Origin of the sequence: Pseudomonas sp. NFIX49 (genome assembly GCF_900115915.1) — a bacterium.
In the GTDB taxonomy this organism is placed as follows: domain Bacteria; phylum Pseudomonadota; class Gammaproteobacteria; order Pseudomonadales; family Pseudomonadaceae; genus Aquipseudomonas; species Aquipseudomonas pharyngis.
The window spans coordinates 247,045-304,069 of sequence record NZ_FOYE01000006.1 but is presented as its reverse complement, the minus strand read 5'-3'; the positions used below and the strand labels follow the sequence as shown (position 1 = coordinate 304,069).

General features: G+C 59.7%; 50 protein-coding genes and 1 pseudogene (2 of these 51 running past the window's edge). 23 read left to right on the top strand and 28 right to left on the bottom strand.

What is annotated here, in order from left to right; all coding sequences use genetic code 11:
* Positions 1–1,485 carry the 3' portion of an alkyl hydroperoxide reductase subunit F gene (gene ahpF, locus BMZ46_RS19115; RefSeq protein WP_074690475.1) on the top strand. The gene continues 78 nt to the left of window position 1, outside the view, so 1,485 of the gene's 1,563 nt are visible here — the last part of the coding sequence; its start codon lies off the left edge, out of view; its stop codon occupies positions 1,483–1,485.
* Positions 1,486–1,567: 82 nt separating this feature from the next.
* Here the strand turns inward: ahpF and gloA are convergent, their stop codons facing one another.
* Positions 1,568–2,089: a lactoylglutathione lyase gene (gloA, locus tag BMZ46_RS19110; protein WP_074690477.1), complete on the bottom strand. Its 522-nt coding sequence runs from the start codon at positions 2,087–2,089 to the stop codon at positions 1,568–1,570.
* 142 nt (positions 2,090–2,231) lie between these two features.
* Between gloA and BMZ46_RS19105 the strand changes: the two genes are divergently transcribed.
* Positions 2,232–2,750 carry a DUF4946 domain-containing protein gene (locus BMZ46_RS19105; RefSeq protein ID WP_039768724.1) on the top strand — a complete coding sequence of 173 codons (519 nt, stop codon included), beginning with the start codon at positions 2,232–2,234 and terminating at the stop codon, positions 2,748–2,750.
* A 207-nt stretch (positions 2,751–2,957) separates the two neighbouring features.
* Here BMZ46_RS19105 and BMZ46_RS19100 read toward each other — a convergent pair whose 3' ends face one another.
* From BMZ46_RS19100 to BMZ46_RS29585, 3 genes and pseudogenes are all read right to left on the bottom strand, one after another.
* Positions 2,958–3,323, bottom strand: coding sequence for a histone-like nucleoid-structuring protein, MvaT/MvaU family (locus BMZ46_RS19100; protein ID WP_039768722.1), 366 nt, complete (start codon positions 3,321–3,323; stop codon positions 2,958–2,960).
* A gap of 234 nt (positions 3,324–3,557) precedes the next feature.
* Complete coding sequence (locus tag BMZ46_RS19095) at positions 3,558–5,093, bottom strand: EAL domain-containing protein (protein WP_074690479.1); 1,536 nt, start codon at positions 5,091–5,093, stop codon at positions 3,558–3,560.
* Positions 5,094–5,199: 106 nt separating this feature from the next.
* A pseudogene (locus BMZ46_RS29585) lies at positions 5,200–5,458 on the bottom strand (LysR family transcriptional regulator); the annotation flags it as partial.
* 312 nt (positions 5,459–5,770) lie between these two features.
* Here BMZ46_RS29585 and hppD point away from each other — a divergent pair.
* On the top strand, positions 5,771–6,847 hold the full coding sequence (gene hppD / locus BMZ46_RS19085) for a 4-hydroxyphenylpyruvate dioxygenase (RefSeq protein ID WP_007958955.1): 1,077 nt from the start codon (positions 5,771–5,773) through the stop codon (positions 6,845–6,847).
* Positions 6,848–6,910: 63 nt separating this feature from the next.
* Here hppD and rarD read toward each other — a convergent pair whose 3' ends face one another.
* The 3 genes from rarD to BMZ46_RS19070 all read right to left on the bottom strand — a co-directional run bounded on the left by rarD (position 6,911) and on the right by BMZ46_RS19070 (position 9,914).
* Positions 6,911–7,792, bottom strand: coding sequence for an EamA family transporter RarD (gene rarD / locus BMZ46_RS19080; protein WP_039768717.1), 882 nt, complete (start codon positions 7,790–7,792; stop codon positions 6,911–6,913).
* Positions 7,793–7,931: 139 nt separating this feature from the next.
* Positions 7,932–8,945 (bottom strand): aldo/keto reductase, encoded by a 1,014-nt coding sequence (locus BMZ46_RS19075; protein WP_039768715.1) that lies wholly within the window; start codon positions 8,943–8,945, stop codon positions 7,932–7,934.
* A 69-nt stretch (positions 8,946–9,014) separates the two neighbouring features.
* Positions 9,015–9,914, bottom strand: coding sequence for a LysR family transcriptional regulator (locus tag BMZ46_RS19070; RefSeq protein WP_074690480.1), 900 nt, complete (start codon positions 9,912–9,914; stop codon positions 9,015–9,017).
* A gap of 97 nt (positions 9,915–10,011) precedes the next feature.
* Here BMZ46_RS19070 and BMZ46_RS19065 point away from each other — a divergent pair, with 97 nt between their 5' ends.
* Positions 10,012–10,374, top strand: coding sequence for a VOC family protein (locus BMZ46_RS19065; RefSeq protein ID WP_039768712.1), 363 nt, complete (start codon positions 10,012–10,014; stop codon positions 10,372–10,374).
* Positions 10,375–10,852: 478 nt separating this feature from the next.
* Positions 10,853–11,224 carry a DUF6124 family protein gene (locus tag BMZ46_RS19060; RefSeq protein ID WP_039768710.1) on the top strand — a complete coding sequence of 124 codons (372 nt, stop codon included), beginning with the start codon at positions 10,853–10,855 and terminating at the stop codon, positions 11,222–11,224.
* Between the two features lie 191 nt (positions 11,225–11,415).
* Here the strand turns inward: BMZ46_RS19060 and BMZ46_RS19055 are convergent, their stop codons facing one another.
* Positions 11,416–12,726, bottom strand: coding sequence for an MFS transporter (locus BMZ46_RS19055; protein WP_074690481.1), 1,311 nt, complete (start codon positions 12,724–12,726; stop codon positions 11,416–11,418).
* A gap of 171 nt (positions 12,727–12,897) precedes the next feature.
* Here BMZ46_RS19055 and BMZ46_RS19050 point away from each other — a divergent pair, with 171 nt between their 5' ends.
* From BMZ46_RS19050 to BMZ46_RS19035, 4 genes are all read left to right on the top strand, one after another.
* Positions 12,898–14,022: a sugar diacid recognition domain-containing protein gene (locus BMZ46_RS19050; protein WP_039768706.1), complete on the top strand. Its 1,125-nt coding sequence runs from the start codon at positions 12,898–12,900 to the stop codon at positions 14,020–14,022.
* A gap of 90 nt (positions 14,023–14,112) precedes the next feature.
* Complete coding sequence (locus BMZ46_RS19045) at positions 14,113–15,252, top strand: glycerate kinase (RefSeq protein ID WP_074690482.1); 1,140 nt, start codon at positions 14,113–14,115, stop codon at positions 15,250–15,252.
* A gap of 222 nt (positions 15,253–15,474) precedes the next feature.
* A complete protein-coding gene (locus BMZ46_RS19040; RefSeq protein ID WP_074690483.1) occupies positions 15,475–17,100 on the top strand; it encodes a methyl-accepting chemotaxis protein in 1,626 nt (541 codons plus the stop codon).
* A gap of 41 nt (positions 17,101–17,141) precedes the next feature.
* Positions 17,142–18,329, top strand: coding sequence for a pyridoxal phosphate-dependent aminotransferase (locus BMZ46_RS19035; RefSeq protein WP_074690484.1), 1,188 nt, complete (start codon positions 17,142–17,144; stop codon positions 18,327–18,329).
* A 125-nt stretch (positions 18,330–18,454) separates the two neighbouring features.
* On the opposite strand, the gene BMZ46_RS19030 is transcribed toward BMZ46_RS19035, so the two are convergent.
* The 5 genes from BMZ46_RS19030 to BMZ46_RS19010 form a co-directional block, all read right to left on the bottom strand.
* Entirely contained in the window at positions 18,455–19,423 is a 969-nt protein-coding gene (locus BMZ46_RS19030) for a 2-hydroxyacid dehydrogenase (RefSeq protein ID WP_074690681.1), read from the bottom strand.
* A 21-nt stretch (positions 19,424–19,444) separates the two neighbouring features.
* Complete coding sequence (locus BMZ46_RS19025; RefSeq protein ID WP_074690485.1) at positions 19,445–20,743, bottom strand: MFS transporter; 1,299 nt, start codon at positions 20,741–20,743, stop codon at positions 19,445–19,447.
* 123 nt (positions 20,744–20,866) lie between these two features.
* Positions 20,867–21,832 carry a sugar kinase gene (locus BMZ46_RS19020; protein WP_074690486.1) on the bottom strand — a complete coding sequence of 322 codons (966 nt, stop codon included), beginning with the start codon at positions 21,830–21,832 and terminating at the stop codon, positions 20,867–20,869.
* Entirely contained in the window at positions 21,825–22,607 is a 783-nt protein-coding gene (locus tag BMZ46_RS19015; protein ID WP_074690487.1) for a sugar phosphate isomerase/epimerase family protein, read from the bottom strand. Before BMZ46_RS19015 ends, BMZ46_RS19020 begins: the two co-directional genes overlap by 8 nt.
* Positions 22,608–22,671: 64 nt before the next feature.
* The gene (locus BMZ46_RS19010; RefSeq protein WP_039768692.1) at positions 22,672–23,697 is read right to left on the bottom strand and encodes a LacI family DNA-binding transcriptional regulator; all 1,026 of its coding nucleotides are present in this window, start codon (positions 23,695–23,697) and stop codon (positions 22,672–22,674) included.
* Between the two features lie 240 nt (positions 23,698–23,937).
* Between BMZ46_RS19010 and BMZ46_RS19005 the strand changes: the two genes are divergently transcribed.
* The 3 genes from BMZ46_RS19005 (at position 23,938) to BMZ46_RS18995 (ending at position 29,838) form a co-directional block, all read left to right on the top strand.
* Positions 23,938–24,759, top strand: a complete 822-nt coding sequence (locus BMZ46_RS19005; RefSeq protein WP_074690488.1) for a hypothetical protein — start codon at positions 23,938–23,940, stop codon at positions 24,757–24,759.
* Positions 24,760–24,979: 220 nt separating this feature from the next.
* The gene (locus tag BMZ46_RS19000; protein WP_074690489.1) at positions 24,980–27,037 is read left to right on the top strand and encodes a hypothetical protein; all 2,058 of its coding nucleotides are present in this window, start codon (positions 24,980–24,982) and stop codon (positions 27,035–27,037) included.
* A gap of 254 nt (positions 27,038–27,291) precedes the next feature.
* Complete coding sequence (locus BMZ46_RS18995; protein ID WP_074690490.1) at positions 27,292–29,838, top strand: autotransporter outer membrane beta-barrel domain-containing protein; 2,547 nt, start codon at positions 27,292–27,294, stop codon at positions 29,836–29,838.
* Positions 29,839–29,904: 66 nt separating this feature from the next.
* On the opposite strand, the gene BMZ46_RS18990 is transcribed toward BMZ46_RS18995, so the two are convergent.
* The 4 genes from BMZ46_RS18990 to BMZ46_RS18975 all read right to left on the bottom strand — a co-directional run bounded on the left by BMZ46_RS18990 (position 29,905) and on the right by BMZ46_RS18975 (position 35,619).
* Positions 29,905–30,333, bottom strand: a complete 429-nt coding sequence (locus BMZ46_RS18990; RefSeq protein ID WP_074690491.1) for a hypothetical protein — start codon at positions 30,331–30,333, stop codon at positions 29,905–29,907.
* Positions 30,334–30,626: 293 nt separating this feature from the next.
* Positions 30,627–31,268 carry a DUF1345 domain-containing protein gene (locus tag BMZ46_RS18985; RefSeq protein ID WP_039768687.1) on the bottom strand — a complete coding sequence of 214 codons (642 nt, stop codon included), beginning with the start codon at positions 31,266–31,268 and terminating at the stop codon, positions 30,627–30,629.
* 79 nt (positions 31,269–31,347) lie between these two features.
* Positions 31,348–34,446, bottom strand: coding sequence for an efflux RND transporter permease subunit (locus tag BMZ46_RS18980; RefSeq protein ID WP_074690492.1), 3,099 nt, complete (start codon positions 34,444–34,446; stop codon positions 31,348–31,350).
* A gap of 15 nt (positions 34,447–34,461) precedes the next feature.
* A complete protein-coding gene (locus BMZ46_RS18975; protein ID WP_074690493.1) occupies positions 34,462–35,619 on the bottom strand; it encodes an efflux RND transporter periplasmic adaptor subunit in 1,158 nt (385 codons plus the stop codon).
* 183 nt (positions 35,620–35,802) lie between these two features.
* Between BMZ46_RS18975 and BMZ46_RS18970 the strand changes: the two genes are divergently transcribed.
* A complete protein-coding gene (locus BMZ46_RS18970) occupies positions 35,803–36,504 on the top strand; it encodes a response regulator (protein WP_039768681.1) in 702 nt (233 codons plus the stop codon).
* Between the two features lie 4 nt (positions 36,505–36,508).
* A complete protein-coding gene (locus BMZ46_RS18965) occupies positions 36,509–37,810 on the top strand; it encodes an ATP-binding protein (RefSeq protein WP_074690494.1) in 1,302 nt (433 codons plus the stop codon).
* Between the two features lie 142 nt (positions 37,811–37,952).
* On the opposite strand, the gene pncA is transcribed toward BMZ46_RS18965, so the two are convergent.
* The 4 genes from pncA to BMZ46_RS18945 form a co-directional block, all read right to left on the bottom strand.
* Entirely contained in the window at positions 37,953–38,579 is a 627-nt protein-coding gene (pncA, locus tag BMZ46_RS18960; protein ID WP_039768677.1) for a bifunctional nicotinamidase/pyrazinamidase, read from the bottom strand.
* Between the two features lie 50 nt (positions 38,580–38,629).
* Positions 38,630–39,388, bottom strand: a complete 759-nt coding sequence (locus tag BMZ46_RS18955; protein ID WP_074690495.1) for an anti-sigma factor family protein — start codon at positions 39,386–39,388, stop codon at positions 38,630–38,632.
* Positions 39,385–39,870 (bottom strand): RNA polymerase sigma factor, encoded by a 486-nt coding sequence (locus tag BMZ46_RS18950; RefSeq protein WP_134333545.1) that lies wholly within the window; start codon positions 39,868–39,870, stop codon positions 39,385–39,387. Before BMZ46_RS18950 ends, BMZ46_RS18955 begins: the two co-directional genes overlap by 4 nt.
* A 62-nt stretch (positions 39,871–39,932) precedes the next feature.
* Entirely contained in the window at positions 39,933–40,466 is a 534-nt protein-coding gene (locus tag BMZ46_RS18945) for a tetratricopeptide repeat protein (protein ID WP_074690497.1), read from the bottom strand.
* Positions 40,467–40,624: 158 nt separating this feature from the next.
* On the opposite strand from BMZ46_RS18945, the gene BMZ46_RS18940 reads away from it, so the two are divergent.
* The 3 genes from BMZ46_RS18940 to nudC all read left to right on the top strand — a co-directional run bounded on the left by BMZ46_RS18940 (position 40,625) and on the right by nudC (position 43,130).
* A complete protein-coding gene (locus tag BMZ46_RS18940) occupies positions 40,625–41,398 on the top strand; it encodes a class I SAM-dependent methyltransferase (protein ID WP_039768672.1) in 774 nt (257 codons plus the stop codon).
* A gap of 82 nt (positions 41,399–41,480) precedes the next feature.
* Positions 41,481–42,293, top strand: a complete 813-nt coding sequence (locus tag BMZ46_RS18935) for a crotonase/enoyl-CoA hydratase family protein (protein ID WP_074690498.1) — start codon at positions 41,481–41,483, stop codon at positions 42,291–42,293.
* Between the two features lie 6 nt (positions 42,294–42,299).
* Positions 42,300–43,130, top strand: a complete 831-nt coding sequence (gene nudC, locus BMZ46_RS18930) for an NAD(+) diphosphatase (protein WP_074690499.1) — start codon at positions 42,300–42,302, stop codon at positions 43,128–43,130.
* On the opposite strand, the gene BMZ46_RS18925 is transcribed toward nudC, so the two are convergent.
* The 3 genes from BMZ46_RS18925 to BMZ46_RS18910 all read right to left on the bottom strand — a co-directional run bounded on the left by BMZ46_RS18925 (position 43,098) and on the right by BMZ46_RS18910 (position 45,505).
* Positions 43,098–43,877, bottom strand: a complete 780-nt coding sequence (locus BMZ46_RS18925) for a TSUP family transporter (RefSeq protein WP_027611974.1) — start codon at positions 43,875–43,877, stop codon at positions 43,098–43,100. The genes nudC and BMZ46_RS18925 overlap by 33 nt on opposite strands.
* Positions 43,878–44,405: 528 nt before the next feature.
* Positions 44,406–44,885 carry a nuclear transport factor 2 family protein gene (locus BMZ46_RS18915; RefSeq protein WP_039768666.1) on the bottom strand — a complete coding sequence of 160 codons (480 nt, stop codon included), beginning with the start codon at positions 44,883–44,885 and terminating at the stop codon, positions 44,406–44,408.
* 53 nt (positions 44,886–44,938) lie between these two features.
* Positions 44,939–45,505, bottom strand: a complete 567-nt coding sequence (locus BMZ46_RS18910; RefSeq protein ID WP_074690500.1) for a TetR/AcrR family transcriptional regulator — start codon at positions 45,503–45,505, stop codon at positions 44,939–44,941.
* A 287-nt stretch (positions 45,506–45,792) separates the two neighbouring features.
* On the opposite strand from BMZ46_RS18910, the gene pssA reads away from it, so the two are divergent.
* A complete protein-coding gene (gene pssA, locus BMZ46_RS18905; protein WP_074690501.1) occupies positions 45,793–47,136 on the top strand; it encodes a CDP-diacylglycerol--serine O-phosphatidyltransferase in 1,344 nt (447 codons plus the stop codon).
* Between the two features lie 63 nt (positions 47,137–47,199).
* Here pssA and efeO (BMZ46_RS18900) read toward each other — a convergent pair whose 3' ends face one another.
* Genes efeO (BMZ46_RS18900) through efeU form a run of 4 tightly spaced genes read right to left on the bottom strand, consistent with a single transcriptional unit; the run spans position 47,200 to position 51,409 of the window.
* Positions 47,200–48,024 (bottom strand): iron uptake system protein EfeO, encoded by an 825-nt coding sequence (gene efeO / locus BMZ46_RS18900; RefSeq protein WP_074690502.1) that lies wholly within the window; start codon positions 48,022–48,024, stop codon positions 47,200–47,202.
* A gap of 21 nt (positions 48,025–48,045) precedes the next feature.
* Positions 48,046–49,344 (bottom strand): iron uptake transporter deferrochelatase/peroxidase subunit, encoded by a 1,299-nt coding sequence (gene efeB / locus BMZ46_RS18895; protein WP_074690503.1) that lies wholly within the window; start codon positions 49,342–49,344, stop codon positions 48,046–48,048.
* A gap of 17 nt (positions 49,345–49,361) precedes the next feature.
* A complete protein-coding gene (efeO, locus tag BMZ46_RS18890) occupies positions 49,362–50,561 on the bottom strand; it encodes an iron uptake system protein EfeO (RefSeq protein WP_074690504.1) in 1,200 nt (399 codons plus the stop codon).
* Between the two features lie 8 nt (positions 50,562–50,569).
* Positions 50,570–51,409, bottom strand: coding sequence for an iron uptake transporter permease EfeU (gene efeU, locus BMZ46_RS18885; RefSeq protein ID WP_064381482.1), 840 nt, complete (start codon positions 51,407–51,409; stop codon positions 50,570–50,572).
* 179 nt (positions 51,410–51,588) lie between these two features.
* Here efeU and BMZ46_RS18880 point away from each other — a divergent pair, with 179 nt between their 5' ends.
* The 5 genes from BMZ46_RS18880 to BMZ46_RS18860 all read left to right on the top strand — a co-directional run.
* Complete coding sequence (locus BMZ46_RS18880; protein ID WP_074690505.1) at positions 51,589–52,605, top strand: AraC family transcriptional regulator; 1,017 nt, start codon at positions 51,589–51,591, stop codon at positions 52,603–52,605.
* A gap of 279 nt (positions 52,606–52,884) precedes the next feature.
* A complete protein-coding gene (locus BMZ46_RS18875; protein WP_039768651.1) occupies positions 52,885–54,549 on the top strand; it encodes an AMP-binding protein in 1,665 nt (554 codons plus the stop codon).
* Between the two features lie 15 nt (positions 54,550–54,564).
* A complete protein-coding gene (locus BMZ46_RS18870; RefSeq protein ID WP_074690506.1) occupies positions 54,565–55,326 on the top strand; it encodes an SDR family NAD(P)-dependent oxidoreductase in 762 nt (253 codons plus the stop codon).
* A 12-nt stretch (positions 55,327–55,338) separates the two neighbouring features.
* Positions 55,339–56,529 (top strand): acetyl-CoA C-acyltransferase, encoded by a 1,191-nt coding sequence (locus BMZ46_RS18865; RefSeq protein ID WP_074690507.1) that lies wholly within the window; start codon positions 55,339–55,341, stop codon positions 56,527–56,529.
* A gap of 20 nt (positions 56,530–56,549) precedes the next feature.
* Positions 56,550–57,025: the beginning of an acyl-CoA dehydrogenase gene (locus BMZ46_RS18860; RefSeq protein WP_074690508.1), read on the top strand. It continues 652 nt past the right edge of the window; the window shows 476 of its 1,128 coding nt (coding positions 1–476); it begins with the start codon at positions 56,550–56,552; the stop codon falls past the right edge of the window.

Genomic DNA, 57,025 nt, shown 5'->3' with positions numbered 1-57,025 from the left:
CTCGACGACGGTGCGAAATCCCGTGAAATGCTCGACCTGCTGAAAGATGTTGCCAGTCTTTCGCACCAAATTACCTTGATCGACAGCGGCGACGATGCACGCAAGCCGTCGTTCTCGATCAACCGCCCCGGTGCCGACATCAGCCTGCGTTTCGCCGGCATTCCGATGGGCCATGAATTCACTTCGCTGGTGCTGGCCCTGCTGCAAGTCGGCGGCCACCCTTCGAAGGCCAGTGTCGAAGTGATCGAACAGATCCGCTCGCTCAAGGGCGAGTTCAACTTCGAGACTTATTTTTCGCTGTCCTGCCAGAACTGCCCGGACGTCGTTCAGGCACTGAACCTGATGGCCGTGCTGAACCCGAACATCCGCCACGTCGCCATCGACGGTGCGCTGTTCCAGGACGAAGTCAACGATCGCAAGATCATGGCTGTGCCGAGCATTTACCTGAACGGCGAAAACTTTGGTCAGGGCCGCATGGGCCAGGAAGAAATCCTCGCCAAACTCGACACCGGCGCCATCGTGCGTCAGGCCGAGAAAATCAGCGCCAAAGAGTCTTTTGATGTGCTGGTAGTCGGCGGTGGCCCGGCGGGTGCTTCGGCGGCGATCTACGCCGCACGTAAAGGCATTCGCACCGGTGTTGCAGCCGAGCGCTTCGGCGGTCAGGTGCTGGACACCATGGCCATCGAGAACTTCATTTCCGTGCAGGAAACCGAAGGCCCGAAACTGGCGACCGCGCTGGAAGAACACGTCAAGCAGTACGACGTCGACATCATGAACCTGCAACGCGCCGACAAGCTGATCCCCGGCAAGAATGGCGAGCTGCATGAAGTCCGCTTTGCCAGCGGCGCGACCCTCAAGGCCAAGAGCGTGATTCTGGCGACCGGTGCACGGTGGCGTGAAATGAACGTGCCGGGCGAGCAGGAATACCGCAACAAAGGCGTGGCGTACTGCCCGCACTGTGACGGTCCGCTGTTCAAAGGCAAGCGTGTGGCGGTGATTGGCGGCGGTAACTCCGGCGTCGAAGCGGCCATCGACCTGGCCGGTATCGTCTCCCACGTGACCCTGCTGGAGTTCGACGTTCAGCTGCGCGCCGACGCCGTATTGCAACGCAAGCTGCACAGCCTGCCGAACGTCACCGTGATCACCAGTGCGCTGACCACTGAAGTCACCGGCGATGGCCAGAAGGTCAACGGTCTGCGCTACAAGGATCGCAATACTGACGAGTCGCGCACGGTCGAGCTGGAAGGGATCTTCGTGCAGATCGGTCTGCTGCCCAACACCGATTGGCTCAAAGGCACCATCGAGCTGTCGCCGCGCGGCGAGATCATCGTCGACAATCGCGGTGAAACCTCGATCCCCGGTATCTTCGCCGCCGGTGACGTGACCACCGTGCCGTACAAGCAAATCGTGATTGCGGTGGGCGAGGGTGCCAAGGCTTCTCTCAGCGCTTTTGATCACTTGATCCGCACTTCGGCTCCGGCGTAAATCCCGGGCCTGAAACAGAAAAAACCCCATCAGCGATGATGGGGTTTTTTCTTTGTGGGGTGCTTTCTACCCCGTTTCAGCTTTACAGCGGTGCCGGCTGAATGATCTCGACCCAGTAGCCATCCGGATCCTTGATGAACGCCAGGCTCTTCATGCGGCCATCGGTCAGGCGCTTCTGGAAGTCGCAGCCCAGTTCTTCAAAGCGCGCGCAGGCAGCGACGATGTCCGGTACCGAAATGCAGATGTGGCCGAAACCACGTGGGTCGGTGTTGCCGTTGTGGTAGGCGAACTCTGCTTCGTTCTCGGTGCCATGGTTGTGGGTCAGTTCCAGAATGCCGGGAATCGACTTCATCCACTCGGTGCGGGCAGCGGCGTCAGCCGGGATCTGCGATTTGTCGACCAGGGCGAGGAAGTACAGGCTGAATTCCGCTTCCGGGAAATCACGCTTCTCTACCAGCGAGAAACCCAGTACGCGGGTGTAGAAATCCAGCGACTTGGTGATGTCTTTGACGCGCAGCATGGTGTGGTTGAACACGAAGTTGCGGGTTGCGCTGTCCGGGGTGGCGGTGACGCCGGGGAAGGTGTTCAGTTCTTGCAGGCTCATGAGCCCTCCGTAACAAATTGGGGCGAGTGAATGGGCGCAATGATACGCATGCCTGGCAGCATCGCCAAACCGAAAGCGCGGGCTTGCCCTGTGAGCGGGCGAGCCTCAGACTTTACGGCTCAATCCGCGAGTGCCTCTGGTAATGATCCGACCGTTCAAATCGCTGTTCGTTTTCCTGGGTTTTTCCCTGCTTGCTCTGCCGGCCTTTGCCGAAGCGCCGAGCATCACTTGGCCCGCCGGCTGGGAGGTCGAGGCGCTGCCCGAAACCTCGCCTGAGGTCTCGCGTCAGCGCGCAGTGAAGACTGACGCCGATGGCAATCAGGTGATGGTGATGGAGTTGACGATGACCCGTGTGGAAAGTGGCCACCAGGTCAACTTGCAGGGCGTGTTACTGGAGATGCGCAAGTCGGTGCAGAAAGACTTTTTCCAGAGCGGTTATCAGAGTGTCTGCAACAGGGTTCATCCGAGTACGCTCGGTTCGCTGACAGCGCTTGAGACCACTTGTACGGTGACTGAAAACGGTCGCCATGTGTTGTCGCAAACATTGGTTGCAGCGGTCGAGGCAGATAAAGCGTACGTACTTTCGTATGCCGGGCAGGCGGAGGTTTATAAAGCCAGCGGCGACGACATAGTGGCTGCGCGAAACAGCTTGAAATTTTAGTCGTCTGTTCGTGGTCGGCGTGGTGTTAGATACCTGAATTGATTAAACATAAAGTTAATCTTGGGTGCTGGGGGCAACATTCCGAAGCATAGTTTCAGTGCGGGAGCGGTTTGAGAAACAACTTTCCCGCCAGAAAAATCGTTTCATTTGTTAAATATTGTCCAAAAAAAAGCCCTGCATATGCAGGGCTTTCATGTTTGCGAGAGATTAACCGCGCAACCAGGAATCAACGGTAGCTGCACCGTATTTTTCCTTCCAGGCTTTCAAGCCGCGATGGTTGCCACCCTTGGTCTCGATCAGTTCGCCAGTGTGCGGGTTCTGATAGACCTTGACCACTCGAGCGCGGCGGGTTTTAGGTGCGGCGGTCAGTTGCAGACCGGATTTCGCCGGGTTCGGATCGAGAATGGCGATGATGTCTTTCAGGCCTTTGCCGTAGGTTTTCATCAGCCCCTGGAGCTTTTCTTCGAATTCGATTTCTTTCTTGAGCCCGGCATCATTCTTCAGCGACTCCAGCTGCTTGAGCTGTTCCTGAAGGGCCTTTTCAGCTGCACGAAATTCAGCGAGTCTGGACAATATCTTTACTCCAATAGTGTGTTTGGCTGATACCAACCGCAAACAAAGCTATAAGCCAAGAGCCTTGAAGCGACTCGGTGATAATGGCTCACCTGCCCATCTTGCAACAGGTAAGAAAAATTGTAGTAGTTAATGCGACAAGAGTAAATCCTGACTTTTTCTTCATGTAACAACAACGCTGTTTTGTATCAATTTGGTGCGGGCTGTCGGCGTGACAGGATTTATCCAGACAAGTTAATGATGAGTTAATGCTTCGATGAAGTCGGCCGCCGGCATGGGCTTGCCGAAAAGGTAGCCCTGCAGAAAGTTGACATGGTGGGCGGCCAGATAATCACATTGGGCTTGCGTTTCCACACCTTCGGCCACGATGCCCAGATCCAGCTTGGTGGAAAGCTCGATGATGGTGTCCAGAATGTGCCGGGAAAGGGCATCCTTATCGATCATGGCCACGAATGTCTGGTCGATCTTGAGGAAGTCGACATTGAAGGTTCTCAAGTAGCCGAGGCTTGAATGGCCGGTGCCAAAGTCGTCAATCGCGATCTTCACCCCCATCGCACGCAACTCTGCGAACAGTTGTTGGGTGATGTCGGATGGTTCGATCAGCTCGCGTTCGGTCAGCTCCAGGACCAGGCTGATGCTGCCGGGATGGAAAGCTGACAAAAATTCACGGCAATCCTCCACCAGTTCCAGATCGTGGCAGTGGCTGGCGGTGATGTTGATGCCAATGTGGAAAGGCGCTTTGAAGGTCGGTGACTGCGGCCCCAGGATGACAGCCGTTTGCTGCATCAAAGCGCGGGTCATTGGCACGATCAGCCCGGAATGTTCGGCAAAGGGTATGAACAGGTCCGGACGCACCAGCCCTTCCTTGGGATGGTTCCAGCGCATCAGCACTTCCGCACCTGACCAGCGTTTGCTGTCGCCGTGCACCACCGGTTGGAAGTAGGGAATGAATTCTCCCGCCTCCAGTGCCCGAAGCATTTCGTGGCTTGGCGACGTGGAGCGCTTCTGCACGATGTAGCCGATGGCCCCGGACACCGCACCAAAGAAAATCAGCAGGCTGAACAGCGGCGGATATTCATCTTTCATGTAGCGCCAGGTCTCGCCTTCCGCAAACGCGGCGGTGACCGTGAACGCATAGTGCGATGAGTGCAAGGTACTTTGTGCAACCGGCAATGCAGGCAGGACGCCTTGATGCACTTTGCCGTCGGCGGAGAGCCAGTTGTTGCCGACTTGCAGCAACAACAATGTATGCCGGCCGATCAGGCGCAGAATGTTGCTCAGGTGGTAGCCGTCCAGCGTGGTCAGCGCGCCACCGCGGCCCTCGCTCAGGCGATACACCAGCAGCGCGGTGTCGGGCGTCACCGGGTTGCCGTTCATGAGCCACAACTTGCCCTGTGCGTAGTCGCCCGGATTCACGGCTTCCTTGAAATCGCCGAACAGCGAACTGCAATAGAGATTGTCGTCCCATACCAGATTGGTCGAGCGCACGAACGGGCGACGGGTGACTTGTTCGCGCAAGGCCAGTTTGACGGTTTCGCAGGTCTGGCCGGCCAAAGGCAACAGTTCGCGGGCGGCCTGGGCAGTGTTGTCGAGCATCAGTTCGAACTGTCGCAAGGCTTCATCGGCGGTGTGTTGCGAACTCTGCTGGAGGGCGCGTTCAGCCTGCATATAGAGAATGACGCTGCCGAGTACGATCGGCAGCAGGCCACACAGCAATGTCACGATAATCCGGGTGCTGCGCTTGCGGCGGGGCCTGACGGTCAGTGGCATGGGCGCATCCTGTCGCGATGGAGTGGGGCTCTTGATTGCAGGAGAAGCGTGCGCGCAAAGCCCAAGGTCTGAGCCCATGATAGATGGCCAATGGCACCCGCGCCGCTCAACGGTAATCCAGCCGAGTTGCCAGTTGAATGAACGCCAGCGTGGCGGGCGAGGCCTGACGTTGATCCAGCACCGCCAGACCCACCTGTCGAGTGACTGCAGGGGATAGCAGTCGCTTGCTGGGTCGGAAGGCAACGAACCTTAGGCTACCACGGTCATCGCATCGCCCCGGCCAACGGCATCGAGGGTGTGAGCAACTGCGCGTAGCGATAGCGAATGTTCGGGCTCTGCCGGGCGGCGTTGAATAGGCGCGGAACTTTCTGGCGGGCATCTGGCTGTGCAACAAACCCCTTGCACCGGGCCGAAAAAAGCGGATTTTATAGAGAGGGCAGACAACCCTATTTACGCTGTGTAGAATCGGGTTACGCATACAATAATAATCGTCTTCTGGCAGCAGAAGCCTCGCCCGCAAGAGCCTTGGGTCGACAATGAAGATATTCGGGTTTCAACTGATCTACGGTGACTTCCTCGCCCGCAGTGTGCGTGGCATCTCCTGTGCGCCACCCACTGGTCTCAGCATTACTGACAAATAACTCTGGTTAATTGATAAGAATGATGAGGCGCCAACCATGGCAGATTTATACGAAAACCCAATGGGCCTGATGGGCTTCGAGTTCATCGAGTTCGCATCGCCGACACCTGGCACCCTGGAGCCGATCTTCGAGATCATGGGCTTCACCAAGGTCGCGACCCACCGCTCCAAGAACGTGCACCTGTATCGCCAGGGCGCGATCAACCTGATCCTCAACAACGAACCCCACAGCGTTGCTTCGTACTTCGCGGCCGAACACGGCCCGTCCGTTTGCGGCATGGCGTTCCGGGTCAAGGATTCGCAGAAGGCCTACAACCGCGCTCTGGAACTCGGTGCTCAGCCAATCCACATCGAAACCGGTCCGATGGAACTGAACCTGCCGGCGATCAAAGGCATTGGCGGCGCGCCGCTGTACCTGATCGACCGTTTCGGCGAAGGCAGCTCGATCTATGACATCGACTTCGTGTTTCTGGAAGGCGTTGACCGCAACCCGGTCGGTGCCGGCCTGAAGATCATCGACCACCTGACCCACAACGTGTACCGGGGCCGCATGGCCTACTGGGCGAACTTCTACGAGAAGCTGTTCAACTTCCGCGAAATCCGCTACTTCGATATCAAGGGCGAATACACCGGCCTGACCTCGAAAGCGATGACCGCGCCGGACGGCATGATCCGCATCCCGCTCAACGAAGAGTCGTCGAAGGGGGCCGGGCAGATTGAAGAGTTCCTGATGCAGTTCAACGGCGAAGGCATCCAGCACGTGGCGTTCCTCACCGACGACCTGGTCAAGACCTGGGATCAGTTGAAGAAGATCGGCATGCGCTTCATGACCGCGCCGCCGGACACCTACTACGAAATGCTCGAAGGCCGCCTGCCGAACCACGGTGAGCCTGTTGATCAGTTGCAATCGCGCGGCATTCTGCTCGACGGCGCCTCGGATAAAGAAGACAAGCGTCTGCTGCTGCAGATCTTCTCGGAAACCCTGATGGGCCCGGTGTTCTTCGAATTCATCCAGCGCAAGGGCGACGATGGTTTCGGTGAAGGCAACTTCAAGGCACTGTTCGAATCGATCGAACGTGACCAGGTGCGTCGTGGCGTACTCGCTACCGAGTAATCCGTATCAGATGTAAAAAAGCCCGGCCTGCAATTGTGCAGGCCGGGCTTTTTATTGCGCGTCTTATGGGCGCCGTTGGCGCATCAGGTGCTTGAACCCTTCAAACACCAGCACCACCACCGCGAGCCAGATCGGGATGTAGGTCAGCCATTCGCCGGGCTTGATGCTTTCGCCCAGCAGCAGCGCAACACCGAGCAGCAACACCGGCTCAACGTAACTCAACAAACCAAACAGACTGAACGGCAACAAACGGCTGGCGATGATGTAGACCACCAGCGCCGAGGCACTGATCAGACCGAGCAGCGGTATCAGCCACGTCAGCGCCGGGTACTGATCGAACACGCCGAAACCCTGTTCACCGCCGCGCACGAACCAGTACGCCACCGGCAGCATCAGGGTCATGTCGACCCACAAGCCGCCAAGGTTGTCGGTCTTGAGGTATTTGCGCAGCACGAAGTACAGGGGGTAGCCAACGACCACCACCAGCGTCGCCCAGGAAAACCCGCCGACCTGATACAACTCGTTCAACACGCCGAGGCTGGCAAAAAACACCGCGACTTTTTGCAGATACGACAGGTTTTCGCCATAAGCGATGCGTCCGGTCAGGACCATGGACAACGGCAGCAGGAAGTAACCCAGCGACACATCAAGGCTGTAGCCATTGAGCGGCGCCCACATGAACAGCCACAACTGCACGCCCAGCAGCGCTGACGAAAGAATCAGGCTGCCGATCAACTTCGGCAGCGCAGGGATCCGGCGCAGCAGCTCGAGCACCCGCCGCCATTCGCCGGACACCAGCATGAACACGGTCATGCAGGGCACGGTCAGCAGCATCCGCCAACCGAAAATTTCCACGCCGCTCAACGGGGTGAGTAACGAGGTGTAGTAATACATGACGGCAAACAGCGTTGAGGCTGTTACCGATAGAGCGATGCCTTTAGACAAACTGTCCTCGCGGGGATGATGGTGAAACGGGGCGCGCAGGATACGTGGTTTTTGTGGTGAATATTGGCCGAGTGATCAATATTTCCAACATTCGACACAGGTCCCGTGAGAGCGGGAACCTGTGTCGAAGCATAGGTGCTTAAGCCTGATGCGGTTTACGCCCCGACACAAAATGGCTCACATCATTAAACCCCGGCGTAGACGCATGGCCCGGCGTCACCAGCGAGTCGATAAACGCCTCATCCTCGGCCGTAATCTTCACCGCCTGCGCCTTGGTATACGCATCCCACTGATCTTCAGTACGCGGCCCGACAATCGCCGAGGTCACCGCGCCGTTGTTCAGCACCCAGGCAATCGCAAACTCGACAATCCCGACCCCACGCTCCTGGGTGTATTGCTGAATCTGCTGGGCAATGCGCAACGACTCCACCCGCCATTCAGTCTCCAGAATCCGTTTGTCCTGGCGCCCGGCGCGGCTGTTGGCGTCCGGGGTTACGTCCGGTGCGTACTTGCCGCTGAGCACGCCACGGGCCAGCGGGCTATAAGGCACCACGCCGAGGCCGTAGGTCTGGGCGGCGGTGATCTGCTCGGTTTCGGCCTGACGGTTGACGATGTTGTACAGCGGCTGGCTGATGATCGGGCGATCAACGCCGAGTTTGTCCGCCACTCGAATCACCTCGGCAATCCGCCAGCCACGGTAGTTCGACAGGCCCCAATAACGGATCTTGCCCTGACGAATCAGATCGCCAATCGCCGAGATCGTCACCTCCAGCGGCGTGTTGTGGTCTTCGCGGTGCAGGTAATAGATGTCGAGGTAGTCGGTGCCGAGCCGGGTCAGGCTGGCCTCCAGACCATTGAAAATGTGCTTGCGACTCAGACCGCTGCGGTTCGGCACGCCGTCCACCGGGCCGAAACCGACCTTGGTCGCCAGCACCCATTCATGCCGATGACGGGCAATGGCCTCGCCGACGATCTCTTCCGAGCGGCCATTGGTGTAGACGTCAGCCGTGTCGATGAAATTGATGCCCTGATCCCAGGCCTTGTCGATGATGCGCAGCGAGTCTTCCGCGCTGGTCTGCTCGCCGAACATCATCGTGCCAAGGGTGAGAGTGGAAACCTGCAACCCCGAGTGACCCAGTGTGCGATAGCTCATGCCGAAATCCTTTTGTCGGTGGGAAAGCTTCCATCAAATACCAGAAGCGCCCGGCGCGGCAAAGTGAATTTATCGGCGCAACGCCTCGCAGCGCTGGCGCAAAAACGCCTGCAACACCTTGACCCGTTCCGACACCTGCACCCGGTGCGGGCACAGCAGATTGAACGGCACGCTCTCGCCATGCCAGTCATCGAACAGCGTCAGCAGCCGCCCGGCGCGCACGTCTTCGGCGACGTCGAGCCAGGCCTTGTAGGCGATTCCGTGCCCGGCAAGCGCCCAGCGGCGGGCGACTTCGCCGTCGTCGCTGAGGTAGTCGCCGCGTACTTCGACCTCGACGGTTTCGTCTTCGCGATGGAAGCGCCAGGTGTTGTAAGGCCGGCCGTTGCGCAGATAGAGCAGGGCGCTGTGCTTGCTCAATTCGGCAGGGTTTTGCGGCGTGCCGTGCCGTTCCAGATACGCAGGGCTGGCGCAAGCCACACGGCGATGATCAGGCAGAATCGGCAACGCCACCAGCGTCGAATCACTTGGCACGCCAAAGCGCAGCGCCACGTCCACCGTTTCGCGAAAGAGATCCGCATGCCGGTCGTTGAGCAGCAATTGCAGCTGAATGTGCGGATGCTCGCGCTTGAAATCGTCCAGCCACGGCAACAGCACATTGCGCCCGAAATCCGACGGCGCTGCCAGTTGCAGCACGCCGCTCAGGCCTTCGGTTTGCTGCTTCAGCGCTTGCTCGCCTTCGGCCAGGGTGGCCAGCGCCAGACGCACACTTTCCAGATAGCGTCGGCCCTCTTCGGTCAGGCGCATGCTGCGGGTCGAGCGGGCGAACAGGCGGATGCCGAGGCGGGTTTCCAGGCGTTTCAGCGCGATGCTGGCGGCGGCCGGGGTCAGTTCCAGAGCCCGGGCGGCGGCGGAAATGCTGCCGGAGTCGGCGGTGCGGACGAAGATTTCCAGATCGAGGATTGAGCTCATTAGTAAAAATCCGTTGAAGATCCTTGGCGTTTTGCGGGATTTTTCCGGGATTGGCAAGCGCAGATACTGGAATCCTGAATAACCGCAGGAGACAGACATGACGTGGACATTTGATCATCTGGCCTTCAATACCGCTAACGGTCAGGCGCTGCAGGACGCTTTTGGTGGGTTACTGGGGCTGACGCCGGGGCGCCGGCCGCCGTTTCCGTTTCCGGGGCGGTGGTTGTATCAGGATGCGCAGGCGTTGGTGCATGTGATTGAGCAGCCCGCGCTGGATGAGGCGGCGTTGAGTCATATTGCGTTTCGCACCGATGAAGACGCGGCGGCGGTTTTGAAGCGGGTGCAGGGGAGTGGGTTGCCGTATCAGGTGGCGCAGGTGCCGGAAGATGGGATCTGGCAGATTTTTGTGCAGATGCCGGGTGGGTTGGTGCTTGAGCTGGATGCAAAAAACAGTGTGTGACGCTCGTTCCCACGCTCTGCGTGGGAATGCCTCCACGGACGCTCCGCGTTCGGCTTTGGAAGGGACGCGGAGCGTCCCGGGCTGCATTCCCACGCGGAGCGTGGGAACGATCGGAGTAGGGGTGTTTAAGAGGGGTGTTTAAAGGACACGTTCAGACACGCACCCCAGGCTACACAACCTTGCGCCGTTGCCTACGACTGCGCCAGAATCCGCCGGCTTGTGCGCTTATGGGCCGGGTTTTATCGTTGTCCCGTCGCTGAAATGCAGCGATCGGGTTTGGTAGCCCGGATCTGACTTGTTGCGCAATTCACCGTATTCGGACGCTCATCCGTCCGTGCTTTTATGGTGGCCATGCGTGGGGCGTTTTCGAGCGCGCCGGTTCTCCAAGTCACCGGTCTACCAACCCGTGTATGGCCACCACCTCTTCGTTTGGTAGCGAAGTTTGATGGCTCCATTTTTCTGATTTGGAGATTCAAACGTGATCAAACCAACACCCAACCCACCCGAAACCGATACAACCTCACCCTACGAAACCCTCGACTCCAAGAAATTCCACGAAGCCGCCGAACGCGCCCTCGACCACTACCTCAATCCGCTGCTCCCCAGAAAACCGCTGCTCAAACCCAACACCCGCTACCTCATCGCCCCCGGCATCGACAGCGAAGAACTGCTGGCCGATGCCTCTGAAACCCTGACTTGCGCCAAAACCATGGCCACTGACTTCGCCGGGCTGGTGGACGGCTCGCAGCGGCATGTGCTGCTGGGCATCTCGCAACTGATCATGCTGAGTGAACTGGCGGTGAACCGGGCGCTGGATAATCTGGAGTTGAAGCCAGAAACACCGCTCTAGCCAGATCCTTAGCCTGATCGTTCCCACGTCGAGGCGTCGAACCGTCCGCGTGGGAATGCAGCCCGGGACGCTCCGCGTCCCTTCCAGAGCTGGAACGCGGAGCGTCCCTTGAGGCATTCCCACGCAGAGCGTGGAAACGATCTAAACGAGAAACGGCCCGAGATGGGCCGTTTTTGTGTGCCTGCCAATAATCAGGCCCGCAACGTTCGCGTCATCCGCAACGCCAGCAGACTCCCGCCAACAATCACACCCGCCAGCAGGTAAAGCGCCGCATCGGTCGACCCGGTGCTGTCCTTGACCCAACCCACAAGGTAAGGGCTCAGGAACCCGGCCATCTGCCCCATCGAGTTGATCAACGCCAGACCACCCGCCGCAGCACCCGCGCTCAACATGGCAGTCGGCACCGGCCAGAACATCGGCAGACCGGTCAGCGCGCCCATGGTCGCGATGGTCAGGCCGAGGATCGCAATCGCCGGATTCGCCGCGAAGTTCACCGCGATCAGCAGGCCGACAGCGCCCATCAACATCGGCACCACCAAATGCCAGCGACGTTCTTTACGCAAGTCCGCCGAACGACCCACTACCAGCATGAACACGGCGGCCAACAGATACGGAATCGCACTCAACCAGCCAATCACCAGGTTGTCGCTGAAGCCGAGGTTCTTGATGATCGACGGCAGCCAGAAGTTGATCGCGTACACGCCGCTCTGGATGCAGAAGTAGATCAAGCCAAACGCCCAGATGGCCGGATTCTTGAACACGGCGATCAGCGAATCGGAAGTGGTTTTCGGTTTGTTCGCCAGGTCTTCGGCCTGGTCCGCTTCCAGCACCGAACGCTCGTAAGGAGTCAGCCACTTGGCGTTGGCGAAGTTGTCGCTGAGCAGAAAGTAGGCGAGTGCGCCCAACACAACAGTCGGAATGCCTTGCAGCAGGAACATCCACTGCCAACCGGCCAAACCGCCCTGGCCGGCGGCGAAGTGATTGAGGATCCAGCCGGAAAACGGGCTGCCGAGCAGGCCGGACACCGGGATGGCCGACATGAACAGCGCCATGATCCGGCCACGGCGGAAGGTCGGGAACCACTGCGAGAGATACAGCACAACACCCGGGAAGAACCCGGCTTCGGCGGCGCCAGTGAACAGGCGCAGGGTGTAGAACTGGGTTGGCGTGGTGACAAACAGCAGGCAGGTCGACAGCGTGCCCCAGGTGATCATCATCAGCGCGATCCAGCGCCGTGGCCCGAATTTGGTCAGCGCCAGGTTGCTCGGCACGCCGCACAGCACGTATCCGATGAAGAAGATACCGGCACCGAGGCCGTACACGGTTTCGCTGAATTTCAGCGCGTCGAGCATCTGCAGTTTGGCAAATCCAACGTTGACCCGGTCGAGGTAGTTGAACAGGTAGCAGATGAAGATGAAGGGGATCAAACGCAGGGTGATGCGTTTGTAGACGGCATTTTTATCGTCAACGATGGTCTGGGCGGCAGCGGCGCTCTGCGACATGGCGGCTCTCTCTTTATTATGATTTTTTGCGATGCAAAGGGTAACGTTGATCGCCCTGAGAGTCTCGGCCACCTTTGGCCGGATTGTCTTTGTGCCTGAGCACAGGGTTTGCCGCCAGACCCTGTGCGGGTGAACAACCGTCCGCGCCTGTTTTCAAGGATTCCAGCCCCTATGTTCGAACTCGATCACGACCTCGCCCAGGACATCGTCGACCGGGCCATGGCCATTTTGCCGTACAACGTCAACGTCATGGACAGCCAGGGGCTGATCCTCGGCAGTGGCGAGCCGGAGCGCATCAACACCCGCCACGAGGGCGCGCAACTGGTGCTGGCCAACGGGCGGGTGGTGGAGATTGACGCGCAGACGGCGGTGCATCTCAAAGGCGTGCAGCCGGGGATCAATCTGCCGCTGCTGCTCGATCAGCGTTTGATCGGCGTACTCGGCATCACCGGCGAGCCGGAGCAACTGCGTACTTACGCCGAGCTGGTGCGCATGACCGCTGAAATGCTGGTGGGCCAGCGCAACCAGCAATCCGAACAGCAATGGCGGCGGCAACGTTGCGATGACTTGCTGGCGTTGCTGTTGAGTGAGGCGGGAGATTCGCCAAGGCTGGTCGACGAGGCCCAGCAACTCGGGCTCAAACCGCAACTGACGCGAGTGCCGTATCTGTTCGAGCTGGGTCTGGAACACGGGCCGGGGCAAACCGTCGAGGCGCTGAGTGCCTGGTTGATGTCGCGCTATCCGGACAGTTGGTGCGTGAGTTCGGCCAAGTCGTCGCTGCTCTGGTGCCGGCCGGCGAGTCAGAATGTCGAGCATGATCGCCTGCTGGAAAAACTCGATGGTCTGGGCTGGAACATTCTGCGTATCGCGGTTGGCGGGCAGGCCGATGGGCTGGCAGGGTTGCGCCGTTGCTATCGGCGGGTCGGCGATCTGCTCGCTTATGGTCGCGAAGTGCTACCGCGTTCACGGCTGCTGACGCTCAATCGCTATCGCTTGCCGGTGATGCTCTGGCGCCATCGCAACGATGATGCGCTGGATGAACTGCTCAAACCGTTGCGCAAGGTGATCGCCAAGGACAGCAACGGCCAGTTGCTCGCGACCCTGCGCAGCTGGTGCGATCACGACGGGCAGAGCCAGGCTTGCGCGGATGCCTTGGGCATTCACCGCAACAGCCTGCGTTACCGGATGGAGCGGATTGCCGAGTTGAGCGGGGTCGATCCGTTGAAGCTCGACGGGATGCTGGCGCTGTATCTGGGTGTGCAATTGCTGCCGCAGACCGACGATTTGTCGAAATGAACAATAAACGCCTGCACGACTTGTGCAGCGGACAGGCGTCAACGGGCAAAGCGACTGGCAGCATGAGGGCATTGGAACTGGAGAATTCGCATGAAAATCGTCATCGCCCCCGATTCGTTCAAGGACAGCCTGAGTGCCCAAGGCGTTGCAGAAGCCATTGCGTTGGGCCTGGCGCAGGTCTGGCCGCAGGCGACGCTGGTCAAGTGCCCGATGGCCGACGGTGGCGAAGGCACGGTGGAATCGATTCTCGCCGCGTGCGAAGGCGAATTGCGCCGCACTCGCGTGCGTGGCCCGTTGGGTTCGGCAGTTGAAGCTGCGTGGGGCTGGTTGCCGCATAACCACACCGCAATCATCGAAATGGCCGAGGCCAGCGGCTTGCAACTGGTGCCGCCGGGGCAGCGTGATGCCTGCATCAGCAGCACCTTCGGCACGGGTGAGCTGATCCGCGCCGCGCTGGATGCCGGCGCGCAGCGAGTCATTCTGGCCATCGGCGGCAGTGCCACCAACGACGGTGGCGCCGGCGCCATGCAAGCGTTGGGCGTGAAACTGCTGGATGCTCAAGGGCAATCGCTGGTGCCGGGAGGTCTGGCGTTGGCGCAACTCGCACGTCTGGACCTGAGCGAACTTGACCCACGTCTGGCTCACGTCCGTTTCGACATCGCCGCTGACGTCAACAATCCACTGTGCGGCCCCCACGGCGCTTCGGCGATTTTTGGCCCACAAAAGGGCGCATCACCGGCGCAAGTTCAACAACTGGATCAGGCCCTCGGCCACTTCGCCGGACTCTGCGCGCAGGCGTTGGGCAAGGACGTACGCGATGAACCGGGCAGTGGTGCCGCAGGTGGATTGGGCTTTGCCGCCAAGGCGTTTCTCGGTGCGCGATTCCAGGCCGGTGTCGAAGTGGTCGCCGAGCTGGTCGGACTGGCCGACGCAGTAAAGGACGCAGATCTGGTGATTACTGGAGAAGGGCGCTTCGATGCCCAGACCCTGCGCGGCAAAACCCCGTTTGGCGTGGCGCGGATCGCCAAGCAACACGGCGTCCCCGTGATCGTCATCGCCGGCACCCTCGGTGAGGGCTATCAAGCGCTCTACCATCACGGCATTGACGCTGCATTCGCGGTCACCAGCGGCCCGATGCCCCTGGAACAGGCCTGCGCCGAAGCCCCGCGCCTGTTGCGTGAACGTGCAACAGATATTGCTCGCGTATGGCGTATTGCAACTCCGGCCTGACCTGTCAGTCATCATTTGAAACAACGGGTGTTTCAGCGCTGAAACACCCGCAGCGCCGTGAAAAATATTTCATCTTTCCCCGCAAACTTCCTCAAGCCTGGCCGATACAGAAATCAGGCGCACACAAGATTTTCCAGAACAGTGACGCCGGAACGAAGCCCGCCCACGGGCCCGTGATAACGGCATGGACGCTCGTAGTTTCAACTATCCGAGAGTCCTCCTATGTCCCTGCGTAATCTGAATATCGCGCCCCGTGCCTTCCTCGGTTTTGCTTTTATTGCCTTGCTGGTGATCGTGCTTGGCGTGTTCGCCGTCAACCGCATGTCGATCATCCGTCAGGCTTCCCTGGAGATGGACTCGACGCAGTTGCCAAGCGTCACCCAACTCGCGGTGGTGACGGAGAACGTGCTGCGCCTGCGGATTCTCTCGTTCCGCATTCTGGTCAACCGCGAACCGGCCGGTTTGCAGGAAGCCCAGACCCGCATCGGTGTGCTGGTGGACAAGGTGCGCGCTGCCCAGGCCAGTTACGCAGTACTGCCGGCCGGCCCGGAGGAACGCGCGTTATATCAGGAGTTTTCGACGACTCTCGACAACTATGTGCAAGCGCAGAACCAGATGATGGAGCTGTCGCGCCAGGACAAGCTCGACGAGATGCGCGCCCTGATCAACACGAAGATCAAGGACGGCACCGACAAGATGGGCGAACAACTCAACAAGCTGATCGCGATCAACGCCGCCGACGCGAAGACCGCTTCCACTCAGGCGGGTGAGTATTACAACAGTGCCATTACCGGCATCATCGCCGTGTCTGTGATTGCCGCGTTGTTGACCGTATTGCTGGCCTGGCTGCTGACCCGCAGCATCGTCACCCCGCTGAACCGCGCCGTCGCTGCCGCGCAAACTATCGCTGGCGGCAACCTGACCAAAGCCATCGAAATCGACGGCAAGGACGAGCCGGCGCGCCTGCTTGAAGCCCTGTCTGCCATGCAGGCCAACCTGCGCAAGACCATCGAGCAGATCGCCGGCTCCGCCACGCAACTGGGCGCTGCTGCCGAAGAACTCAGCGCCGTGACCGAAGAAGCGTCCCGTGGCTTGCAACAGCAGAACGACGAAATCGAACAGGCCGCCACTGCGGTCAACGAAATGACCGCCGCAGTGGAAGAAGTTGCGCGCAACGCAGTGTCGACCTCCGAAGCCTCGAACCAGTCGACCCACGCCGCCCGTGAAGGTCGCGATCAGGTGGTGAAAACCGTCGACGCGATCCAGACCATGACCCACGACGTGCAGAACACCGCACAGATGATCGAAGGCCTGGCCGAACAGGGCCGCGACATCGGCAAGGTGCTGGACGTGATCCGCGCCATCGCCGAACAGACCAACCTGCTGGCGCTCAACGCCGCCATCGAAGCAGCCCGTGCCGGTGAAGCCGGGCGTGGCTTCGCGGTGGTAGCGGATGAGGTTCGCGCACTGGCCCATCGCACTGCGCAATCGACCCAGGAAATCGAAAAAATGGTCGCCGGCATCCAGAACGGCACCGGCGAAGCGGTTTCGTCGATGCAGCAAAGCAATCAGCGCACCCAGACCACCCTTGAAATGGCCCGCGCCGCCGGCGTTGCCCTGGAGCAGATCACCCAATCGATTCACCAGATCAACGAGCGCAACCTGGTGATCGCCAGCGCCTCGGAAGAGCAGGCGCAGGTGTCCCGCGAGGTCGACCGCAACCTGGTCAACATTCGTGACCTGGCCACCCAATCGGCCGCCGGCGCGAATCAAACCAGCGCCGCGACCCACGAACTGTCGCGCCTGGCGGTGGATTTGAATGCGATGGTGGCGCGCTTTGTGATTTGACCTAGGGTGAAGGCTGGAGACCGCGCAATCAGGAGACGTACATGCGCTATTCAGCCTTGACCCAACGAATCGCCGGGGAGGGAGCAGCGGCCTGGCGGATTCACGACCGAGCGCTGGAGCTGCGCGCCGAGGGCATTGATGTCTTGCTGCTGTCCGTGGGTGATCCGGATTTCGATACGCCGCTGCCGATCATCCACGGCGCCATCGACAGCCTGCTGGCGGGTGATACCCATTATTCCGACGTGCGCGGCCGGCTGGAGCTGCGCAAGCAGATCGCCGAGCGCCATCGACGCAACAGCGGCCAGGATGTGGATGCCGAACATGTGATCGTGCTGCCCGGCGCGCAATGCGCGGTGTATTCGGTGGCGCAATGTCTGCTGGATCCGGGCGATGAAGTGATCGTCGCCGAACCGATGTACGTGACCTACGAAGGCGTGTTCGGTGCCTGCGGCGCAACCGTGGTGCCGGTGCCGGTTCGTCCGGAGAATGGTTTTCGCGTCGACCCGGCGGATGTCGCGGCGCGGATCACTCCCAGGACACGAGCCATTTTGCTCAACAGTCCCAACAATCCTTCCGGTGCGAGCCTCTCGCTGCTGATCTGGCAAGAGCTGGCAGCGCTGTGCATCCGCCATGACTTGTGGTTGATCAGCGACGAGGTCTACAGCGAATTGTTATACGAAGGCGAGCACATCAGCCCGGCGAGCCTGCCGGGCATGGCCGAGCGCACCGCGACCATCAACAGTTTGTCCAAATCCCATGCGATGACCGGGTGGCGGATCGGCTGGATGATCGGGCCCAAACCGTTGGCCGAGCATCTGGTGAATCTGTCGCTGAGCATGTTGTTCGGGTTGCCGGATTTTGTGCAGAAAGCGGCGCAGATAGCGCTGGAGAAAGATCTGCCGGAAGTGACGCAGATGCGCGAGGAATACCGCTTGCGTCGGGATCTGGTGTGCGAGCGCTTGCGCGGCTGTCCGGGGTTGTACCCGATCAAGCCGGATGGCGGGATGTTCGTGATGGTCGACGTGCGCCAGACCGGGCTCGGCGCGCAGGACTTTGCCGAGCGGCTGCTGGAGGGGTATGGGGTTTCGGTGCTGGCAGGGGAAGCGTTCGGGCCCAGTGCGGCGGGGCATATTCGCATCGGGCTGGTGGTGGATAGAGTAAAACTGGCGGATGCGTGTTCGCGGATTGCCCTTTGTGCTGCGCAGCTTCTGCAAGTGCGCAGTGCCTGAGGGTTTCCTCCTGATCGTTCCCACGCTCCGCGTGGGAATGCAGCCCGGGACGCTCCGCGTCCCTTCCAGAGCTGGAACGCGGAGCGTCCCTTGAGGCATTCCCACGCAGAGCGTGGGAACGATCATCAGTGGAGAGGATTCACCAGGTTGGCGGGTTTTTCCCCAGCCAACGCCGCCAACAGATTCTCCACTGCACACCGCGCCATCGCCTCGCGCGTTTCGTGGGTTGCCGAGCCCATGTGCGGTGTCGCCACCAAATTGTTCAGCTGCAACAACGGCGAGTCATGATTCAGCGGCTCACGCTCGAACACATCCAGCCCCGCCGCGCGAATCCGGTTATGGCGCAAGGTGTCGATCATCGCGGCTTCGTCTACGACCTTGCCTCGGGAAATGTTGATGAAAATGCTCTCCGGCCGCATCAACGCAAACTGTTCAACGCCAATCAAACCTTCAGTCTGCGCCGTCAGCGGCAACGTCAGACAGATGAAATCCGCCTGCTGCAACAAATCCTCAAGGCTGCGGTACTGCGCATCGAAACGCGCCTCGACCGCCGGTTTGCGCGACTGGCTGTGATAGATCACCGGCATCCCGAACCCGAAATGCCCACGCTGCGCCAACGCCTCGCCGATCCGCCCCATGCCGATAATGCCCAACGTCTTGCCGTGCACATCAGTACCGAAATGCGCCGGGCCAATGCTGCGATGCCAGTGACCGCCGCGCACCAGGTTCGCCAGTTCCACCACGCGCCGGGCGGTGGCCAGGATCAGGGCGAAACCGGTGTCGGCGGTGGTTTCGGTGAGCACGTCCGGGGTGTTGGTCAGCAGGATTTTGCGCCGGGTCAGGTAGTCGATGTCGTAGTTGTCGACGCCCACCGAGACGCTAGAAATCGCTTCCAGCTGCGGTGCCAGATCGAGCAGGGCCGCGTCCAGCTTCAGGCTCGCGCCGAGCAAGCCGTGGGCACCGGGCAGGGCGTCGCGCAGTTTCATCAGGCCATCGGCGTCGAGGCTGTCGATCAGCGTCACATCGACCTGTTCCTCGAGGCGTGCCATCAGCGCCGGCGACAGTTTCTTGTACAACACAACCTGCTTTTTCATCGCAGTCATCTCTCTTTCAATTCAGGAATGGGTCGGCAGCGGACGCGGTGCGACACGCTTGGCCGTCACCCGGTCGCTCGCGCCGGGCTTGAGAAAAATGGTCAGCACCACCGAGAGCATCAGTGCGCCGCTCATCAACAGGTACGAAGCACCGGGCGAGCCGGTGGAACTGTTCAGGTAACCGACCAGATACGATCCGCCGAACGAACCGAGGGCGCCCATGCTGTTGATCAGCGCCATGGCGCCGCCGGCGACGTTGGCCGGCAGAATCTCGGGGACGATGGCGAAGAACGGCCCGTAAGGCGCGTACATGCAGGCGCCGGCGATCACCAGCAACGTGTACGACCACCAGAAATGCTCAGCGCCCAAGGCGTAGGAGCCGTAGAACGCCACCGAAGCAATCAGCAGCGGCGGCCAGACGAAGCGTTTGCGCTTTTGCAGTTTGTCCGAGCCCCACGACACCAGCAGCATGCCGATTACCGCCGCCAGATACGGCAACGCCGACAGCCAGCCGGCCTCGATCATGTCCATCTGCGCGCCGGCCTTGAGGATCGACGGCAGCCACAGCACGAAGCCGTAGACGCCGATGCTCCAGCAGAAAAACTGCAGCGCCAGAATGATCACCTTCGGCGAACGGAAGGCTTCGGCGTAGTTCTTCACCGCTTTGATCCCTACCTGTTCGGCCGCCAGCGCGCTTTCCAGATCGTGCTTTTCCTGGTCGTTGAGCCACTTGGCCTGGGCCGGACGATCATCGGCCAGCTTCCACCAGATAAAGGCCCAAAGGACTGCCGGCAGACCTTCGATGATGAACATCCAGCGCCAGCTGAAATGCTGCACCAGATAGCCCGACACCACCGACATCCACAGCATCGTCACCGGGTTGCCGAGGATCAGGAAGGTGTTGGCCCGCGAGCGTTCGGCGCGGGTGAACCAGTGGCAGAGATAGACCAGCATCGCCGGCATCACCGCCGCTTCGACCACGCCAAGCATGAAACGAATGACGATCAGCCAATAGGCGTTGGAGACCACGCCGGTCAGCGTGGCGAGCCCGCCCCAGAGGATCAGGCTGACGAAGATCAGCTTCTTCACGCTGTGCTTTTGCGCGTAGATCGCGCCGGGCACCTGGAAGAAAAAGTACCCGAGGAAGAACAGCGCGCCGAGCAGCGAGGACAGGCCCGGGGTGATCATCAGGTCGGCGGCCATCCCGGAGGCGGCGGCGAACCCGTAGTTGGCCCGGTCCAGGTACGCCAGGCTGTAGGTGATGAACACGATCGGCATGATGTACCACCAGCGGCGGGTGGCGAGGGTTGCGGTTTTCATGGTCTTGCTCCTGAGCTTGTTGTTTTTGTCGCAGCAGGTTCAATTGATTGGTTGTTGCTCGTTCCCACGCTCCTGCGTGGGAACGCCTCCGGGGACGCTCCGCGTCCCATGTGACGCAGAGCGTCACGGGCTGCATTCCCACGCAGGAGCGTGGGAACGATGAGCTAGAAGTTCGGATCGGGTCGGCAAACCCTCCATATCGCCACGGCTCTGCACCGCGCGACTGCCAATCCAGTTGGCGCGTCTGACGGCCTCGGGAAAACTCTGGTGCTCCAGCAGGGCACTGATCATCCCGACCGCAAAACCATCCCCGGCGCCGACCGTATCGACCACGGTTTCGACCGGCACCCCGGCGACAAATCCCTGATCCAGATGCGTGCGGTAATACGCACCCTGCGGCCCGAGCTTGATCGCCACGGCTTCGGCACCCTGATCGAGATAAAACGCCGCGATATCCGCCGGATCTTCAAAACCGGTCAGCAAGCGACCTTCACTCAACCCCGGCAACACCCAGTGGGCGAGGGCAGCGAGGCGGTTGATCTCGGTGATCATCTCCCGTTCGCTGGCCCACAGGCTCGGGCGCAGGTTCGGGTCGAACGACACGCTGCGCCCGGCGTTGCGCATGCGGGTCATCAGTTCACGGGACATTTCCCGGGCCGATGCGGACAGCGCCGGCGGAATGCCAGTGGCGTGCAGGTGTCGGGCGCTTAATAACGTCGGGTTGATCGACTGCGATGACAGATGACTGGCCGCTGAGCCACGACGGAAATACTCGACCGTCGGATCGCTGCCGTCATCGTTGCGTGACTTGAGCTGGAAACCGGTCGGGTGCGCGTTGTCCACTTCGACATGGCTGCAATCCAGCCCTTCGCGAGCCAGGGTTTCGACGACAAATCGTCCCAGCGAATCGGCACCGACCCGGCTCAGCCAAGCCACATTGAAACCCAGCCGTGACAAACCGATGGCGACATTGCTGTCGGCCCCGGCAATCCGTTTGTGAAACTGCTCGACCGAGGCCAGATCGCCGCTCTGTTCGGCGACAAACATCGCCATGGTTTCGCCGAACGACAGAATATCGATCTCAGACATGAGCAGGCTCCAGACGGGATTGGCCGAGGTGGGCGAGGGCGGCGACGTGTTCGGTGGTGAGTTGCACCAGGTCATCGCCCTGCAACGGGTATTCGGCGGCGCGCATAACGCCTTGGGCCATGTGCCGCAGCAGTTGTTCCCACAGATGCAGGTCGCTGGCGGCAGGTGGAACCGCTACCAGTTTGCCGTCGGCGCGGCGGGCCACGGCTTTGCAATGCACGTAACCGACGTGGCGGCCCAGCAGTCGAGCGGCACTGGTGGCGGACTGGTCCTGCCACTGCCAGTTGCCGATGTCGAAGGTCATCTTGATTGGCAAGTTGTGTTGCTCGACGGCGGCGAAGAAGCGCTGGAACGGTTCGATGCGGCCACCGTGCAGGGTCTGGTCATTCTCTACCAGCAGTTGAACAGGGCTTTGCGCAAGGATTTGCGCGAGCGTCTGCAAATCGTTGTTGTCGGTGAAAAAACCCAGCGACACCTTCAGCCACTTCGAGCCAAACGCTTCGGCGTTCTGCAGCGCGGTGATGAGTTCGGGATTAGGCCGCGACTGACCGGCCAGCCACAGTTCGGTCGGCGAGGAATAGATGCTTTGCAGGCCTTGAGCTTGCGTGGCGGTGGAGAGTTGTTCCGGGACTTCGTTGGTCAGCAGCTCTTCACGCCATTCGATGCGATTGGCGCCGGCAGCGGCCAGCACTTCGAGGAACGAAGCCTGGCCACGACGGCGAACGAGGTCGGCGCCGTAGCTGGACAGGCTGATGGAAACGGCAGGTTTATTCATTGTTATCTACCTCTGAAACCGGTTTCATTTTTGTTCAAAAATTTTTTGGTGGCCCCACAGGGCCTTATTCCGCCTTGCTGAGCGTTGAGCCGCGCTCGATCAGCATCGGTGCAAAATCCAGCGTACGCGCCGCTTCATCATCCCCACGCAAACGCTTGAGCAAACACTCAAACGCCCGCGCACCAATCTCCTCCGTCGGTTGAGCAAGAGCAGTAATCCCACTGCCCACCAACGGATACCAGTCCAGATCATCCAGGGCGATCAGCCCGACATCCTCGAACAACCGGCAGCCAATCTCGCGCAGCGCCAGGGTGCAAGCCAGCGCCGCCACGCCATTGGCGCAGAACAGGGCTTTCGGGCCGTTATCAGGTGTGTTCAAAAAGGTTTGAAGATCGTTCACAAGGCTCGAATCAGTTTCCAGTACCGCGCCTCGCATGTCTTTGCGCTGGCCAATCTGCTGCTGAAAACTGCTGACCCGCTCGATCCGCGAACTGGTACCGTCATAGGCTTCGGTCACCAGCAGCACATCGCGATAGCCGCGCTGCTGCAGATGTTCGAGCGCCATTTCGACGGCTTGCGGGTTGTTCAACCCAACCATGTCGCTGTCGAGCCCGTCGACCTTGCGATCCACCAGCACCAGCGGCATTTCCCGCTTCAACTCATCCAGCTCATCCCGATGATGGCCCAGGGTGTTCACGATCAGCCCTTCGATGTTGTAGGAGCGCAGTAGCGCCAGGTGCTGACGTTCCTGCTCGTCATCGCGGTCGGTGTTGCACACCACCAGGCTGTAACCGTGCCGGCGGCACGCGGTTTCCACGCCGTGCATCACGGCAATCGAATAGGGGTTGCGGATATCGGCCACCAGCATGCCGATCAGGCGCGTGCGGCCGCGTTTCAGGCCGCGGGCCATTTGATTGGGGCGATAGCCGAGTTCGGCAATTGCCTGCTCGATGCGCTGGGCGATGGCATCCGAGAGCAGGGCGCGGTCGTCACCAATGAAGCGCGAGACGCTGGCCTTGGACACGCCTGCGTATTCGGCGACATCGAGCATGGTGACGCGGCTGCGCTGGGCGGCGGAGAAATCGTTCACGTCATGGCGACCTTGTTATTGGAATTAAAGCGTTAGCAATGTAGTGCTGAAACCGGTTTCATGAAGCTTCAAATGTAAGCGCTACGTCAAGTCGGCGGAAACCGATAATTGCCTGAACAGCCACCATAATCCGACGAACGGTATCTAAACCTGTTAGATCTGACAGTAGCCAATGAGAGACCGCCGTTGCCTAATCGTTAACGAGGGACGAAGAACTTCAAACGTGTGGAGGAATTCCAGATGTCTTTGAGTACTCAATCGAGTGAAGAAAAACTTGCGTCCCAAACGGAAGCACCATTGGCGGCTGAGATCACCGTGGATGGTGTTACAGAACCTGATGGATTTATTCCCTTGCCGCTTCTGATTAGCGGCACCACAGCCCGAATTCAACGCTGGGAAGAAACGTCATTTGATGATCATCTTGAAGTGTTTTGGCTTCAGGACGGAAATGAGGAACTCCTGTTTGAGCGGCGATTCCCGACGGGGATCGTTCCGCCGGAGATCGAAGTAACAATCCCTCCATCACGGATGGCAGTTAACGGTACTGCACTGCTTTATTACATCATAACTGCCTTCGGTATGCCGGATCCATCACCCCGCAAACCACTGATCATCGATCATACTCAAGAGCCTGAAAAGATACTTGCGGAAGCCATTTTTACCAATCTGACGAAGTACGGGTACTACAATTGTGAAACCGATCCTGCATTGACATCAGGCATCGTTATAGATATTCCGAAGCAGCCATGGGCTCGTCCCGGTGATCAATTTTCCCTCAAATTACAGGGTTATCGAACACTTAACGGATCCCCCGGGGAAAATGGAGAACACATCGTTCCGGAGTCGGCAGAAACGCTGACTAGGTTTTTGAATGATCAAGAGATTGAAAACGGATTTTCTCAATCTGTTTCTTTTGCTCCCTGCATAAAGCCATTAATTGATGAAGACTCGCTTGTTGCGATCTATACCATTACCAGGGCCGGCAGGGTGATTGGAAAATCTCGTCTTGCCGTGGCAAAGATAGATAGAATTCTTTCTGGTAGTACGTACTGTTATTCATGACGGCTCTCGCCAAGTGATTCTCAGGGTGGCCGCGCAGGCGCAAGGTTTTGGCGCAGGTGTGTGTTTCGAATAACAAAGGGTAATAACTTAAGGGGCGAGTTTATGATTGTTGATTCAATCTGCTTTTAACGTTGCTTTTCATCAGGAAGTTGTTGTGTAGCTGTCAGACTGATGGAGCAGATCAGGCCATTTGGCTTAATGCACAGAGGAGAATATTAAAATGACTGCTAAAGAAAATGCGGAGAATGGCGGGCCTCGTAAATCAACGCGAACTGGGCCATTTGCTGACCCGCCGACAATCGTCGGTCAGATTGAAGGCGATGGCAGAATCCTGTTGGAAGAGTTGAATAAACCCGCTATCCGAATGAGGTTAATGGAACTCAAAGATGGACTGTTTGGTGGCGGTATAGCAATGGTAAAAGGGAATAGGGTTGGGCAACCTGAAAAAGAACTTGGAAAGATAGATATACCAGAGGACTTTGCAGGCTTCTTTCCGGTGGATATCCCGGTACCCAATAGCCTGATTCCGGATGACCCGGACATTCCTGGGCCAACGGAGTATTACGCCCGCTTCCATATCATCGATGGGCTTGACATTGAAGATAGCTCGACCCCGGTTGCGTTCTTTGTCGACAAGAATGCTCCCTATTATGTAAAAAAACCCTTCAGCAGAAGCGCACCGCCTTTCGCGACATTTGCCAATCTGGATGTGGCTGGAGGGGAGAGGATTGACGAAGAGTGGGCCGACAAAAATCCTAGGGGACTGGTGGTTAACGTTGCAATAGACTACGCCAACCGTGTGGACAATGACGAAGTTACCTTTTGTGTCGATAACAGATCGGGCACGACCACAACCATGCCCGCCATTTACCGAGGTGTGGTCAAACCCTCGTCGGATCCTCTGCTGGGAGAGTTCACGATCAGTCTCGATGAGCTGAGGAAACTTCCAAACGGAAGCTTATTCCATCGCTATATGTGGCATGACGCACCGAGGAACAAATCGCAGGACTCTGTTATCTCAGGCATCCCCTTGCTGCCGATCGCATTTTTGCCGCCCCCACTGCTCAAGCAACTCAGGGTACCAGCGGCGGGCCCTAGCCATACGGAAGCGATCAGTCTCGGTACTTTTTTGCCTGTCGGCACAAAAATCTTTGCCGAGATCGATTATCCGGAAAACGGCGATCCGAAAGACCTTATCACCGTAAAAGTCAAGGGCGACAAAGAGGTAGTGCTGGGGAGCGAAGAGTTAGGCGCGAGCCCCGGTCCGTTCAAAATGGAACTTACCTACGATATTCTGGACGAAGTGACGAAAGGCGCTACAGATGAGAAGACTGTAGAAATTTCTTACTCGTTGAAACGTGGAGCGAACACTCCAATAGATGAGCCGCCAACGTCGATATTCGTCTACTTTGTGTTCCCGGGAATACCTCCTGATACGTTACCCGAACTGGACAACGATAATCTGCTTCCGGTCGTAGTTAATGGGCGCGAGGGTGCTGGCAACAAGAACCATCTGACCACGGAGGATATTAATCATCCTGTACGCTTCACCGCTACCAGGTGGACAGGTCTGCCGGATCTACTGAGGGATGCGTTAATCGCGTTCTACTGGGACGACAAGCCAGTAGGATCGATACTAATGAAAAATACTGATGCCGCTGTCTTTATAGATGTTGATTACTCGGAGATTTCACCTGTCGAGCCAGGAAACATCAAGGCTCACTACACCATTGAATACCCTGGCAATCCCAATATTATGCGGCAGTTGCCCAGAACTGACGTGCTGGTCGAAACATTTGAAATCGACTTGGATCCGCATAAAGGTCCATTCATTGAGCTGGGTGGTGAGCGGTATATTACCTGCAAAACGATGGTGCCTCGAACTGTAGACGAAGGAAATACTATCGTACCTCCACTTAAAGTGTCGGCGCCGGGCGGTCATCGCGATCTACCACCAAACAGGCCTGTCACTATGAGGATGGAGGGTTGGAAAGAGAAAGTTCCGGTAACGCCGATCACCGGCGCAACGTTCAAGGAAACAAAAAATATGCCGGCAGGAGGGGGCGATCTCGTCTTCGATATGGACTACGAGCTGTTCAAGACGATTCAACTGGAGACGCCAGCAACGAATCCGGTCACCTTTTATTACGCGCAAATTTGGTACGAGATAAAACTGGGTGAAACAACGTTTGAGTCACCCAAGGAAATGCATCCGGTCAGAGTACGTAATAGTAGTCTCGAATACTGTGAAGACTTGGGGGCGGGCAGTGACGGTTAATTAGTGGCTGGACACCCAATCAACATGGCGAACGAGGTTCATGTTGATTGGGTGTGATTTTACATACGAGCTCTTGCGACGAAAACCACCAGAGATGAGTGTTCTGAAGACTTATCTGTCGACACTTTAGGATTAGTCCTACAGAGACGTAGCGGTTACATCTGTAGTCTTCGGCGCGCTTTCCATATTTGTTATCCGGCGCCGGATTCGAACTACTTCTGCTTTGGCACAGGATATTACTAAGGGCTACTCGCATGCGTACCACGCCACCTTTCAAATTCGATATTTTTGGCAATAGCCGGGCAATTCCTTCCTTTGCGCTGCTGATGCTATCTGTCTCGGTTTCTCACGCCGGTGTATTAAATCCTGGACAAAGTGAGACGATTGATAGCACCGACCCGATTGAATCCTGGACACTGAACCCAGGCTCCGAGCTGATTTCCAACGGTGCGGATACAGATAATATTGGGGCGGTTGGAGCGAAGCTGGAAGTCAATGGGGGAAGTAACAAACAGATTGCTCTTGAGCGATTGTCGGTCATGAACATGATTGGGGGGACGGTTGCAAACACATCGGGTACTGGCGCAGCGATCAACCTTGCCAGCAGCAGCGCGGAGATCACGAACAGCACTATAACGAGTAACGCTGTGGGGTTGATGTTGACACGCAATATTCAGGATCAATCCGGCTCCAGCGTAAAGTTGGTTGACAGCACCGTGACGGCTTCGAGTGTGGGGGCGCAGGTCAACGGTCTTGGCGTACTCGAGTTGATTGAAAGCACCATCAGCGCAACTGGCACGACGTCGGACGGGGTCAGACTCCTGAATGGCTCACTCTCGGCGAAAAATAGCTTCATCAGCGGTGGCGACGTCGGTCTGCACATTGGGAGCGAACCCAGTCGCGGGGAAACGTCAACGGTAGTGCTTGATGATTCGCGGATTGAAGGTCGAACGGGCCCCGCGATCTCTACCGACTTGTTGAATTTGCAAGGTGCAAAGGCCGATATTCATGTGCTCAATGATTCCACATTGGTGGCGGGCAACGGCAATGTGCTTGAAGTAAAAAACGGGGCAACCGTCGGGCTCACCGTTGATAACAGTGCGCTCGTGGGGGATGTAGTGGTCGACTCCGGCAGCGCCGCTCGGACCCGTTTTCAAAATGGCGCATCACTGGCCGGTAATCTGCAAAATGTCGCTCAGGTCACGCTCGATACTCGAAGCACCATGACCGGAGATGTACTTGCCCAAGCCGGTAGTGGCGCTGCGGTCACGATCGATAATGGTGCTGCACTCAATGGGAACGTGAACAACGTCATCAGTCTGTCACTGAATCATGGTGGCAGCATGACAGGCGATGTTGTCACCGATACCGCTGGCACGGTCGCGCTGGATAATGGCGCAACGCTGACTGGCCAAATTGAAAATTCAGCGAATATCCAAATCAGAAATGCCGGCCAATGGGTTACCACGGGCAACAGCTCGGTGCAAAGTCTGGAGCTGGAAGACGGTATTGTTCGCCTGGGGGATACAGGCTCTTTCCACCAACTGGATGTGGAGAATGTGTCGGGCAAGGGCACCTTCGTCATGCACGCCGACCTGAATACCGAGCGTACCGATTTCCTGAATGTTACAAAAGGTGCCAGCGGTGAGCATAAACTTCAGGTGACAGCGAGTGGCACCAATCCGACGACTCCCGATTTGGTGAAAATCGGCAACGTTGCAGGTGGCGATGCGAGCTTCGCGTTGAATGGTAATGGGCTGGTCGATGCAGGCTCACGCACTTATGGATTGTTGAGGGAGGGTGAAGGGCTGTTCCTTAAACCCAATCAGACTGTCAGTACCTCGACGAATACGGTATTGGCGATTGCCGGCAGTACACGAAGCATCCTGTATGGAGAGATGACCTCGCTCAATAGCCGTCTGGGCGATCGTCGTCTGAGCAGTAGTAGTGGAGATACATCGCCTTTGGCAAGAAGCGATACCTCGATGAAAAAGTTGAGCAATAGTGTGTGGATGCGCACTTATGGCAGCCAGTACAACGTTTCCAACGCTTATGGTGGAGGTTTCACCCAGAACCAGCGTGGCTTCTCGCTGGGTGCCGATACTCAAGCGCAACTGGGCGGTCAGCAATGGCTTGTCGGGGCGTTTGTAGGGTCGGGGCGCACTGATATAGACCTCAAAAATGGTTCCACGGCGACAGTCGACAGCCTCAATGCGGGTGTCTATGGCACGTTGCTTGATGTAGCGAGCGGCATGTATGTGGACGTGGTGGGCAAGGTCAACCAGTTTGATAACCAGGCCAACGTCACAATGAGTGACGGCACTCGCAGCAAAGGCAACTATAAAAATCTGGGTTTAAGTGCAACAGTGGAAGTGGGCAAGCTCATTCGGTTTGATAACGGTGACTTTATTGAACCCTTTGCTCAGGTAGGCCTTGGCGCGGTCCAGGCAAAGCAATACCGGTTGGACAATGGTCTGGAAGTTGATGCCGGTGCGGCGCACTCGCTGTTGGGTAAAGTGGGGATGACCATCGGCCGTGAGATCACTCTGGACAACGCCAGCAAGCTGCAACCAAGGGTACGCTTGGCGATGGGGCACGAATTTGTAAAAAGTAACGATGTAAAGGTCAATAATGATGACTTTAACAGTGACCCTTCCAGTACCAGCCTTGAATATACAGTGGGGGTGAACTGGGTGCCCGCCCAGAAAAACTGGCAGGTCTATGGCGAGGCGGGAGGAAGTAAAGGTAATACCATTGAACAGAACTGGAACTACAGTGTAGGCGTAAGCTACAACTTTTAATCACCGCTTTTGGTTGACGAAAAAAATCCCGACTAATGTCGGGATGTTTTTTTGTCATGTAAAAAGTCATGGAAGCAACATGTCAAATTCACCATCAGTCTCTAATTGTGTATCGTGGTTGTCATCCTCGACTTTGACCTCGAATTGAGCAGCCACGGCATTGGTCTCACTGGATTCGAAAAGCGTGATAGTGCCTTCAATCCCTATGTAAACATTGATGTCGGCGTTAGTATCATTGATATATTCAAAGCGAATCGGGGTTTCAGAGTCAGTCAACGAATAAGTCTTGTATTCAAGCGTTTTCGGTAAAATTATCCGGATTTCTCTATAGCTTAAATCGGCTTCGCGCTGAGTGGCCGAAAAAATAAGGTGATTATCAAATGGAGGTGGAAGGTTAGCGTCCTTTACCTCCCTTTGGTTTGCTTCAAAGGGTGTCTTGTCAATGTTGCCGATAAAATACGGTGCGACGGGTTTTAGTTGAGTACTTGTTCTCATAATAAAATCCTCTATGCCTGGGTGAGGTATCCAAAGACCTGATCGGGGTCCTGTTTATGGATAAGTTATCAGAACTCATTATATCGCCGCTGTAAACTGTCATAGTTGACAGTTTACAGATAAGTTAAAGTGTGCTTGTTTTCCGTTCTTTGAATGGTTTAGAGAAAAGGTAAGTGCCCCGATTTTATACAAGAGCGTTCGCTGGTCAGTGCCCCGGCCCATGTCGAGTCCGCCTTGCCGTGGCCAGGCGCAGTTGCACCAGATACACATGTGGATTGAGCGTGGAAAATTTGTCAACCAAACAACCCCGCCGCAATATTGATCGAAAACCCCAGAATCGCCGTATTGAATACAAACCCGATCAACGACTGCGCCAACACGATCTTGCGTATCTCTCGCGTGGCCACGCCAACATCCGCCGTCTGCACGGCAACGCTGATGGTGAACGAGAAGTACAGAAAGTCCCAATAGTTGGGCGTGGTCAGGCCTTCGGCAAAGCGCAGCGCCGGCTCCTTGCCGTCCCAGGTGTAAAACAGCCGGGCGTAGTGGACGCTGAAGATAACCCCGATCAGCAACCATGAACCGATCACCGTCAGCGCGGTGAATCCGTAGTGCAGGAGTTTGCGAGTGGTTTCCAGGTCCTTGCTGCCGGCCAGTTCGAAGGTGATGGTGGCGAGGCTGGCCAGAGCCGCGATGCACACAACGAACAACACCAGCCCGGCATTTTCATCCTCGACTTCGGCGATGCGTCTGACGTCCGGTGCTTTCGCGCGAGCTGTCAGCCAGAACATCAGGAGCAGATAGGTCCAGACGCCGGCGTTCCAGCCGATAAGGATTTTGCTGATGACCGAGTCGGCAGGGATCAGCAGGCCGACGGCAAGACCGAATAGCGCAGCGGCGGAAAGGCGAGGGTGGGTGCGGGCGAGGAAGCGCATGGGGACTCGATGGGCCAGGGCGGTTCAGACACCTTAGCCCAGCGCGGCGACCTCTGGCCACCGCGCCGGGAGCGCTCTATCAATCAGGCTTGGTGAACCGGCGCACAAGCTTGATCACGACCACGAAAAACACCGGCACGAAAATCACCGCCAATGTTGCGGTAATCATCCCGCCAATCACCCCGGTGCCAATCGCCTGCTGACTTGCCGAACTTGCGCCCGTGGCAATCGCCAGCGGTACCACGCCCAGAATGAACGCCAGCGAGGTCATGACAATCGGCCGCAAGCGCAGACGCGCGGCTTGCAGCGTGGCGTCAATCAGGTCATGACCTTCGTCATACAGGCTCTTGGCAAACTCGATGATCAGGATCGCGTTCTTCGCCGACAGGCCGATGATGGTGATCAGGCCGACCTTGAAGAAGACGTCGTTGGGCATTCCGCGCAAGGTCACCGCCAGGACCGCGCCGAGAACACCGAGCGGTACGACGAGTAGCACGGAAGTCGGAATCGACCAGCTCTCGTACAACGCCGCCAGACACAGGAACACGATCAGCAGCGACAGCCCGAGCAGAATCGGTGCCTGACTGCCGGACAAACGCTCCTGCAACGACAGACCAGTCCATTCCTGACCCAGACCTTTCGGCCCCAGGGCCACCAGACGTTCGATTTCCGCCATGGCTTCGCCGGTGCTGTGACCAGGTTTCGGCTCACCGGAAATCGAGATTGCCGGGTAGCCGTTGTAGCGGGTCAGTTGTGCCGGGCCCTGGGTCCATGTGGCTCGGACGAACGCCGACAGCGGCACCATTTTCCCGGCGTCGTTGCGCACGTGCATCTTCAGCAGGTCATCGACCTGACTACGGCGATCGCCTTCAGCCTGCACGACAACCCGTTGCATCCGCCCCTGATTGGGGAAGTCATTGACGTACGAGGAGCCGATGGCGGTGGACAGCACGTTGCCGACATCGGCGAAGGAAATGCCCAGCGCGTTGGCCTGTTTACGGTCCACTTCCAGTTGCACTTGTGGCGCTTCGGCCAGTGCGCTTTCACGCACGTTCATCAGGATCGGGCTTTTCTCGGCGGCTTCCAGCAACTGGGTGCGCGCCTCCATCAAAGTCGCATAACCCAGGCCGCCGCGATCCTGCAGGCGGAACTCGAAACCGCTGGAAGTGCCGAGACCATCCACCGGCGGCGGCAGCACGGCGAAGGCCACGGCGTCCTTGATCTGGCTGAGGGCGATGTTGGCACGGTCGGCAATCGAACTGGCCGAGTCGTCGCTGCCGCGTTGCGACCAGTCCTTGAGCGTGGTGAACGCCAGCGCGGCGTTCTGCCCGCTGCCGGAGAAGCTGAAACCGAGAATCACAGTGCTGTCGCCCACGCCCGGTTCGCCGGCGTTGTGCGCTTCGATCTGCTCAACCACCTGCACCGTGCGGTTCTTGCTCGCACCGGGTGGCAGTTGAATGTCGGTGATGGTGTAACCCTGATCCTCGACCGGCAGGAACGAGGAGGGCAGGCGCGCGAAGCACAGGCCCAGACCCACCAGCAGCACACCATAGATCAGCAGATAACGACCGGTGCGTTTCAGCGCATAGCCAACCCAGGCCTGATAGCGATCGGTCAGTTGCTCGAAATGGCGGTTGAACCAGCCGAAGAACCCGGTTTTTTCGTGGTGTTCGCCCTTGGCAATCGGTTTGAGCAAGGTGGCGCACAGTGCCGGGGTCAAGGTCAGGGCGAGGAATGCCGAGAACAGGATCGAGGTGGCCATCGACAACGAGAACTGGCGATAGATGACGCCCACCGAACCTTGCATGAACGCCATCGGAATGAACACCGCCACCAGCACCAGCGTGATGCCGATGATCGCGCCGGTGATCTGGCTCATCGCCTTGCGCGTTGCTTCTTTCGGCGACAGGCCTTCGGTGGCCATGATCCGTTCGACGTTCTCCACCACCACGATGGCGTCGTCCACCAGAATACCGATGGCCAGCACCATGCCGAACATGGTCAGCACGTTGATCGAGAAACCCAGCGCAAGCATGGTCGCGAAGGTGCCCATCAGTGCCACGGGCACCACCAGCGTCGGGATCAGGGTGTAGCGGATGTTCTGCAGGAACAGGAACATCACCGCAAATACCAGCAGCATGGCCTCGCCGAGGGTGTAGACCACTTTGGTGATCGAGACCTTCACGAATGGCGACGTGTCGTAAGGAATCTTGTATTCCACGCCCGCCGGGAAGTAGCGCGACAGTTCATCCATCTTCGCCCGGATCAAGGTCGCGGTGCTGAGGGCGTTGGCGCCCGGCGACAGTTGCACGCCGACGGCGGTGGACGGCTTGCCGTTCAGACGCGTGCCGAACTGGTATTCCTGGCTGCCGATCTCGACCCGCGCCACATCCTTGATGCGTACCGTGGAGCCGTCCGGATTGGCCTTGAGCACGATGTCGGCAAACTCTTCCGGCGTCGACAGTTGACCCTTGACCAGAATCGTTGCGGTGATTTCCTGAGTGCTCGGGTTTGGCAGATCGCCGATGCTGCCGGCCGAAACCTGAGCGTTCTGCGCGACGATGGCGGCGTTGACGTCAGCGGGTGTCAGGTTGAAACCGATCAGCTTCTGCGGATCGACCCAGATCCGCATCGCCCGCTCGGCGCCGTACAACTGGGCCTTGCCGACACCGTCGATGCGCTTGATCTCGTTCATCACGTTGCGCGCCAGGTAATCGCTGAGCGCCACGTCGTCGAGCTTGCCGTCGCTGGAGGTCAAAGTGATCAGCAACAGGAAGCCGGCGGAGACTTTCTCCACCTGCAAACCTTGCTGATTGACCGCTTGCGGCAGGCGTGACTCGACTACCTTCAGGCGATTCTGCACATCAACCTGCGCCAGCTCCGGGTTGGTGCCCGGCTGGAACGTGGCCTTGATCGTGGCGCTGCCCAGGCTGCTTTGCGATTCGAAATACAGCAGGTGATCGGCGCCGTTGAGCTCTTCCTCGATCAGGCTGACCACGCTTTCGTCGACGGTCTGCGCCGAGGCGCCCGGGTACACGGCGTAGATTTCGATCTGCGGCGGCGCGACGTCGGGGTATTGCGCCACCGGCAATTGCGGGATGGCCAGCGCACCGGCCAACAGGATGAACAACGCGACGACCCAGGCGAACACCGGGCGGTCGATAAAGAACTGCGGCATAGAAGAGCGTCCTGCTTACTGACCAGAGGTCTGGGCAAGTGGAAGAGGGGTGTCGTCGATCTGCACCACTTCGCCCGGACGGGCGTGCTGCAGGCCTTCGATGACAATGCGGTCGCCGGCTTTCAGGCCACCGGTAACGATCCAGCGGTCGTTCTGCACCGCGCCCAGTTGCACCGGCTGTTGGGCGACGCGCACCTGATCGTCGACGGTCAGGACTTGCGCCACACCGGCGCTGTCTCGCTGCACGGCGCGTTGCGGCACGGTCAGGCCATGCTGGATCACGCCTTGTTCCAGGCGCACGCGAACGTAGCTGCCGGGCAGCAGATCGAGATCCGGGTTGGGAAACTCGCTGCGCAGGATGATCTGACCGGTGCCCGGATCGACGGTGATGTCGCTGAACAGCAACTTGCCGGGTAACGGATAGAGGCTGCCGTCGTCCTGGATCAGCGTGGCCTTGACCTGATCCTGGCCAACCTGCTGCAACTGGCCGGAACGGAAGGCCCGGCGCAGTTCATTCAATTCGCGGGTCGACTGGGTCAGGTCGGCGTGGATCGGGTTCAGTTGCTGGATCAGCGCCATGGGCGTGGTTTCGTTCTGGCCGACCAGCGCGCCTTCGGTCACCAGGGCTCGGCCGACACGCCCGGAAATCGGCGCGGTGACGGTGGCGTAGCCCAGATTCAGCTTCGCCCGCTCGACAGCAGCCTTGTTGGCGGCAACGTCGGCGGCCGTCTGCCGGGCATTGGCGCGGGCGTTGTCGTAGTCCTGAGCGCTGATGGCCTTGTCGTCGATCAACTGGGCGTAGCGCTGCTCCTGCAGTTTTGCCTGGAACGCGTTGGCCTCGGCCTTGCGCAGCGCGGCTTCGGCGCTGTCCAGGTCAGCCTTGAACGGCGCCGGATCGATGCGGAACAGCACGTCGCCCTTTTTCACGTCGCTGCCTTCGCGATAGGTGCGTTGCAGCACCACGCCGGCGACCCGGGCGCGGACTTCGGCAATGCGCGGCGCGGCAATCCGCCCGCTGAGTTCGCTGCTGATCGACAGGGGGCGCGCCTCAAGGGTTTCGATCCGCACGGTGGCCGGCGGCGCCTGTTCCTCGGCGTTCGAGGATTTATCACAGGCGCTCAGCATCAGCGCCAATGCGATCAGGCCGAGCCCGGCCAGCAGATTTTTCGACATGTACAACCCCCAATATTGATCTGCGCATCCTACGGACAGTCGCCGACGGTAGCGGTGAAGCTTTGTAGGTGCTGTGTGAAATTGTGTAAGGGTTTTGCTCAGGGACGGGTGAGGGCGTATATCCTTCAGGCCTTGAAATTTTTTGCGACATAGCAGTCGCCACCGCCTGTTCTGGACACCTCAATGCCCAACATTCTTCTGGTCGAAGACGACACCGCCCTCGCCGAACTGATTTCCAGCTATCTGGAGCGCAACGGTTACTCCGTCAGCGTGATCGGCCGTGGCGACCATGTGCGCGAACGGGCGCGGCTGAGTCCGCCGGACCTGGTAATCCTCGATCTGATGCTGCCGGGCCTCGACGGCTTGCAGGTCTGTCGCCTGCTGCGCGCCGACTCGGCAACGCTGCCGATCCTGATGCTCACCGCCCGCGACGACAGCCACGATCAGGTGCTGGGCCTGGAAATGGGTGCCGACGATTACGTCACCAAACCCTGTGAGCCGCGCGTCCTGCTGGCGCGGGTGCGCACCTTGCTGCGCCGCAGCAGCCTCGGCGAACCGATGACCGCCAACGACCGGATCCTGATGGGCAACCTGTGCATCGACCTGTCGGAACGCACGGTGACCTGGCGCGAGCAACCGGTGGAACTGTCCAGCGGCGAATACAACCTGCTGGTGGTGTTGGCCCGTCATGCCGGTGAAGTGCTGAGTCGCGACCAGATCCTGCAACGCCTGCGCGGCATCGAGTTCAACGGCACCGACCGTTCGGTGGACGTGGCGATTTCCAAGTTGCGGCGCAAGTTCGACGACCACGCCGGCGAGGCGCGCAAGATCAAGACCGTGTGGGGCAAGGGTTATCTGTTCAGCCGTTCCGAGTGGGAATGCTGATTCGATGTTCAGAATCCTGTTTCGCCTCTATCTGGTGACGATCGTCTCCTACAGTGCGGCGATTTATCTGGTGCCGGATCTGGTGGTGATGGCGTTCAAGCAGCGTTTCGTCACCTACAACCTCGACTACTCCCGTGGCCTGCAATCGCTGATCACCAAGCAGTTTCGCGCGGTGCCGCAGGACCAGTGGCCGGCACTCGCGGCGTCGATGGACAAGGATTTCCAGCCGCTGCACATCGTGCTCGCCCGTATTGATGACCCTGGCTTCACCGCCATCGAGCAAGAGCGGCTGCGGCGTGGTGAGAACATGGTGCGGGTGGGCGACTGGGGTTGGCGCACGCTGGCGGTCACGCCGCTGAACGACGAAATGGCGGTGCAGATGGTGGTGCCGCCGGATCCGATGGACGTGAACCTGTTGTACTGGAGCATCAACGTGCTGATCGGCGCGAGTCTGCTGGCGTGCCTGTTGCTCTGGTTTCGTCCGCACTGGCGCGATCTGGAACGCCTCAAAGGCACGGCCGAACGGTTCGGCAAGGGCCATTTGAGCGAGCGCACGCAAATCGGCCCGAGCTCCAACATCGGCAGTCTGGCCAGCGTGTTCGACACCATGGCCGGCGACATCGAAAACCTGCTCAACCAGCAGCGGGACCTGCTCAACGCCGTGTCCCACGAACTGCGCACGCCACTGACCCGCCTTGACTTCGGCCTGGCGCTGGCGCTGTCCGATGACTTGCCGCAGGCCAGCCGCGAACGCCTGCAAGGGCTGGTCGCGCACATCCGCGAACTCGATGAGCTGGTGCTGGAGTTGCTGTCCTACAGCCGTTTGCAGAATCCGGCGAAGTTGCCGGAGCAGGTCGAAGTGTCGCTGGACGAGTTCATCGACAGCATTCTGGGCAGCGTCGACGAAGAGCTGGAATCCCCGGAAATCGTCATCGATGTGCTGCTGCACAATCAGCTGGAGCGCTTCACCCTCGACCCACGCCTGACAGCCCGGGCGATTCAGAACCTGCTGCGCAACGCCATGCGCTATTGCGAAAAACGCATTCAGATTGGCGTGCAGGTCTGCCCGAAGGGCTGTGAGATCTGGGTGGATGATGACGGGATCGGCATTCCGGAAGACGAGCGGGAGCGAATTTTCGAGCCGTTCTATCGACTGGATCGCAGCCGGGACCGGGCTACGGGCGGGTTTGGCCTGGGGCTGGCGATCAGCCGGCGGGCGCTTGAAGCGCAGGGCGGGACGTTGACGGTGGAGGGTTCGCCGTTGGGTGGGGCGCGGTTCAGACTTTGGCTGCCGACCCCGACTTGATGATCGCTGAGGTCCCACTCAGAGCGCTGATCGTTCCCACGCTCTGCGTGGGAATGCCGCCCAGGACGCTCCGCGTCCTTTGTGACGCAGAGCGTCACCGTATGCATTCCCACGCGGAGCGTGGGAACGATCAGCACGTCGGTCAAAGCAGTTCAGTGGACTGGATCAATCCAACCCCGGCCACCTGCATCCGCTCGATCGCCGTCGCCAGCGAGCCATTCAAATCAATCGCCCGGCACGCATCCAGCACCACAAACGCATTGAACCCAGCCGCCCGCGCATCCAGCGCGGAGAACATCACACAGAAATCCAGCGCGAGACCGACCATATACACCGTGTCGATCCCGCGTTCCTTCAGATAACCGGCCAGACCCGTAGTCGTGACGCGATCCGCTTCCAGAAACGCCGAATAACTGTCGATGTCCGGGTTGCAACCCTTGCGGATGATCAATTGTGCGTGGGGCAGATCAAGTCCTGAATGAAACTCGGCACCGTGTGAACCCTGAATGCAGTGATCCGGCCAAAGAGTCTGCTCGCCATACGGCAGTTGAATCACATCATAGGGCTGACGGCCGGGATGGCTGGAGGCAAACGAAGTGTGGCCGGCCGGGTGCCAGTCCTGGGCAATGACCACTTGCTTGAAGTGTTCGGCGAGACGGTTGATCAGCGGGACGATCAGGTCGCCTTCAGGCACGGCCAGTTGGCCGCCGGGAATGAAGTCGTTCTGTACGTCGATGACCAGCAGGGCTGTGCGTGGCGAAATCGGCATAAATCCATCCTTCCTGGAAAATCACCCGAGCAGCATAGTGACAAAATTCTTTAAACGTTCAGCCTGGTCTTAAACATTTTCGCCATGTCTTCCAGCTCGGAAGCCGGATGATGGCCGATCAGCATCCAGGCGTGTTCGCGTTCGGTCCAGTACACCACGTTCATCCCGTGACGGCGTTCATGGGCCAGCGGCTGGCTGCCGCTGTTGGTGCGCGTGACGCACAGCGCCAGCGGGCCATGTTTGGCATCGAGCCAGGTCATCTGCGCAATCGGCACACCGTCATACTCAAGCAATTGCGCGCGTTTGAACTGCGCGCCGGGCAGTTTCAGTTTCGCCGGCGACAGGCTTACACCCAGCCGCGCATCGACGGTTCGCAACTGCGCCAGTTGCGAGGCTTCATCGGTGGGCAGATGTTCGAGGGTCTGCGGCACATACAGCGCCATGTAATCGCCCACCAGTTCGCGCCAGTTGTGCGATTGCTGCGCTTGCCAGGCCAGAAACAAACGGTCCGCCGCAACAGCCGCGAGCGCCACGCCCGCTGCCGTCGCGCCGATGAACCAGCGTCGGCTGAAACCGGGTTTCTGCGGTGACGGTGCCGCATCGAGCCGGGCCTGCAAACGGTCGATCGGGGCCTGTTGCGCCAGTTCGTCATAGGCGGCCTTGAACGGCAGATTGCTGCGGCTCAGCCATTGCACCCGCAGGCTCAGCAGCGGATCGTCGGCGATGAGGCTGTCGAGTTGGCTGCGTTGGTCACGGTCCAGTTCATCGTCCAGATACGCCACCAGTTGCTCGTCGGAAGGCGTATTCATTGCCGGTCTCCTGCGGGGCTGTTCGGTACCACGTGCAGCGGCGGGTATTCGGCCAGCTTCAGGCGCGCGGTGGCCAGGCGGCTCATGACTGTGCCGATCGGCACTTGCAGGATCTCGGCGACTTCGCGGTAGGACAGGCCCTCAACGTAGGCCAGATAAACCGTTTCACGTTGAGTTTCCGGCAACGCATCGACCCGGCGGATCACCTGCGCGGCCATGACGTGGGTCTGCGCGGCGTATTCACCATCGAACGTCAGCTGGCTGTCGGCGTCCGTCACGCCCTGGCCCTGGCGCACGCGGCGGGCGCGCACTTCGTTGAGCCAGATCGAATGCAGAATGCTCAGCAGCCAGCGATCCATGCGCGTGCCGGCCACGTACTGGCTCGAACGCTCGAGCGCCCGCACGCAGGTGGCTTGCACCAGATCCTCGGCCACGTGCCGATTGCGCGACAGCAGCAAGCCGTAGCGCCACAGGCGCGCCAGGTGTTGCCCGAGTTCGGCTCTGAAGGCCTGATCGCTGAAAATGTTCGCCTCCGCGTGTCGTGTCAGGTTTTCGATGAATCGTTGATGGCTTCGGCCAGGTCCCGGTATTCCTCGCAGGTGGTGCCGCAGATCTTCTGGATGTGCTGCAACTGTTCCTGCGCCAGATCGACACGGCCCTTGATGGCGTAAGCCTCGCCCAGGTATTCGCGGACCTGCGCGTACTGCGGATCAAGCTTCACCGATTGCAGGTAATAACCGATGCCTTCGTCGGTGCGCCCCAGTTGGCGCGTCGCGTAACCGCGATAGTTGAGAGCCTTGGCGGTGTTCGGTTGTTCCAGCGTATCGAGCAGGGCCAGGGCTTCTTCGTAACGGCCGGCCTTTGCCAGACGGTAGGCGTAATCGGTCCGGTCGGCGTCTGGTACGAGGCTGCTGGTCTGCATGACGCACTTCTGCGTTTTGGTGTCGAATACCTGGCCTTTGGGGCAGTTGGGTTTCTGCACCGGCGCCTCTTCCTCGCCGTTGGCGAAGGCGAGGGGGCTCGCGAAAACGGCGGCCACCAGCAACGGGGCGGCGAACATAACGGAACGGATAGTCATGGGCAAGGCTCCACAAGGGGTCATGTTTCACTTTGAACACCGCAGGGTGAACATTTATTCATCGCTTTGTCAGGCTTTGTTAAAGGAAAGCCCTTTTTCCGGCGCTATGCTGGTCAGCGTTCGTCGTCGATCTGCAGTTCTACCATGGGAGTTTGGCCATGAAAGATCAGGTTCACCACTCGGCCGCCAGCGGCTACAAAACCGCCGCCGACACCTACGTCAAAGGCCGGCCCGACTACCCGCCGGCCGTCAGTGAATGGCTGACGGGCACACTGGGCCTCGATGCCCACAAGACCGTTATCGACCTCGGCGCCGGCACCGGCAAGTTCACCGGACGGCTGGTGGCGACCGGCGCTCAGGTGATTGCCGTGGAACCGGTGGCGCAGATGCTGGAAAAACTGTCGCTGGCCTGGCCGCAGGTGCTGGCCGTCAGCGGCACTGCAACGGATTTGCCGCTGCCCGACGCCTCGGTGGATGCGGTGGTCTGCGCACAGGCCTTTCACTGGTTTGCCAGCACCGAGGCGCTGGATGAAATTGCTCGAGTCCTCAAACCGGGCGGCAAACTGGGCCTGATCTGGAACCTGCGCGACACCCGGATCGACTGGGTGCCCAAACTGGACGCCATCGTCAATGCGCTGGAAGGCGACACGCCGCGTTTCTACACCGGCGAATGGCGCAAGGCCTTTCCCCATCCGGCGTTCGGGCCGTTGCAGGCGCAGCATTTCCAGCACGGGCATACCGGCGCGCCGGAAGATGTGATCTTCAACCGGGTGCGCTCCACCAGTTTCATTGCCGCGCTGAGCGATCAGCAGCGCGCGAAGATCGACGAGCAGATTGCTCAACTGATTGCCGGCGAGCCGCAGCTGCGGGGCAGGGAGATAGTGACGGTGCCTTACGAGACCGCCGCCTTCGTCGCGGTGAAGAACGGCTAGAGTCCCGCATTTGGCCGAACCGCCGTGCTGATGCCTTGTTATAGTTCGGGCCTCATTTTCAGCCCGGTAAAGGATTTCTGCCATGACTCAATACACCGCCTTCAGCGTCGAACTGGCCGACAACATCGCCCATGTGCAGATCAATCGTCCGGAAAAGATCAACTCGATGAACGCCGCGTTCTGGAGTGAAATCGTCGAGGTGTTCCAGTGGATCGACGACACCGACGAAGTGCGGGTGGTGGTGCTCAGCGGCGCCGGCAAACACTTTTCCTCGGGCATCGACCTGATGATGCTGGCCGGCGTGGCCAATGAGCTGGGCAAGGATGTCGGTCGCAATGCACGTCTGCTGCGTAAAAAAATCCTGACCCTGCAAGCATCCTTCAATGCGGTCGACAATTGCCGCAAACCGGTACTCGCGGCGATCCAGGGTTATTGCCTGGGCGGCGCCATCGATCTGATCGCCGCCTGCGACATGCGCTACGCCGCCGAAGACGCGCAATTCTCGATCAAGGAAATCGACATTGGCATGGCGGCGGACGTCGGCACCCTGCAACGGTTGCCACGGATCATCGGTGACGGCATGCTGCGTGAACTGGCTTACACCGGTCGCACCTTTGGCGCTGAAGAGGCGCGCAGCATCGGCCTGGTCAATCGCGTCTACAGCGACAAGGACGGCCTGATCGAAGGTGTGATGGAGATTGCCCGGGACATCGCCGGCAAGTCGCCGATCGCCGTTACCGGCACCAAGGAAATGATCAGCTACATGCGCGACCATCGCATCGACGACGGTCTCGAGTACGTTGCCACCTGGAACGCCGCCATGCTGCAATCCAACGATTTGCGCGTGGCCATGGCCGCCCACATGAGCAAACAGAAACCCGAATTTCTGGATTGAGAAACCATGACATCTCGCTGGACCACTGCAGTACTGGACACCGATCAACCCGGCGGCTGGGCCGTGGCGCGCAGCCCCGAGGGTTTCCTGTTCGATGACAACGGCGCGCTGTTCCCCCGGGAATGGCTCAAGCGCCAGGACTTGTCGATCCTGGCCGAACACGGTATCGGCCATCTCGATGGCGAACCGGTGTATCTGCTGGAACTGCGCAGCACCAGCGAGGTGCCGGGTTGCAACTGGAAAGGCCTGCGGGCGTTCATGCTCGACGGCGATCACACGATCTACAAAGTGCTGGGCTACGCCGCACAGATCGGCACTTGGGCGCGCGAACACCGTTTCTGCGGCAACTGCGGTCAGGCCATGACCCAGGTGCCACGGGAGCGGGCGATGTATTGCCAGCCCTGCGACTTGCGCAGTTACCCGCGGATTTCGCCGAGCATGATCGTGCTGGTGACCCGTGGCGATGAGATCTTGCTGGCGCGTTCACCGCGTTTTGTCACCGGGGTCTACAGCACGCTGGCCGGGTTTGCCGAACCGGGGGAGTCGGCCGAGGATTGCCTGATCCGCGAAGTGCGCGAGGAAGTGCAGATCGAGGTGAAGAACATTCAGTACATGGGCAGCCAGTGCTGGCCGTTCCCGCACTCGATGATGCTCGGCTTCCATGCCGAATATGCCGGTGGCGAGATTGTCTGTCAGGAAGACGAGATCGAAGACGCCCAGTGGTTCAACGTGCACGCTCTGCCGCCGTTGCCGGCGTCCAAATCGATTGCCCGTTACCTGATCGACGTCTACGTGGCGCGGCGCTTAGGCCACGCTGAACCAGTGCTGCCAGGCTAGGCGCACGGTCAACCCCAGCACCACGGTGATGAACACCGGACGAATGAACTTGGCGCCGCCGCTGATCGCGGTGCGCGCCCCGAAGAATGCGCCGACCATCACCGACAGGCCCATGCTCAGGCCGATGATCCAGTCCACCTGCCCGGAAAACACGAACACCGACAGCGCGGCAATGTTGCTGACGAAGTTCATGCTGCGCGCCACGCCGCTGGCCTTGACCAGATCGATCGGGTACAGCAGCAGGCTGCTGACGGTCCAGAACGCGCCAGTGCCGGGACCGGCTACGCCGTCGTAGAAACCGAGGCTGAAGCCTTGGGTCGATTGCCACTTTTTCTTGATCGGTGCGTCGCTGTCCAGCGGCGCTTTCGGCGTGCCGCCAAACAACAGGTACAGGCCACAGGCGAAGACGATCACCGGCAGCATCTTGTTCAGCCATTCGGCGGGCAGGTAATGCGCGACGATGGCGCCGGTCAGCGCACCGACCAGCGTGCCGACGATGGCATGCATCCACTGCCGTGGGTGAAACAGCTTGCGTCGGTAGAAAGTGAAACTGGCGGTGGCCGAACCGAAGGTCGAACTCAACTTGTTGGTGCCCAGAACCAGGTGCGGCGGCAGGCCGGCGGTGAGCAACGCCGGCGTGGTCAACAGACCGCCACCGCCGGCGATGGCGTCGATGAATCCGGCAATGAAAGCGACAAGGGCCAGAACGGCCAGGGTGGTGAGGTCAACGCTGAGTTCGAAAGGCATGGAATCGGCTTATTCGGCAGGTTGCAGAGCTGGGCTGCGGGGAGGGCAGTCATGTTACTCATTTCCGCGTGTTGCGGCGACTTGTCTTGGCTCTGCCAGCAAGCCTTTACCAATCCAATGGTTATCAGATTGAGGAACATCATTCCCAATTCAACTAACTGCCTCTCAGATCTGACAGGTTATGCACTGCTTTCCTTATGAAACAATTCGTGCACCCGGTTACTCGAATTGGGCACGGACAAAATGAGGTTTCATATGGAAATTATCGTCGATTTAAACGGCACTTCGGAGACCGAACAAGATGCTAAAAACAAGGCCGAATCCTTGCTAAGAAGGCGGGCAAGATTGTTTCAATATCCAATGTGCAGTTGAATCCAGAGAGTCATTCGGCAACGGTGACCTATACGCTTGAGAATGATCCTAACTATGTCCCCTCAAGCGGTCCCCGTTACTAAAATCTCTGTGACTCAAATATGATCAGCGAAAAAACTGCAGGAGCTGCTAAGTGCAGCTCCTGCAGATACATGTTTACAGACCCAGTTCGGACAACCCCGGATGATCATCCGGGCGCCGGCCCAGCGGCCAGTGGAACTTGCGTTCGCTTTCCTTGATCGGCATGTCGTTGATGCAGGCGTAACGCTGGAACATCAGGCCGTTGTCGTCGAATTCCCAGTTCTCGTTGCCGTAGGAGCGAAACCAGTTGCCCGAGTCGTCGTGCCACTCGTAGGCGTAGCGCACGGCGATGCGGGTGTCGGAGTAAGCCCAGAGTTCCTTGATCAGGCGGTAATCCAGTTCCTTGGCCCATTTGCGGGTCAGGAAACCCTTGGCTTCTTCGCGGTTGTTGGCGAATTCGGCGCGGTTACGCCATTTGGTGTCCAGGGTGTAAGCCAGCGACACGCGTTCCGGGTCGCGGGAGTTCCAGCCATCCTCGGCCAGACGAACTTTTTCAATGGCCGATTCACGGTTGAACGGTGGCAATGGCGGACGAACTTCGGCTGCAGTAGACATGTTTGTCTCCCGATCTATTAACAGTTAAACAACTTGTCAGGCTTATTAAGGCGTTACAGGTCCAATAACTTTCGCGCCATGCATTGCGCATTATCGGCGGCACTGTGATCACCCATCACAAGCGCTACGGTAATGGCGCCGTCAATCAGGATCAGCAACTGTTTGGCCAGCAGTTGCGGGTCCTCGGCCCCATGTTCGGTACACAGCTCGCACAGGTAGTCGAGCAGTTTCTGTTTGTGGTCTTTGGCGACCTGGCGAACCGGATCCTCGGGATCGCCGGTCTCGCCACTGGTATTGATGAAGGCACAGCCCCGGAAGCCTTCCGAGGCGAACCAGCCCTTGAGCACGGTGAACAGGTTGAGCAGGCGGTCGGCCGGGGTCTCGGCCTGATCGACGGCGCTTCTGTACCAGTGCATCCAGCGCACGTCGCGGCGTTGCAGGGCGGCGACGGTCAGCTCCTCCTTGTTGGCGAAGTAGCGGTAGATACTCTTTCTGGAAACGCCGGCGGTTTTCACCAGAAGATCCATGCCGGTGGCCGCGATGCCACTTTTGTAGATCAACTTTTCGGTGACATCCAGAATGATGTCTCGGGTCGTGTCGTTGCGTGTGATTTCGTTCATGTGGCGAACAGTAGAACGATCGTTCTCCTTGGTCAAGCAGTTATTTTATGATCGCTCTCGCGTTCTACTTGATCGTTCCCACGCTCTGCGTGGGAATGCCTCAAGGGACGCTCTGCGTTCCAGCTCTGGAAGGGACGCGGAGCGTCCCGGGCTGCGTTCCCACGCAGAGCGTGGGAACGATCATTCAAGCGCGCGGGAACGATCAGTCATTACAGACACTCACAAGACCCGAAGGAGTTGATGGTGTAAGCTCTCGAATTCTTCGGATTCGACCCATTGCGAGCCCTATGCCGTTGCTTTTCAAACGCTCTCTGCTGCCCAAACTGCGCAGCTTTCCGCTGACCGCCGAGGCCGTGACGATCCTGCCCGGCGCCGCCGATTTCCGTCGTTGCCTGCTGGAGAAAATCGCCCAGGCGACCCAGCGCATCTACCTCGTCGCGCTTTATCTGCAAAACGATGAAGCCGGCCAGGAAATCCTCGATGCCTTGCACGCCGCCAAACTCAAGCGTCCCGAGCTTGAAATCGCGGTGGTCGTCGACTGGCTGCGGGCCCAGCGCGGCTTGATCGGTGCCGGCAAACAGCCGGGCAACTCGGCGTGGTATCAGGAGATGACCCGCACCCACCAGAGCGTGGTGCCGGTCTACGGCGTGCCGGTGCAGACCCGCGAGCTGTTCGGCGTGCTGCACCTCAAAGGCTTCGTGATCGACGATTGCGTGGTCTACAGCGGTGCGAGCCTGAACAACGTCTACCTGCACAAGTTCGACAAGTACCGTTTCGACCGTTATCACGTGCTGCAAAGCCGCGAACTGGCGGACTCGATGCACCATCTGGTCAAGCACGGCCTGATCGAATCGAAAGCGGTACATCGCCTCGACCTGCCCAACCTGCCGACCACCCGCAGCCTGCGCAACGACATCGGCGACCTGCGCAGCCGCCTGAAGTACGCGGCGTACGACACCAGTGCCGGCAGCACGGCGCACACTGGCCTGTCGGTCAGCCCGTTGCTGGGTGTGGGCAAGAACAATCCGCTGAACCGGGTGATTCTCGAGCTGATCGCCAGCGCCCAGAAGCAACTGACCATCTGCACACCGTACTTCAACCTGCCGCTGGGGGTGATCCGCGAGATCAACCGCGCACTGGCGCGCGGCGTGAAGATCGACATCGTGGTCGGCGACAAGACCGCCAACGACTTCTACATTCCGCCGACTGAGCCGTTCAAGGTGATCGCCGCGCTGCCGTATCTCTACGAGATCAGCCTGCGCCGCTTCGCCAAGCGGCATCAGCGCAACATCGACAGCGGCCAGTTGAACCTGCACCTGTGGCGTGAAGGCGACAACAGCTATCACCTCAAGGGCATGTGGATCGACCAGCGCTACACGCTGCTGACCGGCAACAACCTGAACCCGCGGGCGTTCCGGCTCGATCTGGAAAACGCCTTGCTGATCGATGATCCGAAAGGCGAGTGGCTGGAACCGCGCCGCGTGGAGCTGGAGAACATCTTCGAACACACCACGCGGATCGAGCGATTCCAGGACCTGGAAACCCTGCCGGACTACCCGGCGGGTGTGGCCAAGTTCCTCAAGCGCGTGAGCCGGGTGCGGGTCGAGCGGTTGCTCTATCGCATTCTCTAAAACCGGCCCACAAAAAATCCCCCGAACGCAGCACGCGTCCGGGGGATTTTTTTATGCGCGGACTCAGTTCAGACCGAGTTTGCCACGCAACGTCGACAGGTCTTCAGCCAAGGTATTGACCGGGCCGACCAGCGCCTTGCGGTCGTTGTCCTTCACCTTATCGTAAGTCTCGAAACCGCCGTCCCTGGTCTTGTACTTGGCCAGGATCTTGTCCACGGTGGCGAAGTTCTTGTCGACTTTGGCGACGAAGGCTTTGTCCTGATTCTCAATCTGCGGACGGAACAGGTCGACGATTTTCTTCGCGCCGTCGATATTGCCCTGGAAGTCATAGAGGTCGGTGTGGCTGTATCGGTCTTCTTCACCGGAGATCTTGGTCGCGGCGACTTCTTCGAGCAGCGCAGCGGCGCCGCCAACGACTTTTTCCGGCGGGAAGGTCAGGCCGGCGACGCGGGTTTGCAGGTCCTTCACGTCCTTGTTCAGGCCATCCGCCAGGGCGTCCAGATCCTTGGTGCTCTTTTCCGAGAACAGCGAGTACTCGATGCGGTGGAAACCGGTGAAGTCTTCGGCTTTTACGCCTTGCTCGTGGTCGTCGACGCGAGAGTCGATGGACGCGTCGAGGTCACTGAACAGCTCGGCGATCGGCTCGATCGACTCATAAAAAACGCGGGTCGGCGCGTAGAGCTTCTGCGCGGTGGCCAGGTCGCCTTTTTTCACCGCGTCAGTGAACTGCTGAGTGTGGCTGGCCAGTTCATCCAATTGTTCGGTGACGTAGATCTTGTAGTCCGACACCGGCCCCACCAGATCCAGAGGCGCGGTCGCGGCGAACGCCGACAGCGGGGTGTTGAGCAAACCAAGGGTCAGCAATAACGCGAGTGGCGTCTTTTTCATGGGGGCGGCTCCTGTTGAATGCTATGCAGTTGTTTTTGGTTGAGTAGCGTTGAGCAGCGAGCGACCGATGAAGTCCTTGTCGCCCGTGACACCCGGCAGGGTGAAGAAGTAACCGCCGCCGACCGGCTTGAGGTATTCCTCCAGCGGTTCGCCGTTGAGGCGGGTCTGCACGGTGATGAAGCCTTTTTCCAGATCCGCCTGATAGCAGATGAACAGCAGGCCCATGTCGAGCTGGCCGTTCTTGTTCACGCCGTTGGAGTAGTTGAACGGCCGGCGCAGGATCAGGTTGGCCTGGCTCGCGGCGGTGCGCGGATTGGCCAGGCGAATGTGCGCGTCGAGCTTGGTCAGCTTGCCTTCCGGGTCCTTGCTGTAATCCGGGACTTCGGTCTCATGGCTGGCGCCCATCGGCGCGCCGGTGGTTTTCACCCGGCCAATGATGCTTTCCTGTTCCTGCAACGGCGTGCGGTCCCAGCGTTCGACAAAGTTGCGGATGATCCGCACCGCCTGATAACTGCCGTGGGCCGCCCAGGCCGGTTCATCACTGCCCGGTTGCACCCAGACGATGCGGTCCATGGCTTTGCCGTCGTTGGAATCCGGGTTGGCCGAACCGTCGCGGAAACCCAGGAAATTACGCGCCGATTGCGCCGGCACACCGGGCTTGGCCGGGGCTTGCGGCGGCACGCTGCCTTCCTGTTTCCAGCGCACCAGCAGCAGGTCCGGCAGGTTCTTCACGATGTCGCGCAGGGCGTGGATGTTGGTGTCGGCGGTGTTGGAGCAGAACTGCAGGCTCAAATCGCCGTGGCAGCAATCGGCTTCCAGCGCATCGTTGGGGAAACCGACCATGCGCACCAGACGCTTGGGTTTGGCGGACGCGAGGCCGAAGCGCTCATCGAACAACGATTCGCCGACGGACACGGTGATGGTCAGGTTGTCCGGCGTCACCACCGGGCCGAGGATTCCGGAATCCGGCGGCGGCAGCTTCGGATCGATCTGCGCCACCGGGCCGCCCTTCATCAGGAACGCGATGCGCTCGTTGAGGGTGCGGAACAGGCGTTCGAGGTCTTCACGGTCGCTGGCCAGTACATCGAACGACACCAGCATGCCGGCCGCCGGACGCGGGGTGACGATGCCAGTCTGGTGCACGCCATGGAAATCGTGGTGATCCTGGGTCTTGTCGCTGCTCGGCGCTTCGGTGACTTGCGCAGGCGCGGCGGCCATCGCCGGGCAGCTCAAAGCTGTGCCGGCCAGTGCGACACCGGCGGCACCCATGCCCATCAGTACGCGGCGACGTTGCAGGTTGAAGTGTTCGGAATCGTTCATCGGTATTTGTCTTCTGCTTACAGGCCCGAGAGGCCGAGGGCGGGATCAATGGCGTCGAGGGCGTCGGCCAGGGCCTTGGCCTTGTCGGCGATCTGCTTGCGTTGCGCACCGTTGACGGTGTCGTAACTGGCGTAGCCGTCCTTGACCTTGAAGCCGTTCAGCGTGGTATCGAAATCAGCCAGTGCGCCGTCGATTTTCGGCAGCAGGTCGGCGGCGGATTTGCTCAGCAGCGGGCGCAGCAGTTCGACGACTTTGTGCGCGGTTTCCTGATTGGCCGCGAAGCCGTTGAGATCGCTGTGGCTGTAGCGTTCCTCTTCGCCGCTGGCGGCGCGCACGTCGGCGAGGGTGTTGAGGTTGCGCACGACGATTTCCACCAGTTGCTCCGGTGGCAGCGACTGGGCCAGCAGTTGCTGTTTCAGCGTGGTGACGTTGTCGAGCAAGCCTTGGGCAATCGGTGTCAGCCCATCGAGTTTGCGTTGCTGGAACAGCGCGTATTCGAGGCGGTGGAATCCGACGAAGGCCGGATCCTGCTCGCGTTTTTCGAAGTAATCGGCGCGGGCGTTGATGCTGTTGTCCAGCTCGGCCAGGCGTTGTGCGGCGGGGGCCAGACGCTGATACGTGGCGCGGGCCGGCAAATACAACGCTTGGGCCTGGGCCAGATCGCCGCTGTCGATGGCTTGATTCAGCGCCGTCACGGCTTTGATCAGCGCGCTGCCCTGGCTGGCCAGATACACGCGGAACTCCGACAGCGGCCCGACGAAGGCAACCATCGATGGCTTGGCCTTGGCGGCGGCATCGGAAGCGGCGGTTGGCGTCACGTGCAGGGTGCCGCGCGGGTTGCTCAGCAGGCCACAGGTGATGGCGTAGTCGCCGGGTTGCAGGTTGGCGTTGATCACCTGGCTCAGGCCCGGCGCGATGTTCTCACGCTCTTCGATCACCAGCACGCCGTCGAGGATTTCCCACTCCACCGCCCGGTCGGAGCGGTTGACGATGCGGAAACTGGCGCGACCGGCCGGCACGGTCAGGGCGTTCGGCTCGCAACTGTGGGGATGGATGTTGACCACCACTTCGTCACGGTTGTGCTGACGTTTGGCGGCGGCCAGTTTCGAGGCGTAGTAGAACAGGCCACCGGCGGCGATCATCACGACCACCGAACCGGCCACCGCCCAGCGCAAGGCGCGGGGAGGCGAGGCCTGAGGAATTTTAGGCTTTGACATGAAGGCCCTTATTGGCTGGAAACGGAAGACGATTGGGCAGCAGGCTTGGGCGCCGGCATGAAGAACATGACCAGAGCCACCAGCAGATAAATCAGGTACGCGCCGAGGGTGCTGACGGTTGGTGCATCCTGATAACCGAACATGCCGGCCAGCACCGAGCCCAGCGGGCCGTCCATCGGCAGCGTCGCGCTGAAGTCGAAGAGCACGGTTTGCAGGTGGTTCCACACCCCGGCTTCATGCAGGGCCTGCACCGAGTTGGCGAGAATCCCGGCGGCGACCACCAGAATGAACAGCCCGGTCCAGCGGAAGAACGCCGACAGGTTTAAACGCATGCTGCCGCTGTAGATCAGGAAGCCGACGATCACCGCCAGAATCAGGCCGAGCAGGGCGCCGATCGGCGCGGCCGGGCCTTCGCTCTGCTGGAACACGGCGAGCAGGAAGAACACGGTTTCCAGGCCTTCCCGTGCCACGGCGAAAAACACCATGGCGATCAGCGCGATGACCTGATGCTTCGACGCGGTCAGCGCATGATCGAGGGAGGCTTGCAGTGAATGCTTGATCGAACGCGCCACCTTGCGCATCCAGAACACCATCGAACTGAGAATGCCCACGGCCACCAGCCCGACCACGCCTTCGAACAGTTCCTGCTGCTTTTGCGGGAATTCGGCACTGACCAGCTCCAGGCCACCGCCGACCAGCAACGCCAGCGCAGCAGCGAGAAACACGCCGATCCACACCGCCGGCATCCACTGGCCACGGCCGGTCTGTTGCAGGTAGCTGGCGATGATGCCAACGATCAGCGCGGCTTCGATGCCTTCGCGCAACATGATCAAAAAGGGAACGAGCATTCGGCGGTCACTGTGTAACGAAATGAGGTTACAAGTTGTAACATAATGAAAGTTATTCTCACATGGCATTCATTGACATTTAGCTGAACCTCAGCTGAACGAGTCTGAACATCCACGCCGCCCAGCCAGCTGCGCTAAGATGCCCGCCACTCGAACAACAACAGGACTCAGCGGGTTCCATGTCGGAAAAAGACACCATCGCCATTCAACTGGTGCGCGAAGCACTGCTGCAAAGTTGTGCCCCTGGCGTGGCCACGGAAGAAGTCTTGAGCAAGGTCGGGATCGATCCGGCGTTGCTGCCCACCGATGACGCCCGTGTGCCGGCCAGCCAGTACGCGCGGTTGTGGCGCCTGTTGGCGCGGCGCGGCGATGACGAGTTCTTCGGCATGGACCCGCGCAAGCTGAAATCCGGCAGCCTCGAATTCCTCTGCCGCAGCGCGATGGCCCAGCCGAACCTGGCGGCCGGGTTGGGCAGCGGTCTGAATTTTCTGTCGCTGATGCTCGAGCGCATGCCGGCGCAACTGGTGCACCAGCAGAGTCTGGCGGAAATCGTGCTGCTGGAAGACGACCCGGAACCGCGCCGCGCCTTCACCTATTTCACCTACTGGATGATCGTCCACGGCGTGGCGTGCTGGCTGGCGGGGCGGCGAATTCCGATCCTGGCCATCGAGCTGCGCTGCCCGGCGCCGGATTTTTGCGATGACTATCGGGTGATGTTCTCGGAAAACCTGCGTTTCGACCGGCCGCGCACGCGGATGATCTTCGCCGCCGATGTGCTGGATCTGCCGATCAAGCGCAGCGCCGAGGAGTTGAAACGCTTCCTGGCCCATGCCCCGGCCAACATTCTGGTGAAGTATCGCGACCCGGAAAGCCTTGCCAGCCGGATCAAGCAGGATCTGCGGCAGTTGCCCGCCGAACAGTGGCCGGAAACCGACGCGCTGGCCCAGCAGTTGTGCATGTCGGCCTCGACCCTGCGCCGGCGTCTGGCTGAAGAAGGGCAGACCTATCAGGGCCTGAAGGATAGCGTGCGCAAAGAGCTGGCGATCACCTGGCTGGCGGAACCTTCGATCAGTTTTGCCGACATTGCCACACGGCTGGGGTTTGCCGATGCGAGCTCGTTCTACAAGGCGTTTCGCAAGTGGTCGGGGACTAATCCTGGGCACTATCGCAGCTTGATCCTCAACGAAGCGGTCTGATCCACCGCTGACGCTCGCTGCTCACCACCGACTCCCGTTCCCACGCTCTGCGTGGGAATGCCTCAAGGGACGCTCCGCGTTCCAGCTCTGGAGGGGACGCGGAGCGTCCCGGGCTGCATTCCCACGCAGAGCGTGGGAACGATCAGTTGCAACCGGAATCTTGGCCAAACCAGTCATCCACTTTGAGGGCTTTGACCATTGCCGCAGCCGGCGTGCGGCGCGAGTATTCCTCTGTTGTTTACGGTTCCCCAACCTAATAAGAACAGAGGGATTCTGGCAATGCGCGATTACTTGTCTGCCACCGCACAGTTTGATTATCAGCACACCGTGGATGCCGCGCTCAGCGGCACGCTCGAGGCGCTCAACGCCTGCGTCGAATGTTGTGACCGCCATGCTTTGCCGGGGCGCATCGCGCTGTTCTGGGAAGGCCGCGACGGCGCCAGTGCGACGTACACTTTCAGCGACCTGCAGGACAAAGCCGCGCGTTTCGCCAATTTCCTTCTCGCCCAGGGCGTGCAGAAGGGCGACAAGGTCGCCGGCCTGCTGCCGCGCAACATCGAATTGCTGATCACCGTGTTCGCCACCTGGCGCATCGGCGCGGTGTATCAACCGCTGTTCACCGCGTTCGGCCCCAAAGCCCTCGAACATCGCCTGAACTGCTCCGGTGCCAAAGTCGTGGTCACCGATGCAGTCAATCGGCCAAAACTCAGTGAAGTCGCCGACTGCCCGACGCTGGTCACTGTCGGCGGTCCGAAAGGCCAGGGCATCGTCCGTGGCGATTTCAGTTTCTGGGCCGAGCTGCCCAACCATTCCAATGTCTGCGAACCGCTGATGCTGACCGGCGAAGACCCGTTCCTGCTGATGTTCACCTCGGGCACCACCGGCCCGTCGAAAGCGCTGTCGGTGCCGCTCAAGGCCATCGTCGCGTTCCAGAGCTACACCCGCGATGCCGTGGACCTGCGCCCGGAAGATGCGTTCTGGAACGTCGCCGATCCGGGCTGGGCCTACGGCATCTATTTTGGCGTGACCGGTCCGTTGTCGATGGGCCATCCGATCACCTTCTACGATGGCCCGTTCACCCTCGAAAGCACCTGCCGGGTAATCAACAAGTACGGGATCACCAACCTCACCGGTTCGCCCACTGCGTATCGCCTGTTGATTGCCGGTGGCGATGAGTTCGCCAGGTCGATCAAGGGCAAGCTACGGATCGTCAGCAGCGCCGGCGAGCCGTTGAACCCGGAAGTGATCCGCTGGTTCGCCGACAACCTCGGCGTGGTCATTCACGACCACTACGGCCAGACCGAACTGGGCATGGTCCTGTGCAACCACCACGGCCTCGAACACCCGATCCACCTCGGCGCTGCCGGTTTTGCTTCGCCGGGCCATCGCATCGTGGTGCTCGACGAGCAGAATAATGAACTCGGCGTCGGCCAGCCCGGCATCCTCGCCATCGACCGCACACAGTCGCCGATGTGCTGGTTCGCCGGTTACGAAGGCGCGCCGACCAAAGCCTTCGTCGGCAATTACTACCTGAGCGGCGACACCGTCGAGTGGAACCCGGACGGCAGCATCAGCTTCGTCGGCCGCAGCGATGACGTGATCACCACGTCCGGTTATCGGGTCGGCCCGTTCGACGTGGAAAGTGCACTGATCGAACACCCAGCCGTCGTTGAAGCGGCAGTGGTCGGCAAGCCCGATCCGGAGCGTACTGAACTGGTCAAAGCCTTCGTCGTGCTCAACCCGCAATACCGTGCCGAACCGGCGCTGGCCGAAGAACTGCGCCAACACGTGCGCAAACGTCTGGCCGCGCATTCGTACCCCCGTGAAATCGAATTTGTCAGCGAGTTGCCGAAAACCCCGAGCGGCAAATTGCAGCGCTTTATCTTGCGCAACCAGGAAATCGCCAAGGCTCAAGAGGCCGCGGCGCACAACGTTTCAGCTTGAATCAGGAAGTCAGTCATGCAGATCGAGAACAAGGTTTTTATCGTCACCGGCGGCGCGTCCGGCCTGGGCGCCGCCACCGCTGAGTTGCTGGTGAGTGCCGGCGCCAAAGTGATGCTGGTGGACATGAACGCCGACGCCGTCGCCGCCCAGGCCCAGCGCCTCGGTGCGCAGAGCGTGGTGGCCGACATCAGCAACGAAGCCGCCGCCGAAGCCGCCGTGCAGGCGACCGTTAAAGCCTTCGGCAGCCTGAATGGTCTGGTGAACTGCGCCGGCATCGTTCGCGGCGAGAAAATCCTCGGCAAGAACGGCCCGCACGCATTGTCCAGTTTCGCGCAGGTGATCAACGTCAACCTGATCGGCAGCTTCAACATGTTGCGTCTGGCGGCAGCCGCGATTGCTGAAAGCCAAGCCAACGCTGACGGCGAGCGCGGTGTGATCATCAACACCGCCTCGGTCGCTGCGTTCGACGGCCAGATCGGTCAGGCCGCGTATTCGGCGTCCAAAGGCGCCATCGCCAGCCTGACCCTGCCTGCGGCCCGTGAGCTGGCGCGCTTCGGCATCCGGGTGATGACCATCGCCCCGGGCATTTTCGAAACCCCGATGATGGCCGGCATGACCCCGGAAGTGCGCGACTCGCTGGCCGCCGGCGTACCGTTCCCGCCGCGTCTGGGCAAACCTGCCGAATACGCCGCGCTGGTGCGGCATATCATTGAAAACAGCATGCTCAACGGCGAGGTGATCCGTCTCGACGGTGCCTTGCGCATGGCCGCCAAGTAAGGAGGATTTCCCATGACCATCTCCAATGATCCGATTGTCATCGTCAGCGCCGTCCGCACCCCGATGGGCGGTTTTCAGGGCGAACTGAAAAGCTTGACCGCGCCGCAACTGGGCGCAGCAGCAATCAAGGCGGCGGTTGAACGCGCCGGTGTGGCCGCCGATGCGGTCGATGAAGTGCTGTTCGGCTGCGTGTTGCCGGCCGGTCTCGGTCAGGCACCTGCGCGTCAGGCTGCGCTGGGCGCCGGACTGGACAAGTCCACCCGCTGCACCACCGTCAACAAGATGTGCGGCTCGGGCATGGAAACCACCATCCTGGCCCACGACATGCTGCTGGCCGGCAGTGCCGATGTGGTGATCGCCGGCGGCATGGAAAGCATGTCCAACGCGCCGTACCTGCTGGATCGCGCCCGCGCCGGTTACCGCATGGGCCACGGCCGGGTGCTGGATTCGATGTTCCTCGACGGCCTCGAAGACGCCTACGACAAGGGTCGCCTGATGGGCACCTTCGCCGAGGATTGCGCCGAAACCAACGACTTCAGCCGTGAAGCGCAGGACGCCTTTGCCATCGCCTCGACCACCCGCGCCCAGCAGGCGATCAAGGACGGCAGCTTCAAGGCTGAAATCGTTCCGCTGACAGTGACCGTCGGCAAGGAACAGGTTGTGATCAGCAACGATGAGCAGCCACCGAAGGCCAAACTGGACAAGATCGCTTCGCTGAAACCGGCGTTCCGCGAGGGCGGTACGGTAACTGCGGCCAACTCCAGCTCGATCTCCGACGGCGCTGCTGCGCTGGTGCTGATGCGCCAGTCGCAAGCGCAGCAACAAGGTCTGAAACCGCTGGCGGTGATTCACGGCCATGCGGCGTTTGCCGATACTCCGGGCCTGTTCCCGGTGGCGCCGATTGGTGCGATCAAGAAGCTGATGAAGAAAACCGGCTGGTCGCTGGATCAGGTCGATCTGTTTGAGGTCAACGAAGCCTTTGCCGTGGTCGGCATGGCGGCGATGACCCACCTGGAAATCCCTCACGACAAGCTCAACATCCACGGCGGCGCCTGCGCCCTGGGCCACCCGATCGGTGCGTCCGGCGCGCGGATTCTGGTGACCTTGCTCTCGGCCCTGCGCCAGAAAGGCCTGAAACGCGGCGTCGCGGCGATCTGTATCGGTGGCGGTGAGGCCACGGCGATGGCTGTCGAGTGCGTCTGAACCCGAGTTAAGGATTTGCCATGATTCCCAATGACGACCAACAACAAATCCGCGACATGGCCCGGCAGTTTGCCGAGGAACGGCTCAAACCGTTTGCCGCCGAGTGGGATCGCGAGCACCGCTTTCCGAAAGAAGCCATCGGTGAAATGGCCGGGCTGGGCTTCTTCGGCATGCTGGTGCCGGAGCAGTGGGGCGGTTGCGACACCGGTTACCTGGCCTACGCCATGGCCCTGGAAGAAATCGCCGCCGGCGACGGCGCCTGCTCGACGATCATGAGCGTGCACAACTCGGTGGGGTGCGTGCCGATCCTCAAGTTCGGCAACGACGACCAGCGCGAGCGCTTCCTCAAACCGCTGGCCAGCGGCGAGATGCTCGGTGCGTTCGCGCTGACCGAACCCCAGGCCGGTTCCGACGCCAGCAGCCTGAAAACCCGTGCCCGGCTGGAAGGCGAACACTACGTGCTCAACGGCTGCAAACAGTTCATCACTTCCGGGCA

Excerpts from the sequence above, each read along its gene's own strand:
- gloA (WP_074690477.1), bottom strand. The coding sequence starts at position 2,089 with ATGAGCCTGCAAGAACTGAACACCTTCCCCGGCGTCACCGCCACCCCG.
- BMZ46_RS19105 (WP_039768724.1), top strand. The coding sequence starts at position 2,232 with ATGATCCGACCGTTCAAATCGCTGTTCGTTTTCCTGGGTTTTTCCCTG.
- BMZ46_RS19095 (WP_074690479.1), bottom strand. The coding sequence starts at position 5,093 with ATGCCACTGACCGTCAGGCCCCGCCGCAAGCGCAGCACCCGGATTATC.
- hppD (WP_007958955.1), top strand. The coding sequence starts at position 5,771 with ATGGCAGATTTATACGAAAACCCAATGGGCCTGATGGGCTTCGAGTTC.
- BMZ46_RS19075 (WP_039768715.1), bottom strand. The coding sequence starts at position 8,945 with ATGAGCTATCGCACACTGGGTCACTCGGGGTTGCAGGTTTCCACTCTC.
- BMZ46_RS19070 (WP_074690480.1), bottom strand. The coding sequence starts at position 9,914 with ATGAGCTCAATCCTCGATCTGGAAATCTTCGTCCGCACCGCCGACTCC.
- BMZ46_RS19065 (WP_039768712.1), top strand. The coding sequence starts at position 10,012 with ATGACGTGGACATTTGATCATCTGGCCTTCAATACCGCTAACGGTCAG.
- BMZ46_RS19055 (WP_074690481.1), bottom strand. The coding sequence starts at position 12,726 with ATGTCGCAGAGCGCCGCTGCCGCCCAGACCATCGTTGACGATAAAAAT.
- BMZ46_RS19050 (WP_039768706.1), top strand. The coding sequence starts at position 12,898 with ATGTTCGAACTCGATCACGACCTCGCCCAGGACATCGTCGACCGGGCC.
- BMZ46_RS19045 (WP_074690482.1), top strand. The coding sequence starts at position 14,113 with ATGAAAATCGTCATCGCCCCCGATTCGTTCAAGGACAGCCTGAGTGCC.
- BMZ46_RS19040 (WP_074690483.1), top strand. The coding sequence starts at position 15,475 with ATGTCCCTGCGTAATCTGAATATCGCGCCCCGTGCCTTCCTCGGTTTT.
- BMZ46_RS19035 (WP_074690484.1), top strand. The coding sequence starts at position 17,142 with ATGCGCTATTCAGCCTTGACCCAACGAATCGCCGGGGAGGGAGCAGCG.
- BMZ46_RS19030 (WP_074690681.1), bottom strand. The coding sequence starts at position 19,423 with ATGAAAAAGCAGGTTGTGTTGTACAAGAAACTGTCGCCGGCGCTGATG.
- BMZ46_RS19025 (WP_074690485.1), bottom strand. The coding sequence starts at position 20,743 with ATGAAAACCGCAACCCTCGCCACCCGCCGCTGGTGGTACATCATGCCG.
- BMZ46_RS19020 (WP_074690486.1), bottom strand. The coding sequence starts at position 21,832 with ATGTCTGAGATCGATATTCTGTCGTTCGGCGAAACCATGGCGATGTTT.
- BMZ46_RS19015 (WP_074690487.1), bottom strand. The coding sequence starts at position 22,607 with ATGAATAAACCTGCCGTTTCCATCAGCCTGTCCAGCTACGGCGCCGAC.
- BMZ46_RS19005 (WP_074690488.1), top strand. The coding sequence starts at position 23,938 with ATGTCTTTGAGTACTCAATCGAGTGAAGAAAAACTTGCGTCCCAAACG.
- BMZ46_RS19000 (WP_074690489.1), top strand. The coding sequence starts at position 24,980 with ATGACTGCTAAAGAAAATGCGGAGAATGGCGGGCCTCGTAAATCAACG.
- BMZ46_RS18995 (WP_074690490.1), top strand. The coding sequence starts at position 27,292 with ATGCGTACCACGCCACCTTTCAAATTCGATATTTTTGGCAATAGCCGG.
- BMZ46_RS18990 (WP_074690491.1), bottom strand. The coding sequence starts at position 30,333 with ATGAGAACAAGTACTCAACTAAAACCCGTCGCACCGTATTTTATCGGC.
- BMZ46_RS18985 (WP_039768687.1), bottom strand. The coding sequence starts at position 31,268 with ATGCGCTTCCTCGCCCGCACCCACCCTCGCCTTTCCGCCGCTGCGCTA.
- BMZ46_RS18980 (WP_074690492.1), bottom strand. The coding sequence starts at position 34,446 with ATGCCGCAGTTCTTTATCGACCGCCCGGTGTTCGCCTGGGTCGTCGCG.
- BMZ46_RS18975 (WP_074690493.1), bottom strand. The coding sequence starts at position 35,619 with ATGTCGAAAAATCTGCTGGCCGGGCTCGGCCTGATCGCATTGGCGCTG.
- BMZ46_RS18970 (WP_039768681.1), top strand. The coding sequence starts at position 35,803 with ATGCCCAACATTCTTCTGGTCGAAGACGACACCGCCCTCGCCGAACTG.
- BMZ46_RS18965 (WP_074690494.1), top strand. The coding sequence starts at position 36,509 with ATGTTCAGAATCCTGTTTCGCCTCTATCTGGTGACGATCGTCTCCTAC.
- pncA (WP_039768677.1), bottom strand. The coding sequence starts at position 38,579 with ATGCCGATTTCGCCACGCACAGCCCTGCTGGTCATCGACGTACAGAAC.
- BMZ46_RS18955 (WP_074690495.1), bottom strand. The coding sequence starts at position 39,388 with ATGAATACGCCTTCCGACGAGCAACTGGTGGCGTATCTGGACGATGAA.
- BMZ46_RS18945 (WP_074690497.1), bottom strand. The coding sequence starts at position 40,466 with ATGACTATCCGTTCCGTTATGTTCGCCGCCCCGTTGCTGGTGGCCGCC.
- BMZ46_RS18940 (WP_039768672.1), top strand. The coding sequence starts at position 40,625 with ATGAAAGATCAGGTTCACCACTCGGCCGCCAGCGGCTACAAAACCGCC.
- BMZ46_RS18935 (WP_074690498.1), top strand. The coding sequence starts at position 41,481 with ATGACTCAATACACCGCCTTCAGCGTCGAACTGGCCGACAACATCGCC.
- nudC (WP_074690499.1), top strand. The coding sequence starts at position 42,300 with ATGACATCTCGCTGGACCACTGCAGTACTGGACACCGATCAACCCGGC.
- BMZ46_RS18925 (WP_027611974.1), bottom strand. The coding sequence starts at position 43,877 with ATGCCTTTCGAACTCAGCGTTGACCTCACCACCCTGGCCGTTCTGGCC.
- BMZ46_RS18915 (WP_039768666.1), bottom strand. The coding sequence starts at position 44,885 with ATGTCTACTGCAGCCGAAGTTCGTCCGCCATTGCCACCGTTCAACCGT.
- BMZ46_RS18910 (WP_074690500.1), bottom strand. The coding sequence starts at position 45,505 with ATGAACGAAATCACACGCAACGACACGACCCGAGACATCATTCTGGAT.
- pssA (WP_074690501.1), top strand. The coding sequence starts at position 45,793 with ATGCCGTTGCTTTTCAAACGCTCTCTGCTGCCCAAACTGCGCAGCTTT.
- efeO (WP_074690502.1), bottom strand. The coding sequence starts at position 48,024 with ATGAAAAAGACGCCACTCGCGTTATTGCTGACCCTTGGTTTGCTCAAC.
- efeB (WP_074690503.1), bottom strand. The coding sequence starts at position 49,344 with ATGAACGATTCCGAACACTTCAACCTGCAACGTCGCCGCGTACTGATG.
- efeO (WP_074690504.1), bottom strand. The coding sequence starts at position 50,561 with ATGTCAAAGCCTAAAATTCCTCAGGCCTCGCCTCCCCGCGCCTTGCGC.
- efeU (WP_064381482.1), bottom strand. The coding sequence starts at position 51,409 with ATGCTCGTTCCCTTTTTGATCATGTTGCGCGAAGGCATCGAAGCCGCG.
- BMZ46_RS18880 (WP_074690505.1), top strand. The coding sequence starts at position 51,589 with ATGTCGGAAAAAGACACCATCGCCATTCAACTGGTGCGCGAAGCACTG.
- BMZ46_RS18875 (WP_039768651.1), top strand. The coding sequence starts at position 52,885 with ATGCGCGATTACTTGTCTGCCACCGCACAGTTTGATTATCAGCACACC.
- BMZ46_RS18870 (WP_074690506.1), top strand. The coding sequence starts at position 54,565 with ATGCAGATCGAGAACAAGGTTTTTATCGTCACCGGCGGCGCGTCCGGC.
- BMZ46_RS18865 (WP_074690507.1), top strand. The coding sequence starts at position 55,339 with ATGACCATCTCCAATGATCCGATTGTCATCGTCAGCGCCGTCCGCACC.